Source organism: Huintestinicola sp. (assembly GCF_050874005.1).
Classification (GTDB): domain Bacteria; phylum Bacillota; class Clostridia; order Oscillospirales; family Ruminococcaceae; genus Huintestinicola.
Map to the genome: position 1 here is coordinate 1 of NZ_JBNMJV010000007.1, position 57,671 is coordinate 57,671.

General features: G+C 45.3%; 48 protein-coding genes, 1 tRNA gene and 1 other RNA gene. 21 read left to right on the forward strand and 29 right to left on the reverse strand.

All coding sequences use genetic code 11. From position 1 onward, the window contains the following. Positions 1–72 precede the first annotated feature (72 nt). The gene (locus tag ACR0QN_RS03805) at positions 73–612 is read left to right on the forward strand and encodes a 5-methylcytosine restriction system specificity protein McrC (protein WP_432649865.1); all 540 of its coding nucleotides are present in this window, start codon (positions 73–75) and stop codon (positions 610–612) included. Positions 613–1,144: 532 nt separating this feature from the next. Here ACR0QN_RS03805 and ssrA read toward each other — a convergent pair. After that, positions 1,145–1,496, reverse strand: a transfer-messenger RNA (tmRNA) gene (gene ssrA / locus ACR0QN_RS03810). Between the two features lie 15 nt (positions 1,497–1,511). After that, a complete protein-coding gene (smpB, locus tag ACR0QN_RS03815) occupies positions 1,512–1,982 on the reverse strand; it encodes an SsrA-binding protein SmpB (protein ID WP_432649866.1) in 471 nt (156 codons plus the stop codon). A gap of 148 nt (positions 1,983–2,130) precedes the next feature. Between smpB and clpB the strand changes: the two genes are divergently transcribed. From clpB to ACR0QN_RS03830, 3 genes are all read left to right on the forward strand, one after another. After that, entirely contained in the window at positions 2,131–4,746 is a 2,616-nt protein-coding gene (gene clpB / locus ACR0QN_RS03820; protein ID WP_432649867.1) for an ATP-dependent chaperone ClpB, read from the forward strand. Positions 4,747–4,890: 144 nt separating this feature from the next. Beyond that, entirely contained in the window at positions 4,891–5,706 is an 816-nt protein-coding gene (locus ACR0QN_RS03825; RefSeq protein ID WP_432649868.1) for a helix-turn-helix domain-containing protein, read from the forward strand. A 251-nt stretch (positions 5,707–5,957) separates the two neighbouring features. After that, on the forward strand, positions 5,958–7,859 hold the full coding sequence (locus ACR0QN_RS03830; RefSeq protein ID WP_432649869.1) for a hypothetical protein: 1,902 nt from the start codon (positions 5,958–5,960) through the stop codon (positions 7,857–7,859). A 53-nt stretch (positions 7,860–7,912) separates the two neighbouring features. On the opposite strand, the gene ACR0QN_RS03835 is transcribed toward ACR0QN_RS03830, so the two are convergent. The 11 genes from ACR0QN_RS03835 to ACR0QN_RS03885 all read right to left on the reverse strand — a co-directional run bounded on the left by ACR0QN_RS03835 (position 7,913) and on the right by ACR0QN_RS03885 (position 20,878). Further along, positions 7,913–8,272 carry a type II toxin-antitoxin system PemK/MazF family toxin gene (locus ACR0QN_RS03835; protein WP_432649870.1) on the reverse strand — a complete coding sequence of 120 codons (360 nt, stop codon included), beginning with the start codon at positions 8,270–8,272 and terminating at the stop codon, positions 7,913–7,915. Between the two features lie 164 nt (positions 8,273–8,436). Further along, positions 8,437–9,513: a CPBP family intramembrane glutamic endopeptidase gene (locus ACR0QN_RS03840; RefSeq protein WP_432649871.1), complete on the reverse strand. Its 1,077-nt coding sequence runs from the start codon at positions 9,511–9,513 to the stop codon at positions 8,437–8,439. A 52-nt stretch (positions 9,514–9,565) separates the two neighbouring features. Further along, a complete protein-coding gene (locus ACR0QN_RS03845) occupies positions 9,566–10,873 on the reverse strand; it encodes a thymidine phosphorylase (RefSeq protein WP_432649872.1) in 1,308 nt (435 codons plus the stop codon). 21 nt (positions 10,874–10,894) lie between these two features. Further along, positions 10,895–12,493, reverse strand: coding sequence for a SpoIID/LytB domain-containing protein (locus tag ACR0QN_RS03850; RefSeq protein ID WP_432649873.1), 1,599 nt, complete (start codon positions 12,491–12,493; stop codon positions 10,895–10,897). A 66-nt stretch (positions 12,494–12,559) separates the two neighbouring features. Further along, entirely contained in the window at positions 12,560–13,603 is a 1,044-nt protein-coding gene (locus tag ACR0QN_RS03855; protein WP_432649874.1) for a class B sortase, read from the reverse strand. Positions 13,604–13,646: 43 nt separating this feature from the next. Beyond that, positions 13,647–15,545: a class B sortase gene (locus ACR0QN_RS03860; protein WP_432649875.1), complete on the reverse strand. Its 1,899-nt coding sequence runs from the start codon at positions 15,543–15,545 to the stop codon at positions 13,647–13,649. Between the two features lie 30 nt (positions 15,546–15,575). After that, positions 15,576–16,529, reverse strand: a complete 954-nt coding sequence (locus ACR0QN_RS03865) for a class B sortase (protein WP_432649876.1) — start codon at positions 16,527–16,529, stop codon at positions 15,576–15,578. 33 nt (positions 16,530–16,562) lie between these two features. Next, on the reverse strand, positions 16,563–17,510 hold the full coding sequence (gene srtB / locus ACR0QN_RS03870; protein ID WP_432649877.1) for a class B sortase: 948 nt from the start codon (positions 17,508–17,510) through the stop codon (positions 16,563–16,565). A 208-nt stretch (positions 17,511–17,718) separates the two neighbouring features. Next, entirely contained in the window at positions 17,719–18,894 is a 1,176-nt protein-coding gene (gene thiI, locus ACR0QN_RS03875) for a tRNA uracil 4-sulfurtransferase ThiI (protein ID WP_432649878.1), read from the reverse strand. 22 nt (positions 18,895–18,916) lie between these two features. Further along, on the reverse strand, positions 18,917–19,726 hold the full coding sequence (locus ACR0QN_RS03880) for a PIN domain-containing protein (protein WP_432649879.1): 810 nt from the start codon (positions 19,724–19,726) through the stop codon (positions 18,917–18,919). 15 nt (positions 19,727–19,741) lie between these two features. Further along, a complete protein-coding gene (locus ACR0QN_RS03885; RefSeq protein ID WP_432649880.1) occupies positions 19,742–20,878 on the reverse strand; it encodes a cysteine desulfurase family protein in 1,137 nt (378 codons plus the stop codon). Positions 20,879–21,272: 394 nt separating this feature from the next. Between ACR0QN_RS03885 and ACR0QN_RS03890 the strand changes: the two genes are divergently transcribed. Further along, positions 21,273–22,979 (forward strand): methyl-accepting chemotaxis protein, encoded by a 1,707-nt coding sequence (locus tag ACR0QN_RS03890; protein ID WP_432649881.1) that lies wholly within the window; start codon positions 21,273–21,275, stop codon positions 22,977–22,979. Positions 22,980–23,009: 30 nt separating this feature from the next. Beyond that, positions 23,010–23,453, forward strand: coding sequence for a GatB/YqeY domain-containing protein (locus tag ACR0QN_RS03895; protein ID WP_432649882.1), 444 nt, complete (start codon positions 23,010–23,012; stop codon positions 23,451–23,453). Between the two features lie 62 nt (positions 23,454–23,515). On the opposite strand, the gene ACR0QN_RS03900 is transcribed toward ACR0QN_RS03895, so the two are convergent. The 4 genes from ACR0QN_RS03900 to ACR0QN_RS03915 are packed head-to-tail and all read right to left on the reverse strand — an operon-like array spanning position 23,516 to position 26,483. Continuing rightward, a complete protein-coding gene (locus ACR0QN_RS03900; protein WP_432649883.1) occupies positions 23,516–24,670 on the reverse strand; it encodes a CPBP family intramembrane glutamic endopeptidase in 1,155 nt (384 codons plus the stop codon). Positions 24,671–24,715: 45 nt separating this feature from the next. Beyond that, entirely contained in the window at positions 24,716–24,955 is a 240-nt protein-coding gene (locus ACR0QN_RS03905) for a hypothetical protein (protein WP_432649884.1), read from the reverse strand. Positions 24,956–24,990: 35 nt separating this feature from the next. Then, on the reverse strand, positions 24,991–26,142 hold the full coding sequence (locus ACR0QN_RS03910) for a DUF2812 domain-containing protein (RefSeq protein WP_432649885.1): 1,152 nt from the start codon (positions 26,140–26,142) through the stop codon (positions 24,991–24,993). Next, the gene (locus ACR0QN_RS03915) at positions 26,139–26,483 is read right to left on the reverse strand and encodes a PadR family transcriptional regulator (RefSeq protein ID WP_432649886.1); all 345 of its coding nucleotides are present in this window, start codon (positions 26,481–26,483) and stop codon (positions 26,139–26,141) included. The genes ACR0QN_RS03910 and ACR0QN_RS03915 overlap by 4 nt, the downstream gene beginning before the upstream one ends. Positions 26,484–26,791: 308 nt before the next feature. Between ACR0QN_RS03915 and ACR0QN_RS03920 the strand changes: the two genes are divergently transcribed. Then, complete coding sequence (locus ACR0QN_RS03920; RefSeq protein ID WP_432649887.1) at positions 26,792–27,688, forward strand: N-acetylmuramoyl-L-alanine amidase family protein; 897 nt, start codon at positions 26,792–26,794, stop codon at positions 27,686–27,688. A gap of 53 nt (positions 27,689–27,741) precedes the next feature. Here the strand turns inward: ACR0QN_RS03920 and ACR0QN_RS03925 are convergent, their stop codons facing one another. The 8 genes from ACR0QN_RS03925 to lepA all read right to left on the reverse strand — a co-directional run bounded on the left by ACR0QN_RS03925 (position 27,742) and on the right by lepA (position 33,989). Next, positions 27,742–28,422: a sigma-70 family RNA polymerase sigma factor gene (locus ACR0QN_RS03925; RefSeq protein ID WP_432649888.1), complete on the reverse strand. Its 681-nt coding sequence runs from the start codon at positions 28,420–28,422 to the stop codon at positions 27,742–27,744. After that, positions 28,409–28,879: an anti-sigma F factor gene (spoIIAB, locus tag ACR0QN_RS03930; RefSeq protein WP_432649950.1), complete on the reverse strand. Its 471-nt coding sequence runs from the start codon at positions 28,877–28,879 to the stop codon at positions 28,409–28,411. The genes ACR0QN_RS03925 and spoIIAB overlap by 14 nt, the downstream gene beginning before the upstream one ends. 21 nt (positions 28,880–28,900) lie before the next feature. After that, on the reverse strand, positions 28,901–29,206 hold the full coding sequence (locus tag ACR0QN_RS03935) for an STAS domain-containing protein (RefSeq protein ID WP_432649889.1): 306 nt from the start codon (positions 29,204–29,206) through the stop codon (positions 28,901–28,903). A 261-nt stretch (positions 29,207–29,467) separates the two neighbouring features. Beyond that, positions 29,468–29,554: transfer RNA gene (locus ACR0QN_RS03940), tRNA-Leu, on the reverse strand. Between the two features lie 97 nt (positions 29,555–29,651). Then, complete coding sequence (locus ACR0QN_RS03945) at positions 29,652–30,902, reverse strand: GDSL-type esterase/lipase family protein (protein ID WP_432649890.1); 1,251 nt, start codon at positions 30,900–30,902, stop codon at positions 29,652–29,654. A 9-nt stretch (positions 30,903–30,911) separates the two neighbouring features. Next, complete coding sequence (locus ACR0QN_RS03950) at positions 30,912–31,088, reverse strand: hypothetical protein (protein WP_432649891.1); 177 nt, start codon at positions 31,086–31,088, stop codon at positions 30,912–30,914. Between the two features lie 5 nt (positions 31,089–31,093). After that, complete coding sequence (gene hemW, locus ACR0QN_RS03955; RefSeq protein ID WP_432649892.1) at positions 31,094–32,188, reverse strand: radical SAM family heme chaperone HemW; 1,095 nt, start codon at positions 32,186–32,188, stop codon at positions 31,094–31,096. Beyond that, positions 32,181–33,989, reverse strand: a complete 1,809-nt coding sequence (gene lepA / locus ACR0QN_RS03960; RefSeq protein ID WP_432649893.1) for a translation elongation factor 4 — start codon at positions 33,987–33,989, stop codon at positions 32,181–32,183. Before lepA ends, hemW begins: the two co-directional genes overlap by 8 nt. 212 nt (positions 33,990–34,201) lie before the next feature. Here lepA and ACR0QN_RS03965 point away from each other — a divergent pair, with 212 nt between their 5' ends. From ACR0QN_RS03965 to ACR0QN_RS04030, 14 genes are all read left to right on the forward strand, one after another. Then, on the forward strand, positions 34,202–35,029 hold the full coding sequence (locus ACR0QN_RS03965; RefSeq protein ID WP_432649894.1) for a hypothetical protein: 828 nt from the start codon (positions 34,202–34,204) through the stop codon (positions 35,027–35,029). Positions 35,030–35,108: 79 nt separating this feature from the next. Continuing rightward, entirely contained in the window at positions 35,109–36,248 is a 1,140-nt protein-coding gene (locus tag ACR0QN_RS03970; RefSeq protein WP_432649895.1) for a leucine-rich repeat domain-containing protein, read from the forward strand. 80 nt (positions 36,249–36,328) lie between these two features. Next, on the forward strand, positions 36,329–37,279 hold the full coding sequence (locus ACR0QN_RS03975) for an AAA family ATPase (protein WP_432649896.1): 951 nt from the start codon (positions 36,329–36,331) through the stop codon (positions 37,277–37,279). Between the two features lie 10 nt (positions 37,280–37,289). Next, complete coding sequence (locus tag ACR0QN_RS03980; RefSeq protein ID WP_432649897.1) at positions 37,290–38,522, forward strand: DUF58 domain-containing protein; 1,233 nt, start codon at positions 37,290–37,292, stop codon at positions 38,520–38,522. After that, the gene (locus ACR0QN_RS03985; RefSeq protein ID WP_432649898.1) at positions 38,519–40,813 is read left to right on the forward strand and encodes a transglutaminase domain-containing protein; all 2,295 of its coding nucleotides are present in this window, start codon (positions 38,519–38,521) and stop codon (positions 40,811–40,813) included. Before ACR0QN_RS03980 ends, ACR0QN_RS03985 begins: the two co-directional genes overlap by 4 nt. After that, entirely contained in the window at positions 40,803–41,597 is a 795-nt protein-coding gene (locus tag ACR0QN_RS03990; protein ID WP_432649899.1) for an SDR family NAD(P)-dependent oxidoreductase, read from the forward strand. The genes ACR0QN_RS03985 and ACR0QN_RS03990 overlap by 11 nt, the downstream gene beginning before the upstream one ends. Before the next feature lie 196 nt (positions 41,598–41,793). Then, a complete protein-coding gene (locus tag ACR0QN_RS03995; protein WP_432649900.1) occupies positions 41,794–42,297 on the forward strand; it encodes an RNA polymerase sigma factor in 504 nt (167 codons plus the stop codon). After that, complete coding sequence (locus tag ACR0QN_RS04000) at positions 42,297–43,220, forward strand: hypothetical protein (RefSeq protein WP_432649901.1); 924 nt, start codon at positions 42,297–42,299, stop codon at positions 43,218–43,220. The genes ACR0QN_RS03995 and ACR0QN_RS04000 overlap by 1 nt, the downstream gene beginning before the upstream one ends. A gap of 21 nt (positions 43,221–43,241) precedes the next feature. Continuing rightward, entirely contained in the window at positions 43,242–44,957 is a 1,716-nt protein-coding gene (locus ACR0QN_RS04005; protein ID WP_432649902.1) for a vWA domain-containing protein, read from the forward strand. Positions 44,958–45,198: 241 nt separating this feature from the next. Continuing rightward, entirely contained in the window at positions 45,199–45,432 is a 234-nt protein-coding gene (locus tag ACR0QN_RS04010) for a hypothetical protein (protein ID WP_432649903.1), read from the forward strand. A gap of 20 nt (positions 45,433–45,452) precedes the next feature. After that, a complete protein-coding gene (gene ychF / locus ACR0QN_RS04015; RefSeq protein ID WP_432649904.1) occupies positions 45,453–46,547 on the forward strand; it encodes a redox-regulated ATPase YchF in 1,095 nt (364 codons plus the stop codon). Positions 46,548–46,707: 160 nt separating this feature from the next. After that, positions 46,708–47,409: an ABC transporter ATP-binding protein gene (locus tag ACR0QN_RS04020; RefSeq protein ID WP_432649905.1), complete on the forward strand. Its 702-nt coding sequence runs from the start codon at positions 46,708–46,710 to the stop codon at positions 47,407–47,409. A gap of 11 nt (positions 47,410–47,420) precedes the next feature. Continuing rightward, positions 47,421–50,558 carry an FtsX-like permease family protein gene (locus tag ACR0QN_RS04025; protein ID WP_432649906.1) on the forward strand — a complete coding sequence of 1,046 codons (3,138 nt, stop codon included), beginning with the start codon at positions 47,421–47,423 and terminating at the stop codon, positions 50,556–50,558. 161 nt (positions 50,559–50,719) lie between these two features. Continuing rightward, positions 50,720–52,354 carry a SulP family inorganic anion transporter gene (locus ACR0QN_RS04030; protein WP_432649907.1) on the forward strand — a complete coding sequence of 545 codons (1,635 nt, stop codon included), beginning with the start codon at positions 50,720–50,722 and terminating at the stop codon, positions 52,352–52,354. Positions 52,355–52,404: 50 nt separating this feature from the next. Here ACR0QN_RS04030 and ACR0QN_RS04035 read toward each other — a convergent pair whose 3' ends face one another. The 4 genes from ACR0QN_RS04035 to ACR0QN_RS04050 form a co-directional block, all read right to left on the reverse strand. Next, the gene (locus tag ACR0QN_RS04035) at positions 52,405–54,480 is read right to left on the reverse strand and encodes a glycoside hydrolase family 44 protein (RefSeq protein ID WP_432649908.1); all 2,076 of its coding nucleotides are present in this window, start codon (positions 54,478–54,480) and stop codon (positions 52,405–52,407) included. Positions 54,481–54,563: 83 nt separating this feature from the next. Beyond that, positions 54,564–55,667 carry an SLC13 family permease gene (locus ACR0QN_RS04040; protein ID WP_432649909.1) on the reverse strand — a complete coding sequence of 368 codons (1,104 nt, stop codon included), beginning with the start codon at positions 55,665–55,667 and terminating at the stop codon, positions 54,564–54,566. Positions 55,668–55,680: 13 nt separating this feature from the next. Then, positions 55,681–56,538, reverse strand: a complete 858-nt coding sequence (locus ACR0QN_RS04045) for a putative manganese transporter (RefSeq protein WP_432649910.1) — start codon at positions 56,536–56,538, stop codon at positions 55,681–55,683. A 91-nt stretch (positions 56,539–56,629) separates the two neighbouring features. Further along, positions 56,630–57,511, reverse strand: coding sequence for a fumarylacetoacetate hydrolase family protein (locus ACR0QN_RS04050; RefSeq protein ID WP_432649911.1), 882 nt, complete (start codon positions 57,509–57,511; stop codon positions 56,630–56,632). Positions 57,512–57,671 lie beyond the last annotated feature (160 nt).

A 57,671-nucleotide genomic window follows, 5' to 3' on the forward strand; every position in this document is an offset into this window, starting at 1 on the left:
CATTACTTGTTATGATCTCTATTTTCCGCATTTTCCTCTTCACCTTTCGGGTGCTGTTTTTCAGCTTTCTTTATGCTTCTATTATACCATATTTTCAGGTTTTTGGGAAGAGGTTGCGGGTTCAGTTTTGCGGAATCAGGCGAAATTCTTGCAGATTATGGTGGAACTGTTAAATTGCAGGAAAGAAAAATGCACCTTGTCGATAAGATAGTATTTGGTAAAGAGAAAACCAATCCGTCCTTTACAATGATACATGATATTTTAGTAGAGTACGGTGGCAAATTATTAATTCTTGATACAAAGTACAAAGAGATTTCTCGATTTGAAGGAAATGCGAAGTATGCAGTGAGTATAAATGATGAAGTGAAACAAGCAGATTTGTATCAGATGGTTTCTTATGCATGGAAGAGAGGAGCAAAGGATGTTTATCTATTATATCCTATGTTTAGATATGAAGAGGCAGAGCCAAATTTCCCTTATGCAGTATGTGAGAGTCCAAATGGAAACATCAATATTCACTTTATTAGAATGCCGTTTGTCTTTGAAGAAGATGGAGAAAAAACAAAACAACAATTAATTTGTGTTATCAAATCGATTTTTGGAATAGAATAGAATCTACTTTTAATCTATTTCTAACGTAAATTTTGTTTACATCCTGACTTTTTTGTGGTATACTATTAGAGTGATGCAGTGAAGTGTACTCAAGCCTTTGGTAAGGAATATTGATTTAGCACTCTTATGTATAGAGTGCTAAATTTCTCTCAACGCTCACTGTTCTATCATCATTCTATCACATTACAAGGATATTATAGTTGTTGTAAAGGGAATCCTAGATGAAACACGTACAGCTAAAAGTACGTGTATTATATAGGAGTCCAATTGTCAACCACGTGTCTAAGCCATTTTCTCAGAATATGACACGTATTTACATTTTGGACATATTTGGCTTTGAACGATTCCTCGATGTGACACGTAAGAATTTTCATTACGTGTCATAGCAAGGAAGTGTGGAGGATGATGACCCTGAAATGGGGGAGTGCTGCTCGTAAAAATACACGTAACAGGAAAAAAGGAAAAAGCCTCAGACAAGAGAAATCCCTTATCTAAGGCCTTTACGCAAACTTTACGTTTACGTGTTACCGATTGGTGGAGATGACGGGAATCGAACCCGTGTCCGAAAACCGATCCACAAGACTTTCTACGAGCGTAGTCTGTTATTCACATTCCCTCGCATAAGCGCAAACAGACACGCACTTATGCTCGGTAGCCTGCAATACATCATACAGACGCAGGCACTTCTGTATGACGTTCACCGTTAATCGGCGCCTGTTCCGAGACCACGGTACTTCTCAGACAGACGAGCAGCAATTAAGCAGCTGCTAATTCAAAATTATCGTTGTCGTCTAATTTTAAAACGTGTGCGGGTTAAAGAGATCAGCACAATCCTCTGCTCGCTTATCCTGCTTCAAAGTCCCCGTCGAAACCTTTACATCCCCGTGAATTGAAGCTGATTATCTGTTCTTTTCCTTGATGGCTCTGTCGATATCACGCTTTGCGGCTTCGGCAGCCATTGCGTCACGCTTGTCGTGAAGCTTCTTGCCCTTGCAGAGACCCACCTGCACCTTGACCCTTGAGCCTTTGAAATAAAGGGAAATGGGTATCAAAGTCAGACCTTCCTGCTTGACCTGCCCGAAAAGCTTGTTTATCTCCTTCTTGTGAAGCAGGAGACGCCTTACACGCATTGGGTCACGGTTGAAGATATTGCCGTGGTCATAAGGAGAAATGTGCATTCCTTTTACCCATAGCTCTCCGTCCTCAACGGTGCACCAGGAATCCTTGAGATTAACGCCTCCCTGACGGATAGCCTTGACCTCGGTTCCCACAAGCTCGATACCGGCTTCGTAGCTTTCAAGTATGAAATAATCGTGCCTTGCCTTTCGGTTTTCGGCGATAGTTTTGAAACTGCTCTTATCCGCAGGCATTTAAACACGTCCTTTCCATACGAATGCTGCAAAAAATAATATACCACATCCGAGCCTGAATGTCAAGGCTTTTCACCTTAATTTTTTTAGCAAATTCCGACATTTCCGTTATATATAATAAAATTACATCTGAAAGGAAGATGATATTATGAATATGCAGAAGCTTACCAAAAAAACTATTGAAGCAATTCAGGCGGCTCAGGACACCGCTTTGAATTACGGCAACACCAATGTTGACCAGCCTCATCTGCTCTATGCCCTGCTTGTGCAGGAAAACGGTCTTATCCCTCAGCTCGTTAAAAAGCTTGGCAAAGACCCTAATGTTGTTGCAGGCAGCGTTGAGCGCATTATCGGCAAGATACCCAAGGTATCGGGCAGCGGCAGGGATATGAACACCGTTTATATCTCCCAGTCCCTTGACAGGCTCCTTAATGCTTCGGAGGCAATTGCCAAGAATATGGGCGACGAGTATGTTTCTGTTGAACATATTATGCTGTCCTATTTTGACAATGCGGACAAGGATATCAAGCAGCTTTTCACCGATTTTGCTCTTGACAAGGACGGTTTCCTGAAAGCGCTGCAGGAGGTAAGAGGCAATCAGCGTGTTACAAACGATACTCCCGAGGACACATATGATGTACTGAAAAAGTACGGTCAGGACCTTGTGGAGCTCGCTAAACAGAACAAGCTTGACCCTGTTATCGGCAGAGACAGCGAGATACGTAACACTATTCGTATACTTTCACGAAAGAGCAAGAACAATCCTGTTCTCATAGGTGAGCCGGGTGTTGGTAAAACTGCTATTGCCGAAGGTCTTGCTCAGCGTATCGTAAGGGGAGATGTTCCCGATAATCTGAAGGACAGAAAGATATTCTCCCTTGATATGGGCTCCCTTATTTCGGGTGCAAAGTTCAGAGGTGAGTTTGAGGAGCGTTTAAAGGCTGTTCTTAACGAGGTGAAAAAATCAGACGGAAAGATCATTCTGTTCATTGATGAGCTTCACACCATTGTGGGCGCAGGCAAGACTGACGGTGCAATGGACGCAGGCAACCTTTTAAAGCCTATGCTGGCAAGAGGTGAGCTCCATTGTATCGGTGCCACCACTCTCAACGAGTACAGGCAGTATATTGAAAAGGATCCTGCTCTTGCAAGACGTTTCCAGCCCGTTCAGGTGGACGAGCCTACTGTTGAGGACACTATCTCCATTCTGAGAGGTCTGAAAGACAGATATGAGGTATTCCACGGAGTTAAAATTCAGGACAGCGCACTTATTACTGCGGCTGTACTTTCAAACAGATACATTTCCGACAGATTCCTTCCCGATAAGGCAATCGACCTTGTGGACGAGGCCTGCGCTCTTATAAGGACGGAAATGAATTCAATGCCCACAGAGCTTGATGATATTGCCAGAAAGATAATGCAGAAGGAGATTGCTGAGACTGCTCTTAAAAAAGAGGAGGACAAGCTTTCCAAAGAACAGCTTGTTGAAGTCCAGAAGGAGCTTTCCGAGCTGCGTGACGAGTTCAACTCTATGAAAACAAGATGGGAAAACGAGAAAAACTCCATTTCCCGACTGCAGAAACTTCGTGAGGACATTGACAAGACAAATGCCGACATTGCCGAGGCTGAACGCAGCTATGACCTTAATAAGGCCGCAGAGCTGAAATACGGCAAGCTGCCTGCGCTGAAAAAAGAGTTGGAAGAAGCGGAAGATGCAGCTGACGATTACGAGAAAAACACTCTGCTCCGTGACAAGGTAACGGACGAGGAGATCGCCAAGATCGTGGGCAGATGGACGGGTATTCCCGTTTCAAAGCTTATGGAGGGCGAGAGAGAAAAGCTTCTTCGTCTTGAAGATATTCTCCACAAGAGAGTTATCGGTCAGGACGAGGCTGTGGAAAAGGTCAGCGAGGCTATTCTTCGTTCAAGAGCAGGTATTCAGGATCCCAATCGTCCTTTAGGCTCCTTTATGTTTATGGGTCCTACGGGTGTTGGTAAGACTGAGCTTGCAAAGGCACTTGCTCAGGCGCTTTTCGATGATGAGAAGAATATTGTCCGTATTGATATGACTGAGTATATGGAGAAGCACTCTGTGAGCCGTCTTATCGGAGCGCCTCCGGGTTATGTGGGCTACGAGGAGGGCGGTCAGCTTACCGAAGCTGTGCGCCGCAAGCCTTATGCTGTTGTGCTTTTCGATGAGGTGGAAAAGGCTCACCCCGATGTGTTTAACATTCTGCTGCAGGTGCTTGATGATGGTCGTATAACCGACTCTCAGGGCAGGACGGTGGATTTCAAGAACACTATTATTATCCTGACATCTAACCTTGGTTCGGATTATATCCTTGACGGAATTGACGAAAACAACGAGATAACTCCCGAGGCAAGGGCGCAGGTCGACAAGCTGCTGAAGACTCATTTCCGTCCCGAGTTCCTCAATCGTCTGGACGAGATCGTGTTCTACAAGCCTCTTTCCAAGAAGGAGATATATCCTATCATCGACCTTATGCTGGAAAAGCTCAGACAGCGTCTTGCAGACAAGCAGCTTGAGCTTGAGGTCACCGACAGCGCAAAGGAGCTTATTGTCAAGGAGGGCTATGATCCGGTTTACGGTGCAAGACCTCTCAAGAGATATATCCAAAGCAAGCTTGAGACACTTATTGCCCGCACTATGATCGCTGAGGACCTGGAGCCCGATACGGTCATCAGAGTGGACAGCGATGGTGAAAAGATGCTTGTGACGGCACTTCCTCCTAAGGCTGAATAATTTTTCGGGCTGTATCATTTACACGGCAGAAATGATACAGCCCTTTTTTACTCAAAACATCAAGAAATCATTTTCCCTTTATGTTATTATATTATCAGAGGGGCAGACGTGCTTCTTTCATTAAATTTATTACCGGTGATAAATATGGAAAAATTTGAAATTCTGTCCGAAGCACTTGATTATATCGAAGAAAATCTTGGCAGGGGAGTTACCCCCGAGGAGTGTGCGGCAAAATGCTGCTACAGCCTTTCAAATATGCAGAAAATGTTCCGCTGTGTGTTTCACATCGGCATAAGCGATTATATTTCACGCAGGCGCATTACTATGGCGGCGAGAGAGCTTATCGAGACTGACAGCACGGTGCTTGATATTGCGGTGAAATACGGCTACAACTCCCACGAGGTATTTACACGTGCATTCACAAGGCTCTGGGGCGTAACTCCCGCAAGCTTTCGCAAAACCAGCGGATTTTCCGAGATATATCCAAAGCTGGGCAGGAACGATCGTCTGTTTGACGGGAAGGGGAATGAAATTATGAGCAGTAAGATCAGATTTGATGTTTCACACCTTTATGATTTTATTAAAGAGCGAAGAGGAAAATATGCGGTTTGCTTTGATATGTGCCACCTGATGTACATAAATGACACATTCGGCAGTACTGCGGGTGACGCTGCCATAGCCGAATGTCTGCGGCGTATTGACAAGGCGGCAGGCGAGGATATGCTGCTTGTCAGGGTAGGCGGCGACGAGTTCGTTCTTATTACCGATTTTGCGGATAGGTCAGATGCGGAGAAAACTGCACAACGGGTGCTTGATCTTAACGGCGGAACCATTAAATGCGGTGACAAGGAATTTGAGGTTTCCATGAGAGCGGGATTTGTTGTTATTCCCGAAAGTGGGAATATTCGCTATAACGAGCTTTTTGACAGTTTTATCATTGCAGGACGTCCGATGGAGTAATAATTAAGATATAGTTTATTCAGGTCTGTATCGTTGATTTATTTGATGATACAGACCGTTTTTTTTATGTAAAAGCCTTTATAATTTACCGTATCTGCGTTTTTTGTTCACATTATGTATTATATAACAAAAAATACTGCACAAATTCTACAAAGAATAATTTGACAAGTTTATTTTTTTGTGTTATAATATCTATAAAGAAATTTGTGTAATCGAACACAGAAAATATATTTAGAAACGGTGGTTGTGTATTGATGGATGTTGTTGAGTTTCGCAGTCTGCTGATTGAAAGTCTCAAGGATAATGAAATCAAATCAGAGCTATTGAAGCTCCTGAGTGATGATAACGTTTCCGAACAGCTTAAAGCTTATGAGGAAAAAATCAAAGAGCTTGAAGCCAAGCTTGAGGAGTCTGCTAAATCGGCAGAGGAAAAATACAAAGATCTTCTTTCGGATTATAACGATTTGTCGGGCACATCTGCCGCTGTCAAGCTTGAGTCGGAAGGCAAGGACAAGAAGATAGCTGAACTTAATGAGACTATCGAAAAGCTTAAAACGGGCGAGAGCGACGCTGAGAAAATTTCTGCAGACCGTATCGCACGCCTTACTTCCGAGATTGACGAGCTTAAATCTGCCGTTTCGGCAAAGGACGCAAAGGTTTCCGAGCTTACTGCTTCCGAGTCTGCGCTCAAGGCTCAGGTACAGTCCCTGACAGATGCAGGAGACGATATGAAGAAGCAGCTTGAGTCCACAGGCTCTGAAAAGAATTCCGAGATCGCACGTCTTACCGAGAAGGTTACTGCACTCACCGCAGAACTTGAGACAGAGAAGGCTAAGAACGCTCAGTCTGTAAGTGCTGCTGCAGATACATCTGCACAGATAGAAATGCTCAAAAAGGAAAAATCCGAGTTGGAGGCAAAGCTTTCTGAGGCTTCCTCTCAGGCTGATTCTATGGCTGCCGCTTCTGCCTCAAAGGTTGCAGAGCTGCAGAAAACTATTGCGGATATGGACGTTAAGATCGTTGGATATGTTTCCGAGATAGACAAGCTCAAGGCTGACGCTGAACAGAAAGATAAGCTTATTGCAGATCTGAAAGACAGCGCTGAGTCCCGTTCCGCAGGCATTGCTTCCGAAAAGGCTGCTCTTGAGACAGAGCTTACAGAGATCAAGGGAAGATACGAAAAGCTTTCCGCAGAAGTTGATACATATAAGGCTGCTGCTGATTCTGCTGCTTCAAAGACTGCAGAGACCGAGAAAAAACTTGCTGAAGCTCAGGAAGATATCGAGCGCAAGGACAGCACCATTTCTCAGATAAATACTCAGCTCCAGGGTATGCTTGTTCTCAGGCAGAAGATCAACGAATATGCCGAGACTGCCAACGCATATGCCGAGGAAGTCGAGAACGCAAGAAGTATTCTTGCAGAGAGAGACAGCACTATCAATGCTCTTAATGCACGCATTGAGGAAATTTCAGGTAAGGAAGGCGAGCTTAACGCCAAGATCGAGCAGTATGCAGACGCCATCAATACTAAGAATTCCCAGATCGAGGAGATCGGAAAATATGCCGAATCCCTCAAGTCTCACGCTGAGGATCTTACTGCTCAGGTGAGTGAGAGAAATGCTGAAATATCCGCAAAGGCTAATGAAATTGCACAGCTTCAGAAGGATATCCAAGCTTATAATCTTACATTCGGTGACCTTACAAAGGTATTTGAGAAGTATCAAAATCTTACTCCCTCTACCAAGAAGGGACTTGCAGATGTATTTAACGAGGATCTTACTGTAAGAAGCTTCCTTTCTAGCGGCGCTCAGTGGGGTCATATCCAGGCTCTTTGGGAATTTGTACAGCAGAAGATCAACAACGAGGATTTTACCGATGTGGATACGCTCAATCAGATCTTCGTTTACTTCCTGGATTTCCACAACAGCAGCTATCCCACTCCTCTTTACGAGCTTCTTGATACCAAGCCCGGCGATGCCTTTGACGAGGAGCAGCACACTAAGATAATGACAAGAGAGGAAAGAAAGGCAGCGTTCTTCGACAACAAGAAGAAGGGCAATGCTACTGAGGGACCCATCAAGGAAGTCGTACTTCACGGATATAAAAATCTAAGAAACGACCGTATCTTAAAGCCTTCTATTGTCAGAGTATAAAAGTTTTCAGCCGCATTTTTCTTTGAAAAATGCGGCTGATTTTATGCGGAACCTTATGTAGCTCCGCCTGTGCCAAGACCGAAACTGATGGATAGAGCGTTGTTGACCTGATTCATTGAAGGAGGGTCAAGCTCTCCCATTCGTTCCTTGAGCCTTTTTTTGTCTATTGTACGGATCTGCTCCAGAAGAACAACGCTGTCCTTTGAAAGTCCGCATTTGTCTGCGTTCAGCTCAATATGTGTCGGGAGCTTTGCCTTTTCACGCTGGCTTGTAATTGCGGCGGCTATTACTGTGGGGCTGTGACGGTTTCCCACGTCGTTCTGTACTATCAGAACGGGTCTTATTCCTCCCTGCTCCGAGCCGACTACGGGGCTGAGATCCGCATAATATATTTCTCCTCTTTTTACAGACATTTTAGTATCATCCTTTCCTTATTTTGTAGGAGATTTTTTCTGTCTGATTATATTTTTACCGCCTGAAAGAAAAATAATCATAGAGCGAGAAATTTTCGCAAAAAAATCAGGACATATCTCCGCCGGTACCTTGGGGGTAAGACGGAAATATGCCCCTTATTATTTTATGCAAGCTGTGATATTGATGTTACGGTGGTTACCAGCAGATAACCGATGACTGCAATCCAGGGAAGCGACGTGAAAAGATATTTCCAAGTGCGTGCGTTTGTATATCCGTTTGTCTCAACGAGTTTTCCGTGGGCGGAGGAAGCGTATCTGACAATTATGACTATTGAACCGATAACGCAGACAAGGCGGAAAAGAGAAATAATTCCGGAGATTATTATAAGAGAAAGTGATGCGTTCAGCAGAGCAGATATATTGCTCAGATTGCTTAAATTTACAGACTGCATTACTACGAGCAGCACTGCTGACATAGTATTGTTGAGAATGTGAAGGAAAATGGAGGGGATAAGTGAGCCGCTTTTAACGGCAATATATCCCCAGACAAGACCGATCGCCATTGCAGGAAGGCACTGGGCAATGTTCTGATGCATAAGCCCGAACAGAACAGCGGACATTATTATGCCGAAAAGATTTCCGTACTTTCGCAGACCCTCAAGAAGCACTCCTCGGAATATAAGCTCCTCAAGAATTGGTCCCAAAAGGCAAATGTAGATATAGATAAGAACGTCGAGCCAAAGTGGATTTCCTTTCGGTGCAATGCTTGCCGATGATGTCTTTTCAATGCTGAAATCGGACAGCTTTCCCATTGCAGCCATTATGGCAAAAATTAGAAAAACATTAACAAATGAGGCAATAGTTGCCACGCTGAATGTCATTGATGTGGCGTTTAAAAAGCCCTTTCCGTTTAGTCCCGGGGTTTTCAGCTTACTTTTCAGATCTGCTTTGGTTATGAGCAGACCTATTCCCAGAGCTGCTATATCTGCGGCAATGGGAAAGCCATAGGAATAAATGGCGGACATTACAGGGGTGGAGCGAAGTATCTGTTTGCCTGCTTTAATACATTCTTCGGTGAATCCGCCGCCCATTATCCCTGAGGATATGGTCATTATCAGGGTGTTAAGTCCGCTGAATATAAGCACAAGAACTATCATTATCCACGCAAGGCGGAAATAATGCTTCCGCAGTAACTTGTTTTCTTCTGCGTCGGGTGGTGCAAAGGTGTTCTGATATGTCATAATATGCCTTTCTTTTGATATGCTAAAAACGCTCCGAATTCGGAGCGCATTTTTAGCTTCTGATTATTTTTATTACAGATTGAGCTTTTTCGCGGGCTGTATCGCTGAAATGGAATAAGTCCTTGAAATCTTTTTCGGCAGCGTCGATATCGCAGTTTGACGAGGTGACAAGCTTTCCAAGGAGCTCTCCCTTTTTAACAAAGTCACCGACAGTCTTGTTAAATATAATTCCTGCTGTGGGGTCTATATTTCCGCCTTTGACCTTTCGTCCTGCTCCGAGACCCAAGGAAACAAGTCCTGTTTTTTCACAGGATATGCCGGAAATATATCCGTCTCTCTCAGATACGACTTCTCTTGTATGGGTTGGAACGCCAAGGAGAGAGTAGTCGTAAAATGCTTTTGCATCTCCGCCCTGAAGCTTTACCATCTTTTCAAGAGCCTTCAGCGCTTTGCCCGAAGAAAGGGTATCAATTGCAAGCGCTCTGCATTTTTCGGGGGAGCCAAGTCCTGCAATGGCAAGCATTTCCGAGGCAAGGGTCAAGGATATTTCATAAAGATCCTCGGGGCAGCTGCCCTTGAGTGCTTCTATCGCTTCAACGACCTCAACTGCATTGCCTACTGCCATTCCAAGCGGCTTTTCCATATTGGTCAGAACTGCTGTGCATTTTTTGCCTGCAAGCTTGCCGACTCTTATCATAGCTTCCGCAAGCTTTTCTGCGTCATCATAATTTTTCATAAACGCTCCGTCACCGACTTTAACGTCGAGAACTATTCCGTCAGCGCCTGTTGCCAGCTTTTTGCTCATAATGCTTGAACAGATAAGGGGAATACTGTCAACTGTTGCGGTAGCGTTTCTGAGGGCGTATATTTTTTTATCGGCAGGAACAAGTGAACCTGTCTGTCCGGAGATTGCAAATCCAGCTTCACGGGTCACGGAAATAAATTCGCTGTGGGTGAGAGATGTTCTCAGCCCCGGTATAGCTTCCAGCTTGTCTATTGTTCCGCCTGTATGACCCAAGCCTCTTCCCGACATTTTAGGAACATAAACTCCGCAGGCTGCACAGATCGGGGCGACAATTAGTGTCGTTTTATCTCCTATGCCGCCTGTGCTGTGCTTGTCTATGCATATTTTCCCCAGTTCTTTGGAGGGCGAATAGGTATCGCCTGAGTTTATCATTGCTGTTGTAAGCGCAGAGGTCTCCTCAGGAGTCATTCCGTTGAAGCATATTGCCATAAGCAGCGCCGACATCTGATAATCGGGGATATCTCCGCTGACAAAGCCGGTTGTTATCCATTCTATCTCCTCTTGAGATAACTCGCTGCCTCGGCGTTTTTTCATTATAATGTCATAAGCGGTCATAGTTTATTCCTTCTATCTCACTCAGCTTATCGTAATTCCGGGGAAATAATACTGAAGTATCTGATCATAGGTGTATCCCTGTTTTGCAAGGATATTTGCGCCGTTCTGGCTCATTCCTACGCCGTGGCCGTAACCGTATGTAACAAAGGTAAATTCTCCGTCTGCGTAGCTTACATCGAAGCACCAGCTTTTTATGCCGAATTTAAGGATATTTTCACGAATCTTTCTGCCAGAAACGGTGACTTGTCCGTCAACGTTTACGCTGCTTACATAGTTTCCGTCAATTCTTCCCGTAACTGTGAGCCAGTTTGCAGGATCGTCGGAAAGGGTAATGCCAAGGTAGCTTTCAAAAGCGCTCTTTATATAGCTTTCGGAGAATGTGGTAATTACTCCGTAGTTTGGGTCGGAAGAAGCGTCAAAAGGTGTTGCTACGCTGGTAAGATAGGGAACGTGATCGCCGCCCCATACATTTTCCGCAGAGGCTGTGGTGCCTGCGGAGGAGGCTGTGTAAACGGTCTGAGCAACTGCTCCGTTATAATAGCAGCATTTTCCGAAAACTGCGTCAACTGCTTGTCTGACTTCATCCGGGACCTCGTGCTTTACAAGCACCGAAGGGACAAGACCGTTCACATTGTGATACTTTACATATGAATAAGCGGCAACAGCCTGTGCCTTTAGAGCTTCCTGACTGAACGAAGGAGACATTTCTGTTGATACTATCATACATACAAGGTCATATGCGTTGATTTCCTGAACGCTGCCGTCAAATCTGGCTGTAACGATCTCAGTGCCTTCGGGAGTTGTTGTAGTAAGTTCCATTTCCGAAGAAACAGGCTCTGAAAAAGAGGGAACTGTTTCAAAAAATGTGCCGCTTGATGTTATGGTGGTTGTCTCGGCAGGGTAGTAGCTGCTCCAGAATGCGGTTGTTGCTTCGGGAACAGGAGTTGTCTGAGTATTATACGCAGACTGCATTTCGTTTAGCTTCTGCATTATTTCAGCTTCGGACTGCTCTTTGTCCAGCTCTGAAAGCAGGTCGGGTGAGGGAAGATCCTCATCTGCAAATGCGCTGTTATCTTTAACAACAGCCTCACTAAGATTATTTTCCGAAATAACTATGTCAAGATCGGTATCTTCGGGAACTGCGTCATAGTTCATATCATCGGCAGGTTCAGATGGCTCGGGCTGAGAAGTTTCCGTATCGGCTCCTGCACTTTCGGTCGAAGTGATCTCCTCTGCAGAAACGGGAACTGCGGTGGTTACTTCGGGGGCTGTATATAAAGGTGTTGCTGCAGGTGCAGTATTTTCGGAAGTGATTTCGGGAGCAGCCTGATAGCTGGGTGTATTTCTGATATGGCTGCTGACTCTTTCATTATCCGAACTGTCAGGAAGATATGCTCCGTTTCTATCATTCCCCGAAACGCCGGAGATATTCAGGGACATTTCGGCTTTCAAAACGGAAGCCTCAGTCTCCTGTTCTGTAGGTTCGGTAGCGGTGTTATAGTAATATTCCTTGGATATCTCAGCGTCGCTGGCGTCGTCAACCATACAGAATGCAAATGTATAAAATGCTCCTATGACGCACAATGCCGCAATGCCGTTGAGAACAGCTCTCAGTTTCATAGTATTATCCTTTCTCGTATGTGTTTCTCTCTTTTTTCAGGAACAAGTGCAGATATCCTGTGACGATCACTCGTCTATATATGTACCACCGTTATATTTATAGTAGATGGCGGGCCATTTCGGATTTGGATTTTTGCTGAATTTTGTGGTATCAAAGTTTTCGGCAGTCTCACCGTCTCTCAGCTTTCTTGCAACGAGAACGTGACGGGAGTCGTCCCATTCGGTGGAGCAGGTGGAAAGTGTGAGATAAGCGTCGTTTTCATTGCAGTCAACGCCTGTAATAATGGTGCTTCGCTTGGTGATCTCATCCATAAAATTATCATAAGTATATTCATCGTTGAAATCAATATAATTCTGATAATCGAAAAGAGGTCTGTTATCGTCGTGCTCCGGCTTTGTATTGATAACAAAGGAGGAGATGATAACATAGGTATCTTCGGAATAATTTGTGTTGAAGTAGATGAACGGATTTTTGAGCCAATACGCAGGATCCCAGCGGTAGTAGTCCAGATTGCCGAACATTGTGCCGTCCTTCTGATTGTGGGCGTAAAGGATAATGTTATCCGAACGTTCATAACCGTCTGCAACGTTTCTGTAATCGGCAAAGCAGGTGCCGCATTGTCTCTGGTTATCGTAGAAATTGTGGTTGAGGTAGTATTCGTTGTCCTTTCCTTTTACCACAGGTTCGTCAACACAGTTCGGGATACGGACATATCCGATCGTGTCCGCATTGATATCAAGAAGCTCCTGTGCGGCAGGAAGGACTGTGAGTGGAGGCCTTTCTTCGGGGATAAGTTCTCCCGCATTTTCCGGTGATTGTTCGATTTCTGCAGAAGCAGTCTGAGTTATCACCGACTGTTGGGCTTTCTGATATATTACCTTTAAGGTATTGTGATTTTGTTTTGCCTCGTACATTTCATAAAAATAATTTCCGAGAATTACAGCACAGACAATAAGCACAACTATTGACAAAAGCACTATAAGCTTGCTTATCACCTCGGAGGAACTGTCGCCCTTCTGAGGGAAAAAAGATTCCTTAAAGCTTTTTTTAACCTTGGGTTTGGAGGACCTTCTTGGAGAAGAACCTCTTGCTTCATCGCTCATTGACATATGATATAACCTCTTAATTTAATTTTATGTGCCGTGTGACGGCTCAGTTGCCGTCGGAGTTTGCAGATGCGGTGGTTTGCTCTGTTACCGGGGCTGTAGTGCCGTTCTGAATGACCGGGGCAAGAGACAGTTTGGTGGAAGCTGTTTCGGAGCTTTCGGGAACTGCAGTATCCTCTGTTGTAGTTTCCGATGTGGGATCGGTATAGCAGGGAGCCTTGGTGCCATTTTCGTAAATTGGAGCAAGACCAAGCCTTGACCTCTCCTCGTGGTCGATCTTCAGAGTACTGGGAACTGTTGTAGTCTCTGTTGTTGTTTCCGCCAAAGACTCAGTAGTGGATTCAGTAGTGGATTCGGTGGTCGTTTCAATAGTCGTTTCGGAAATGGTAGTTTCAGATGTTGTTTCTGATTCGGTGCGGCTCAGGATAGCGTCCCAGTCTATCTGCTTTGCGTTTGGATTAAGTCTTGCTGATGAGAAGTTTATCGCCGAAATATCCTCGCCCTCACGAACCTTTCTTGCCATTACAACAAATCGTGAATCCGAATACTCGTTGCTGCAGGTGGAAAGCACAAGAAGCTTGTCCCCGTAAACAACGTCAATAGGCGGAATTATCTGGTTTCTCTCATTGACCTGAGACATATACCAGTTAAATGTACTCTCATTATTCAGAGTTTCGATATAGTCGTGATAATGGAAAACCTCACCTGCGGAATCCTGTTTTTCATAAACATTTGTAACGAAATATCCGAAAATGATATAGTCGCCGATTCCGTATTCGGTATTGAAAACCACAATAGGATTATTTTTATAAAAGTCAACGTTATTTTTATATAATTTGAGGTTTCCGAACATTGTGCCGTCCTCCTGGTTGTGACCGTAGAGAACGATGTTGGGAGATGTGTAATCCTCACTTACGGTGCAGCGGTAGTCCATAAAAATGGAACCTGCCTTATTTTTCCTGTCGTTGTAGGTGTGGGTCAGATAATATGTATTATCCGTTCCCTGAACAACAGGAAGTCTTATACCGCAGCCGTCGATCTCAATAAATCCCTTAACATTGTCGGAAAGTTCGATAAAGCTGTCCATAACGCTTTCGTTATGCTCGATACGCTCCTCGGTGGTTGGAGGGATAGTCTCAACCTCACCGTTTTCATTTATCGTAGTGGCGACAGTTGTGGTGACCATTTCGGCAATGCTTTCAGCTTCTTCCTGTGCTTCTTCAGACTGAACCAGAGTGCTTATAAGCATAATTCCCGCTGCGATAAACACGCCTGTTGAAGCGATAAATACAAGCTTTCGGATAATTTCGGCTGCGCTGTCTCCCTTCCAGGGGATCAAACCTTGTATAAATGGACGTTTTTCGGGTTTATTATTATCGGTGCCCGTATTGTTATCTGATTCGGCGATGTTATTATCAGGCTCAGAAGCTTCTTTGACACTATTTTCTTCGACAGCTTCTTTTTCATCGGAAATATTGCTGTCAGGTTCAAAATTATCCTCGGAAGCTTTGGCAGGGGAGTCATCTGTCTCAGCAGGTCCCTCTTCGGGAATTTTTGCAGATACAGCGTCAATGCCTGCCTCCTCGTCGAAAATAACTATCATTCCATCCTCGTCGGTAACGGGTTCGGTGATTATTTCCTTTTGTTCTGTATGCTCGGAAGCTTTTGCTGTGCTGTGTTCGGAGAAGCTTACGTTCTCTTCGGAGCCGTCAGATATCTCCACGGGGGGCTTGTCGATAGTGCTCTGAAAACCGCTGCCAAATGCGGCTGCGTCCTCAAAAAATTTGGAAAAATCCCTGATATCTTTTGGGGGATTTTCGGTATCTATATTTATATCGGGCTTTGGATCGCTTTTGATGTCATCGGGGATAAAATCCTCGATAAGGCTGTCGAAAAAAACCGATACGGCAGCTTCGTTTTCAGAAGCCTTTTTTTCTTCTGACATATATCATTACCTCAATAAAATTATAAGGATTCAGTTTCCGTATATGAAATTCCAATCCGGCTCCTTGGCGTCCGGATTGAGCTTTGCAAGCGATGTGTCCACCTCGGGGCTTTCACCGTCACGGACCTTTCTGCCGATAACGATGAACCTTGAAGGTTCAAACTCGTTGCTGCAGGTGGAGAGTGTCATAAACTGATCTCCCTCTTCCACGTCAACTCCTGTGATTATTTCGGAACGCTCTGTCACATTCTTCATAAACTGCTCATAGGTATATTCCTTTGAGCCGAAGCGGATATAATTCTGGTAATCAAAAACCACTCCGTCTCTTGTCTGATCGGGGTTGACCTCGCACACGAAAAGAGCAATGATTTTATATGTATACTCTTCATAAAGATTGGAGAATGTGAATGTGGGGTGCTGGAGATAGAAATCAAACTTGCTTGTATTCTGCTTTGTGATCTTGTACTTCTGGAGAGTGCCGAACATTGAGCCATTAGCCTGATTGTGACCGTAAAGGATAATGTTGTCGCTTTGTCTGAAGCCATAGTCGTTTACCACACAGCGGAAATCGGCAAATACGGTCCCCGGCTGAGAACTTTTGCCGTAGAAATCGTGGTTGAGATAAAAATCATTATCGCCGCACTGGACCACAACATTATTTATGGAGGTTCCGCCTACTGTTATCCAGCCTGCGGTGTCGGGATTGTCGGCAATGAAGCTTTTCATAGAGTCCAGTTCTACAAGAGGCTCAAGGACTGTAGTAGCTTCAGTCGTGGTCGTTTCGGAAACTGTTGTTGTCTCGGGAACGGTAGTCTCCTGGGTTATCATTACCGTGTCGGTGTGACGATTGATAAGATCCTTGTTAAGATCTTCCGCACGCTTCTCCTGAATAAGATAATATGCAAGATAACCGAGAGAAATAACCAGTATAATAGAAGCAGCGATTATTATGACTGTTCTTGATTTTTGCTCTTTGTTGTTCATTTGTTCTACCTCAAAATTTATATTTTTATAATGTTATTTAAATATTACTGTCCAGTCCGGTTCCTTTGCGTTGGGGTTAAGGTACGCTGTTGATGTGTCAACCGAAGGATCCTCGCCCTTTCGTGTCTTTCTTGCAAATATCACAAATCTCGAAGGTTCAAACTCGTTGCTGCAGGTGGAGAGGGTAAGGAACTCGTCTCCGTACTTTACATCAACAGAAGTAACTATCTGAGAACGTTCGGTGATATTTTCAATAAACTCGTTATATACAGCCTTGTCGGAAAGGTCAAGGTAATTGTGATAATCAAAGACCACCCCATCCGAAGTCTGCTCGGGCTTGACCTCAGTTACAAAATATGCGAATATTTTGTAAACATCGGAACGGTAATTTGAGTTAAATGTAATAGTCGGGTGTTGAATGTAGTGATTGAGATTTTTCTTGTAATCCTTGAGACTGCCGAACATTGTTCTGTCCTTCTGGTTGTGACCGTAAAGAACAAGATTGTCCGACCGCTTTGAAGCTGTGAGAACATTTCGGTAATCAAGAAAAACCGTTCCTGCCTTGTTGCTGCTGCCGTTAAATGAAGTTTTAAGGTAATCCTCGTTGTTGTCTGTCTGTACAACGGGAAAATCCACCTCGGTGCCTTCAATGCAGATATATCCCACCGTATCGGGATTTATTTTCAGCATTTCCTGCGCTCCCGCAAGTATCTGACCGTCGGAGGTGTGGGATATTACCGACTGGTAGAGACTTTTAAGGGAATCGTTTAACTGCTTTGCTGAAAAAGACAGCCTGAACTCGTTTGCCAGTATCAGACCGCAGGCGATGAGAACCAGCACCGCAAACTGCGTAAACAGCTTTGACAGCACTTCCTTTATGCTGTCGCCTTTTTGTATAAGAAGCCAATGGCCTCGTTTAGCTTTTTTCTTTGCTTTAAGGGCTTTTTTGTACGCCTTTTTAGCACTTTTTGACATTGCCATTTTAAAGTATCTCCCTGCCTGCTTTATGGCGGGCGCAGACGTCTGTGAAGATTTACCCCGAATATAGACGTCTATATAATTCTATAATACACTTTTTCGGACTCAATGTCAAGGAAACCGCATAAAGTTTGTGACATATATCAAATACTGTACGTACTTTTTTACGATTAGGGGTGATATTTCACTTTATTTACACAGGTCTGTCAAATTAACCGATCTTAAAATGCTTTACTTCGGTCTCATCCACCGCTTTTTGGATAAGCGGCTCGAAATCAAAGGAGTTCTGCGCTGCAATAACTTCATCAAGTGTGGGACGAGTCTTTGGGTGTTTGGGAGTGAAAACTGTGCAGCAGTCCTCATATGGCTCAATGGAGATGTCAAAGGTGTCTATCTTTCTTGCAATGGCGATTATCTCAGTCTTATCCATACCGATAACGGGGCGGAAAACAGGCATACGGCAGGCGTTGTCGGTGCACACGATAGCGCCCATTGTCTGGCTTGCCACCTGTCCTACGCTTTCGCCTGTGATGAGGGCGGTGATGTCGTTTTTCTCGCATATGCGCTGGGCTATCTCCATCATAAGGCGTCGCATAATTATGGTAAACAGCTCCTCGGGGCAGTTATCCCTGAGAGCCTCCTGGATTTCTGTAAAAGGAACGCAGTAAAATGTGGTATCTCCGCACCAGGGGGCAATTTTTTCACAAAGCCTTTCCACCTTGAGACGTGCTCTGTCGGAGGTGTAGGGGGGAGAAACATAGTGGATAGCCGAGATGTCAATGCCTCGTTTTGCCATCATATATCCTGCAACAGGGCTGTCAATGCCGCCCGAAAGCAGGAGCATTGCCTTGCCCGATGTGCCTACGGGTATGCCGCCTGCCGCTTCTCTGTTGCCTGTGTGGATATAAGCGTTTGTGTCCCTTATCTCCACATTAACGGTGACGTCCGGATTTTTTACGTCAACCTCGAGACGTGGAAAATTATCGAGTATTCGTCCGCCAAGCTCGGCGCATATCTCGGGAGATCTCATCGGGAAACGCTTGTCTGAGCGCTTTGCCTGTACCTTGAAGGTACGTGCACAGGAAAGCTCCTCGCCGCAGTATGTGAGCACATCACGGCAGATGACCTCAAAATCCTTTTCGGTTATCATTGCACGGCAGATGGCAGCTGCTCCGAATACCTTTGACGCTCTTGAAACAGCCTCGTCCATATCTATGCTGTCGTCCGCAGGTTCGCAGTATATCATTGACTGTGAGCGGGTGTAGATGAATTTTCCGAGAGGCTTGAGACGGTGGCGGAGATTTTTTATAAACGCTTCCTCAAAATTTCTTTTGTTTAAGCCCTTGAGAGCAATTTCGCCCTCTTTGAGCAGAATTATTTCTTTCATATGAGATATTTATCCTTTCAAATCAGTTATGTATGCTGCTGACGGCTTTCTTTGAAAGCTTTCTTATATTTAAATATTCGGGGCGCAATGCCTTGTAGAAGCGAAGTCCCTCTTCCATACCGAATTTCTTTGTCATACCCGTGTAGAAATGCTGCTTGTCCGAAGATGACTTTGCAAGGTCGATAATTGCTTTGCCTGCATCATTCCCAATACCCTCGGCGGTGAATATCCCCATAATTCTGATAACTTCCGGGGGCAAAGTGCCGTTATTTTCAGACGCATTATCGGAGCTGCTGACAGATGTGCTTTGAGAAGCTGCTCTTTCCTCCTTTTTTATTTCCGAAAGGGGAGTGGACATATCCTCGGAGGGTGTCGGGTTTCCGGTTACAGATTTATCATCACATTTCGGCATTACATTTTCTTTTCCGGGCAGCATAGCCGGGTCAATAACGGTCTGGCGGAAAACATAGCGGATATTCGGAATAAGTTTGATTTCCAGGTCGCCTATGCCCATAGTCTTTTCCCAGAATGACTTGACCGCAAGGAAGCCATTGTCAGCGCTTACAATGTAGAATTTTCTATCCTCACTGACTGCCGCAAGATAGCCGAGAAATGAATCAAGCTGAAAATCAAGAGCATTTTTCGCTCCTGCCGTTACGCAGATGTAGTTTACCTTTGCACTTGATGTCATTATGTTTCTGTGAGCGTCAAAGCTGAGACTTGCGGCGCTTTGGGTGTAGAAGATATAAACGGTATCGCTTTCGCTTAGTTTGTCGATACCTGCAAGTCCTGCAGATGTCACGTTTTCAAAATCCACGAGAAAAACAGACATATTATCATTCCTTTATCATCTTTTTGCGAGGCTTAGATATCCCTCCTGAATTGCGGTTACGAGAGCCTCAATTTCTCCGCAGGAGGACATTCTGCTGAGTGATACTCTTATTGCAGAATCGGCGGTTTTGTCGGGAATACCCATAGCGGTGAGAACGCTGCTGTGACCGCCCTTTGAGCAGGCAGAGCCGCTGGAGACATATATATTCTTGCTTTCAAGAAAATGCAGCATAATTTCCGAGCGTATACCGTTTACGGAGAAATTCAGAATGTAGGGGCACTGCTCCTCAGCGTTGGAATTGATCGTGATGTAATTAAGAGTGGAAAGCTTTTTCCTGAGCCTGCCGCTGAGCTCTTCCGCATTGGAATATGCCGTGGCTATGGTCGGAAGCTGAGAGCGGACAGCCGCACCGAATGCGCTGATAAGTGGAACGGATTCCGTGCCCGAGCGCAGACCTTTTTCCTGTCCGCCGCCAACCATTCTCGGAGCAATTCTTATACCCTTGCGGATATACATTGCACCAACACCCTTTGGTGCGTGGACTTTGTGGCCGCTTACCGTTATAAGGTCGGCATTAAGGTCGGCAGTTTTGATTGGCAGCTTCATAAACGCCTGAACAGCGTCGCAATGGGTGATACATTCGGGATAAAGACGCTTTATCTGGGTGAATATCCGCTTAACGGGCATTATAGCACCCGTTTCGTTATTGACATACATACAGGAAGCAAGACAGGTATTGTTATCCACAGCGGCAATAAATTCATCTGCGTCCACAGAGCCGTCACGCTGGGGCTTTATTCGGACTGCCTCAAAGCCGTTTCTTTCAAGAAGTTTTATCGCTTCCTCCACCGAGGGGTGCTCCACCGCAGAGACAACGATTTTCTTCTTCCTTCTGCCGTAATTTTCCGCAGCACCCAGAATAAGTGTATTGTTTGCCTCGGTAGCCCCGGAGGTAAAGGTGATACATTCGGGCTGGCAGACAAGGGCGGCGGCAATGGATTTCCTTGCGTCGGTAACGGCAAGCTCGGCGCTCAGACCTACTTTATGTAAAGACGATGGGTTTCCGTAATTCTCGGTCATAGCCGCAATGCAGGCGCTAACTGCTTCATCGCAGGGCTTTGTGGTAGCGGCGTTGTCAAGATATGCAGGCATAATATCATCCTTTCAGCATTGAATGGTGCATAATTACTTTTATTATACTACATTTTTCGCCGGATTTCTATAGTTTAAGCAAAATTTATTCTAATCGTCGTTCAACTTAGTTGTTTTTAACATAATCAAAGTTGGATTTCTTAAATATAATGTTCATACTACAGAAAAATAATATTGCAGAAATAAAATGTTGCGTAAAAATTAACAAATTTAATTAACAAATATGGTATAATATAGTTAATTTAGTGTCGCATTATGGCGATTATTTACCGTAAATACAGTTTATTGGGAAAGATGGGTTTTCATATGGCTGCATCAGCTTTGGAAAAAAAAGTCAAAAACGAAAAAGACTAAAGAGAAGAAGATCAAGGAAAAGAAGCATAAGAACGTAAAAATGCTTTCTGACGGCAAAACGCTTGTCCTTGGCAAAAAAACAACCATCCGGGGCCGTATCGTAAGACTTTCGGTCATCGGAGTTTTTGCGGCTATTGTTACGCTTACTGCTTTTAATCTTATAATGATGTACAGCAGCGTTTCAGCTTCGTCCAAAAGCGAGATAGAGCTGCTTACAATATCCTATTCATCTGCCATTTCCAATGCGGATATTTCCAAAAACAAAAATTATCTGAACGATATTTTTAATAGCTTTGACGAGGTGAATACATACGGAGGCTTCGGATTTGTTGTTACCGAAACGGGAAATGTTATTTCCGAGACCTCAAGCGAGCTGATAAATAAAGGTGACAGTTTGCCCGACAAGGCTGCCGAAGATACGGGCTACAGCGAACTTGCCGCTCTGGTCGATACTCTTAATCACAATAACTACGACTTTGAAAGCATTGTTAAGCAGGGGCAGAAGATCATTTCTCTCTGCGGAAAAAAATATCTGGCAGGCTGGGCAAATATTGAGAATTTTGATTCCTGCTATACATTTATACTGCTTCCCTACAACAGCATAATGAAGCCATTTACCGTTTCTGCAGTAATTGCTCTTTCCATTGCTGTTATCTTCATCGCAGCGTCTGTGGCAGTTTCACTTAATGCAGCACAGAAGATAACAAAGCCTATTACCGACGCTATCGACCGCCTTACAGCACTTTCTAAAGGTGATCTGGAGTCGCCGTCTCCCGTTACGGACAGAAATGACGAGACCCTTGTTCTTCTCAGCTCTCTCAATGATACCATTACTTCGCTGAACGCATATATAACCGATATCAGGAATGTCCTTTCCGCAGTTGCTGACGGTGATCTTCTTGTATGCTCCGATACGGTATACACAGGTGATTTTGAGACTATCAGAGACGCTCTTGATAAGATAAGGACATCTTTAAACGGCACATTCAGCGAGGTCCACAAGGCTGCTCTTTCTGTAAAGGAATGTTCCGTACACGTTTCAGACGGAACGGCTGTACTTTCAAAGAACACTTCCGATGAGGCAGGCACTATGCAGCAGCTGACAGCATCTATTTCTCAGATAAACGAGAAGATAAACGAAAACGCTCACGAGGCTGAAAATGCCAGAAGGCTCACAGCTTCCGCAGATGAGGCTGCAGAGCAGGGAAGCGGAAATATGCGCCGTATGATAGAAGCTATAAAGGAGATTGAGACCTCTGCTTCTGAGATCGAAAAGATAATCAACGTTATTGACGATATTGCCTTTCAGACAAATATCCTGGCTCTTAACGCTGCTGTTGAGGCTGCCCGTGCCGGAGACGCAGGCAAGGGCTTTGCGGTAGTTGCGGACGAGGTAAGAAACCTTGCTAACAAATCTGCCGAGGCTGCCGCTCAGACAGGTATTCTCATTCAAAATTCCATCAATTCCGTCAGAAACGGCACAGAACTCGCCGATGCTACTGCCAAGTCTCTTGACAAGGTCGTTGAAATGGTTTCCTCCGTTTCAGATATTATGGACAGGATCGCCGTTTCAGCTGCAGATCAGGCTGAGTCTGTTGCTCAGATAAACCACGGAATGGAAGCCATCAACGGAAGTATTAAGGATAATTCCGTGACCGCAGAAAAGAATGCGGAAGTCTCCCAGGAGCTTTCTGACCAGTTTGAGGTGCTAAACAGGCATATCAACAGATTTAAATTCAAGGCTTAACTGCCTTCAAAATACAAAGAGGTGTTTTTTATGGAATTTACCGAGCTTCAGAGTGCTCTCAAGGACGCAATGAAAGCAAAGGATACTATGAAAAAGGAGGCTGTTCAGACGCTTATTGCAGCTGTGAAAAAAGCTGCTATCGACAGCGGAACAAGGGATAACATTTCTTCCGAACTGGTCGACAGCGTTGTTCTCAAGGAGCTGAAAGTTGCAAAGGAGCAGGTTGATACCTGTCCTCCCGAGTGCGAAAGCCAGCTTGAAGAATACAAACTCAAGTATGAAATCATCAAGAGCTTTGCCCCTGCCCAGATGTCCGAAGAGGAGCTTTATCCATTTATCAAGGAAAAATTCGGTGAGCTTATTGCTTCCGGCAACAAGGGCGCATATATGAAGGCTATAATGGCTGAACTTAAAGGCAAGGCTGACGGCAAGCTTATCAACAAGGTAATATCCGATATCGCATCGGGAAAATAATGTTATAAAAAAGCCTCGGAAAATGCAGGACAAAAGCATTTTCCGAGGCTTGATTTATTAAATTACAGTGCCGTTACAAGAGTGCAGGCTGTCCAGATGCAGAAAACTGCCGATATCCAGAATGTGGGGCATTTTAAGAGTGCCTGCCAGGTAAGCTTCTTTTCTTCCCCGTCTTCCATTGCATATGAATAGTCGGCAACAATGATGTCGCTGCTTGTGATCTTTCCCTGTTTCTTCAAAAGGATCACCAGGGCAATGATACCGATGACCATTTCAACTGCAAACACAGTAATTTCACCTTGTGCTGCAGCTTCTGCGCCGATAGAGGAAGCCAGCTTGTATTCAAAGACATAGCCTAAGATATACGCATTAAGGTTTGCGGTCATATGACATATTACAGCAGAAATAACAGAACCGCTCTTGAGTGCGATATATCCGAATACAAGTCCCAGGAGGAAGCCGTTGAACATCTGATTGAAGTTGCAGTGCATAAGACCGAAGAATATTGCAGAAGCGATCAAAGCAAAGGTGCGGTTCACAGGTGCAAGAAGGTTCATTACTGCTCCTCTGAACATAAGCTCCTCAAGCACAGGTGCGGCAATGACCATATAAATAAAGAGTATGATATTCATTGCCATATCGTCAGAAAAGCTCATTGCTGAGGTTACTGATTCGTTAATTCCCGAATATCCGGTAATGCTCATTACTAAATTCTGAATAAGTATCGACGCTCCCTGAACGCCAAGTATTCCCACCGCTGCAAGAGCCACCGATAATGCCGGAGCTTCGATTTTTCCAAGTGTGTTTTTAAGCTTGAACTGCTTTTTGCCCGCACATATGATGATAAGGGATATGATATTGGCTGCAATGGTAGTTACTGCGTTTATGTAGACCATATCGCTGCCCGACATAAGCTGCTGTGTAAGGGCTTCGGTGAGCTGCATAGTATCATAATCGGGATGTTCTGCCATTAAAGGCACCATCAGCTTTGCTGATACAACAGAGATAATGATCATCATTATCACAAGTGCAAGACCCTGCTGCCAAAGAATAAGCGAGCCTGCCCAGTTGTAGCCTTTTTTGATCTTTCGGCGGAGCATTACTGTGCTTTCGCCTTCATCGGGTCTGATCTCCTGTCCCCAAGAATACTGTGGAGCTGAAGTTTCGCTTTCCGTTTTGTTGAGTTCAATGTTAGTGTTTTCGTTGATCTCACTCATAAGTTATTCTCCTTTTGTGAAATAAATTGTTTATAAAGCTTCTGTTCAGCCTAAAACTATCGCTCCCGTCTGGACCATAACACCTAAAACGGAATTGGCAAGAGCAAGTATCAGGGCAATTATATCTATCACGATAATAAAGCCTGTTTTGTGGGTCTCACGGTTTTTGATGCCGAATACAAGGCTTATTATACTGCACGGGTATGTTATGATGGGGAGCAGAAGCGAAAAGATCGCACCGATGATCATTAAAATAAGGCTGGGGATATGAATTTTCTTTTCCATAAAAAAGTACCTCTTTCTATAAAGATTATAAAATTTTATTTGTTTTGATTATGCTTTTTTCTCATTCGTAAATAGAAGCCAATGGTTTTGCTGCTGAAAAATACAAATTCAATAATGACCAGCAGATATATGGGCACAATCCACACCATCTCCGGGTCTTTTATGCCCAGGATAACGATAAATACTGCTGCGATCACCGCAAAAAACAGCATAGGAATTCCCAGAGTAAACGCCATTCTCTGCGCTCTTTTGAGCATTGTGGCTCCGTCGGTGTAAAATTCGGGACATTCCTCCTCTTCGGAATATTCCTTTGACCACACCACAAAGCACATTGTCCTCATCATAGAAGTAAATTCCAGTTTCCAGCCGTCGTCCTTGCCCTGAAGATAGTAGTCGTCAGAGGCTTCACCCTGATAGTCCACCACAAATTTTATATTGCAGGGCTCAGACTTGATAAAGTAAAAGGTCACGCCCATTTCGTCAAAGCGGTAAAATTTCCAACCCTTACGAGCCATTTCCTCCACCATTTTTTCCGCCTTGTCGGGGGCGTAGAACCATCCGAGAGGATTTCGCTTTATCATCTGACCGCTTTTGAGCATCTGCTTTTCTTCCTCTTTGGAGTAGATGAAATTCTCCTGCGGTATGGTTTTTACAAACCCTTTAAGACCAAGGTCGGCGCTTTTCTTTGACAGATTTTTATTTGCTTTCCAACTGCAGATAATAAGTATCAGCAGAATGATCTCTGCTGCTGCGGCAGAAACAAATCCTGGGTTTTCAAGGACGAACCGTCCGCCCTCGACCGCCGAGCCTCCGAAGCCGGACAGATATCCAAGAAAATAGCAGAATATAAACATAATGACAAGAATTGAAACTCTGTTCACTGTCTGCCAGAATTTGTATGACGGGACGTTCTTAGTTTCGGTATCGGGATTATATGCTATGTAGAAGTTTCGGCTGCCGCATACAGATATCCATCCGTTTGCCGAAACGCCTTTCGGAGCTTCGCCGCCGCAGTTTTTCAGCCTGCATATGCGGTATATAACATCGTTCTTTTCTCCCTCTTCAAAGGTGAACATTCCCGAAAGTGGAGAAAAGGCAGAAAGATGATATCCCGAGCTGTGAAGTGCCGCCAGTTTCTTTTCCGTAACAGTAACGTCCCAGAACCAGAACGGTATGAATTTTTTCATTCGCTCTTATCCTCCTTAAAATAGTCCTCCATAGTTTTCATATCCTCGCAAACCTGTTTGATACGTTTCATTTCTGCTCTCAGAAGCTCTTTGCCAAGATCCGTTATCTCGTAAATTATCCGCTTGTCGCTGTCGTCGTAAACCGAAATTATACCGTCACGCTGCATTTTGGTCAGCGTTCCGTATATTGTTCCCGACCCAAGCTTTATGCGGTCACGGGTAAGCTCAGAAACGAATTTGGCAATGCCGTAGCCGTGGCGGGGCTCGCTCATTGAAAGAAGAATGTAAAACGCAGTCTCGGTCATAGGGAGATATGATCTGAACAGCTTTTCTTTATCCATTCTTCATATTCTCCTTTCCATTGCCTCGGTTTATTTAATGTATTTCACCGTGACATATCAAGCCTTGATATGTCACGGCGTGATATATATCATAGCTTGAGTATATCACGGTGCGACATATCTGTCAATAGAGTTATATGCTTTTTGTAGAATATAACAATCTTCCCCTTTGATATATATACAAAGTTGTAGCAATTGCACATCAGATTAAGCTTTGATTAAAAAAATATAAATGCTATTGACATATTTGACCCTTTGTGCTATAATAAAAATGCAATCAATTTTGGAAAATAAAAGGAGAATGTTTTATGATAAAGCGCAAAATAGTGTCGATCGCAATGGCGGCAGTTCTTGCTGCATCCGCACTTCCCGCAATGTCTGCAACAGCTTCTGCTGCCTGGGTAAAATCCGACAGCGGCTACAGTTATAAGGACGATACAACAGGAAAAAAGCTTACAGGCTGGCAGACAATTGACGGAAGCAAGTATTATTTTGACAAAAAGGGATATGCTGTTACAGGCTGGAAAAAAATAGGTGATGATAAGTATTATTTCAGCGCCTCGAAAAAGGGCAAAATGCTCACAGGCTGGAGTAAGATAGGCGACAGCAGGTATTATTTCGGCAAGGACGGCAAAATGAGAACAGGTTTCGTCAAGCTCAGCGGCAAGACCTATTATTTTGGTACTGACGGCAAGATGAGAACCGGTAAGCTGAAAATAAACGGCAAGGTTTACGATTTCGGTAAGGATGGCGTACTAAAGACAGGCTCTTCTTCTTCGGGCAGTTCTTCAAAGCTTATGGCTCCTCTTGACGGTCTTAAATGGGGAATGAGTCAGGAATCTGTCATCAAAGCCGGAAATTTTGATAAGTATGTTAACGTTGGCTCGATGCTTATGGTTATGGATTCCGCACCTTATAAGTATTATATTTTTGATAAGAATGATAAACTCGTTTGCGTCGGCTATGCTTCCGATGAAGGCACTAAATATCTTGAAACATTCAAAGGCTATTTCAAAGACGCAGGATGGAAGTTTGAAGTATCCAGCAAAGACGGCAGTGAATATACATATGTTTACTCCAAGGGAGATCAGTACGGAGGACTTTTCTATACTGACGAAATGGTAATGACAATGATATTCTCCGACGATCTTTCAGATCAGGTCGCAGACGGAGCGGATTTTTCCGATGTTGTTGATCTGGGCTGACCTATAAAATAATAACGGCTTCGGTACATTTATGCACCGAAGCCGTTTTATGACTAAAGCAGATCCTTTCTCAGTTCAGAAAGGATCTTTTTTTCCCGACGTGAGACCTGCACTTGGGTCATTCCCAGAACTGCGGCTGCACGGCTCTGAGTAAATGAACGGAAATACCGCAGGAAGATAAGCTTCCTGTCATCTGCTTCAAGCCTGTCCATTGCCTGTTTCAGAGCAATGCCCTCGTAAATATCCGCTTCCCTGAAAGGAGAGGGGATATCCTGCTCTTCACTTTCATCACTTTCTACGTATCTTGTAAGAGACAGGCAGGGCTGTGCCGCCGACAGAGCCTCAGCTATTTCATCGGGCTCGCAGCCCATTTCCTGTGCAAGCTCCGCTATAGAAGGTTCTCTGCCATTTCGGGAAATAAAGCTGTTTTTTTCACGTACAGCCTTTAGCGAAAGCTCTTTGAGACTTCGGCTCACCTTTACCGTTCCGCCGTCACGGAAGATACGCTTTATTTCGCCAAGTATCACAGGAACGGCATAGGTGGAAAATTTAACGCCCCGATCTTCATCAAAGGAGTTCGCAGCTTTTACAAGCCCTACGCACCCTGAACTGTAAAGCTCCTCGTACTCAATTCCACGGTTTCTGAAACGGTTGGCGCACAGGTGCACAAGTCCGAGATTTTCCGTAACAAGCCTGTCTCTGCTTTCCTTTACGGATATCTCAGCTGCATTCATTTTCAGAAGCCCCCGTCCTTACAAGACTTGTTGAAAAAATACGTTTTTTCATAACCACCGAGGTGCCTTTACCTACCGAACTTTTAACGCTTACGCTGTCCATAAAGCTCTCCATTACAGCAAAGCCCAGACCTGCCCGTTCCTCCTCGGGAGCAGTTGTGAACAGCGGCTCCATAGCACGCTTTACGTCTGCAATTCCGCACCCCCTGTCCCTTATTTTTATGTACAGGATATCTCCCTCGAGGATCCTGCATACAAGTTCGATATTTCCCGTACAGTTCCTATAACCGTGAACGATGGAGTTTGTAACTGCCTCCGAGACAGCAGTCTTGATATCCGCAAGTTCACTTACAGAGGGATCCATCTGCATAACAAAAGCAGTCACAACGCTTCTTGCCACCGCTTCATTGCAGCTTTTCGGGGAAAGAATGACCCTCATTTCATTTTTTACCTGAATCATATCATCTATCCTTTCACATCACATAATATTTGCAAATCTGTCAAGCCCCGCCAGCCTCATTACTTTTTTTATGTGGGCAGGGGTATTCTCAAGGGTGACCCTTCCGCCGATACTTTTCATAGTCTGATATCGTCCCATTACAAGTCCGATACCCGAGCTGTCCATAAAAGTCACCTCGCCGAAATCTATGATAAGGTTTTCGGGATGGCTTTCGTCAACGGCAAGGTCAATTTCATTACGTATTGCAGGGGCACAGTGGTGATCTATCTCGCCGTTTAAAAATGCTTTGACCGTGCTTTCGGCTTTTTCTATTCTTACTCCCATTTTGCAGCAGTCCTTTCTTTTGTTCGTTACGTTTCATATTTTACCGCCCCTATCAAGCGAATTTTGCCGAAACGGCAGAAGAAAAGCGCACAATGCGGTTAATTTTTCCGCATTGTGCGCTGTTTTAAGATATATTTCTAAGTTTTATGTTTTTTTTAGCATCAATAACTCACATATTATAATACTGCCTGGGAAGTAGTTCTTCCCCGGCAGTATTTTATACAAAAAAATTCCCACAGCAAAAAACTTCTGCTGCGGGAATGGTGCCGGTAGTCGGGGTCGAACCGACACGGTATCGCTACCAACGGATTTTGAGTCCGTCACGTCTGCCAATTCCATCATACCGGCATAAGATTATTCTACCATATTCAGATTTGCTTGTCAAGTATTTTTTTCAGCATATTTTTGATGTGCAATTAACCTTAAAGCGGCAAACGAATTATAACTATTCGTTTGCCGCACTTGCAAATCCAAGTATCTCGATAGTCTTGTCTCCGTTGTTCTTCGAGGGAACTATCTCAATATCCATATCCTTAACAGTCTGAAATTTTATGACCTGCTGGGAAAAAGCCTCCCCCCAGCCGTCCGACTGATTTGTATCAATAGTTTTCAGCTTTGCGCCGTTTACATAAACATCAAAGCTGCCCATCGTGTCGGAATTGTTCCGCTTGTAAACAACAAAGAAAGAGTTTGCCGTAGTTTTAAGCTTCAAAGGCTTGCTGCCGCCCTTATATTTCCAGGAGCAGGGGAAACCCGATGTTCCCGACTGCACCGCTTCAAATGAACCTGTTTCGGAAACGGTAATGCGTTCATTTTCCATTTCGGGAGTGGTAAGAGCCGCATTTTTGTAAGCAGTTCCGAATTTAGACATATTTGGAAGTGTGTACTCTCCGCTGTCCGGAGCATTTTCGGCAGATGTGAGAAGATTTGCTATAAATTCGCATAAAAACTTGTGACCCTCGGTGTTGGGGTGAGACTGGTCATTAGAATATTCTTTCCAGGTCATTCGCCCCTCCTCAAATTCCGGAGTAAGAGCGTCCGCCGCCGATACCATAGGCAGATCGTAATGCTCGCCGATCTCCTTCATATGCGCCTGAGCTGTGTAGCCTGACTCTATCACATTGAAAATAAGCACCACAGCAGGAGTGTTGTCCTGTTCAAGAACAGTCCTCATCAACGACTCATATGACTCCTTTGCAATATCGTCCTGACTGTCGTTAACTGCAAATTCCACAAAAACGATATCGGGATCAAAACTTAACACATCTCTTTCCAGACGAAGAACTCCGAGATTTGAAGGCGTTCCGCTAAGTCCCGCATTAACGTATTCCACATTGTCACCCGTACCGTAAGTATCACGGAAAAATTCATAGGAAAGCCTTGCATAGCAGCTGTCTGCCGATGCTCCCACGCCTTCGGTGATAGAGCCGCCTATGTATGCGATCGTGGTTTTTTCGCCCGTTCGTGCCTGCTCCATTTTAGCCTTCAAGCGTGATGTGTTGCCCAGACTGTATAAAGAACGGTCAACCATTGCCTTGTGAAATTCCTCAGGTGTTTCGGGAACTTTTGTTGTTTCCGAAACCGACTGAACCTCTTCTGTCTGTAAATTTTCAGCAGCGCCGTTATCAGCTTTGCCGCAGGAAGAAAGCAGCAATGCCGATATCAAAACCGCAGTTATTCCAATTCTCCTTTTCATAAAAACTCCTTAATCTCTGAATGAATTATCCACATATTTTTTCGAGCCGATGTAAAGCTGCATAAATTCCATATCGTCAAGAGGGGGATATTTTTCCTGAAACTCCTCAAAGCTCATACCATATTTTTCACGGTAAAACTTGTCCCGTTTTTCAGCATCTTCGGGAGAAATACCATTTTTATCCAAACCTCTCACCCTTCTTCCAAAACCTCTGAAAGCCTGCATATTATTTCGTTAGACACCAAAAATCCCATTGGCGTAAGCATTATCCTGCCGTCCGATATTTTAAGAAGACCGTGCTTTTCCATAGGAACAGCCGCAGCTCTGAGCCTGTTCTCATAATCTCCTGCCTGAGACATCAAAAAGCCTTCCGAAAGCCGCAGAGCAAGCATAAGCCGTTCGGATGATCCGCAGGGGGCATCATCTGTAATGACTTCTTCCTGCTTTTCACAGTTGATAAACCCGTAAATATCTTTAGGAACGGCAAAACGCTTGCCGCCTGTGCAGGAATGAGCCGACGGACCTATCCCAAGATAGTCCTCGCACCGCCAGTATTTGAGATTATGGCGGCACACATATCCCTCTTTGGCAAAATTTGATATCTCATACTGTTTAAAACCGTTCTTTTCAAGACAGGATACTGCTTCCAGATACATATCCGCCGAAAGCTCCTCGTCAGCAATATTCGATATAAGTTCATCGTTTTCCGAAAGGGGAGTGCCGCTTTCAATTTTCAGCATATATGCGGAAATGTGCCGGGCGCCAAGCTCCGAAAGCCTTTCGATATTGTTCAGAACTGTTTCTGTATGCTGATAAGGCAGCCCCAGCATAAGGTCGGCTGAGATATTCTCAAAGCCGGCTTTCTGAGCCGAGAGAATGGCGTTTTCCGCCTGCTCCGAATTGTGAAGTCTGCCGAGAACCGAAAGCTCTTTGTCATCAAGGCTTTGTATTCCTATTGAAATTCGGTTTATCCCTGCCGCCCTGAAATCTCGGAGCTTCTGAGTATCTGCCGAGTCCGGATTTATTTCGGCGGATATCTCTGCCCCCTCTGCAATGTCAGCCGCTGAAAGGATATCACTTATCTGACTGCTGCTAAGCAGAGATGGCGTTCCGCCGCCAAAATAAACGGTGTCGAAAGTCATTCCTGAAATGCGGATATTTCTGACAACAGCCTGTACGTATTTCTGAGTTAAATCCTCTTTACCTGCAAGAGAATAGAAATCGCAGTAAACGCATTTTCTGCGGCAGAACGGAACGTGTATATAAAGTCCTATTGGATCATTCATCAAGCTTCAGCACAGCCATAAACGCCTCCTGGGGTACTTCAACGGTACCCAGCTGGCGCATACGCTTCTTGCCCTCCTTCTGCTTTTCAAGCAGCTTCTTCTTTCGTGTGATATCGCCGCCGTAGCACTTCGCAAGCACGTCCTTGCGCATAGCCTTGACCGTCTCACGGGCAATGACCTTTCCGCCGATAGCCGCCTGGATAGGTACCTCAAACAGCTGACGAGGGATATTGTCCTTGAGCTTTTCGGCTATCTTTCTTGCTCTTGCATACGCCTTGTCAGCGTGGATTATAAAGCTGAGAGCGTCCACCACATCGCCGTTTAACAGCACATCGAGCTTAACAAGCTTAGATGGAGCATAGCCCATAAATTCGTAGTCAAATGAAGCGTAGCCCCTTGTGCGTGATTTGAGAGCGTCAAAGAAATCGTAGACTATTTCATTGAGGGGGAGTTCATAATGAAGCTCCACTCTCGTCTCGTCAAGATACTTCATATCCTTGAAAATGCCACGTCTTTCCTGACAAAGGTCCATAATGCTGCCCACATATTCCGAGGGAGAGAGAATAGATGCCTTGACCATAGGCTCTTCAGCCGAAGAAATGGAAGCAGGGTCAGGATAATTTGAGGGATTGTCGATAAATACAGTCTCTCCGCTTGTGAGGGTCACCTTATAAATAACAGAAGGAGCGGTGGTCACAAGGTCAAGGTTATATTCTCTTTCAAGTCTTTCCTGGATTATTTCCATATGGAGGAGTCCTAAAAATCCGCAGCGGAAGCCAAATCCCAAAGCAGCAGATGTCTCAGGTTCAAAGGAGAGTGAAGCGTCATTCAGCTGCAGCTTTTCAAGAGCGTCTCTCAGGTCACCGTATTTGGCGCCGTCCGCAGGATAAATTCCCGAAAATACCATAGGATTGACCTCTCTGTATCCGGGAAGCGGCTCAGCGCAGGGATCATCGGCGTCTGTAACGGTGTCTCCCACCTTTGTGTCGCCGATACTTTTTATTGAAGCGGCAATGTAGCCAACCTCGCCTGCAAAAAGACCGCCTGCGTTAACAAGGTCAACAGCACCCATATAACCTGCTTCAACAACGGTAAATTCGGCTCCCGTTGCCATAAGACGGATAGTCTGACCCGTTTTTACCGTTCCGTCAACAACTCTCACGTAAATGATAACGCCCTTGTAAGAATCGTAGTAGCTGTCGAAAATAAGAGCCTTGAGAGGAGCATCAGGGTCTCCCTTTGGCGCAGGAACGTCGGTAACAACTCTCTCAAGAACTTCTTTAACATTTGTACCGAGCTTTGCGGATATTCTCGGAGCGTCCATTGCAGGGATACCGATAACGCTCTCCACCTCAGCACAAACTCTGTCGGGGTCGGCAGAGGGCAGGTCTATCTTGTTTACAACGGGAACAACTTCAAGGTCGTGTTCAATAGCAAGATAAGTGTTAGCCAGGGTCTGAGCCTCAATTCCCTGAGAAGCGTCTACCACCAGCACAGCACCCTCGCAGGCGGCAAGAGAGCGTGATACCTCATAGTTGAAGTCTACGTGACCCGGTGTGTCGATAAGGTTAAAAACATATTCTTTGCCGTTGTCAGCGTTGTAAAGGAGCCTTACCGCACGTGCCTTGATGGTAATGCCCCTCTCCCTTTCAATATCCATATTGTCAAGGAGCTGGTCTTCCATATCTCTGAGAGCCACCGTTGATGTAAGCTCGAGAATTCTGTCGGCAAGTGTAGATTTACCGTGGTCTATATGGGCAATTATGCAAAAATTTCTGATATTATCCTGATTATGATCCAAAAATAACACATCCTCTGAATGAAGTTTACTCTTTATTATAACATAGTTTATGTGATTTGTAAAGCGTTGTATCGGTATTTTTCACATTTATGCCTGAAGCCTCTGCAAATTTTTTTCACCAAATTCGTAAAAAACTATGTACAAATGCAAAAATATATGTTATAATAATCTATAACTATTTGAATATTACGAAGGGAGCAGCGCAGCTACATATGGACGAACTGAGCGAACTGCTTATAGATAACAAGACCGATGAAAAATTCAACCGTCTTTTCAGAGCAGCTCTGAAAAAGAATAGGTTTTCAGTAGAAAAAAGGGGCTCGAGAGACTATTACACCGTCACCGACGGCTCCTCATCTCTTGGATTTGACGTATCGGCAGAGAAATATGAATATGCCAAGAGCAGATCACCCGAGGCGGTAAACAAGCTCATTGAGCGTGTGAGGCACGATTTTGATATTCTTGAACGAATGGTATCATTTACCAACGGTCAGGAATTTATCCGTTTCACCGTAATGCGTGAAGAGGAAATAGGAAGAGATATGATCTCGGACGATTTTATGGGCGGTCTAAAGCGTGTGATATGTTATACGGGAGATAATATCCGTTCCAGACTTCTCCCCGAGGAATATATGAAAAAATGGGACGTTCCCCGGGAGGTGCTTTTTTCCGTAGCGGACAGGAATATGTGCAGGCTCCTGAAAAAAGCCGAGTATACAGAAAGCTCCGTGGACGGCTCGGGAACGATAAGATGTCTTGATTTCAAGGCAGAGGGCAGCGATTTCACCGTAGCGCTGATGATGTGTTCGGAGTTTCGCAGCTTTATTTCCGAGCGCCTGGGACACCGTTTCCTTGTGGCGGCTCCCTCAAAGGATACGCTTATCGCCCTTTCGGACGTGACAAACAACGTGCTTGAGCGCCTCGGAACTGCAATAGTAGGTGAGTACCGCTGGGCGCCCCGTCCGCTTACAACGGATATTTTCCATTACAGCTCTGCAGGAATAACCATAGCAGGGCATTTTTCCGAGGTCGACGGATAATTTTGCTAAAGGCAGTCAATAATATGAAAGGAAATGATTGGCAATGAGAAAAATGAGCGAACGGAAAAAAAAGAATATAATGCGTGTTTTAATGCTGATAATGGCGGTGATAATGCTTTTTGGGTTTGTAATACTTCCTCTTACCGTCGATGTTGCCGCCGAAGAAACAGGCGTATCCGTAACGGTCACAGAATTTGAAACGGGCAAGCTTTCCGAAGCTATTGAAAAGGCAAAGGACGGAGCAGATCTCAACACCATCACAAAGCTTGCTGTAAGCGGAGGAGTGATGAATGCCTCAGACTATTCGGCAGTATGCGGATACCCGAATGTTGAATATCTTGAGCTTGCAGGCTGCGAGACCGAAAATGGAGTTATTCCCGAAAACGCTGTTCAGTCCAGAAATCAGCTTACCTATATCAGTCTCCCCTCAAATACCGAGACCATAGGCGCAAGAGCCTTTTCCGGAAACCGTAAGCTCCTGAAAATTTCTATTCCCGCTACCCTCCGTGTCATCGGAGATTACGCCTTTGAAGGCTGCGAGAATGTAGAAGAATTTGCCATACCTGCGGAAGTGAGTTCAATCGGTACAGGAGCCTTTTCCGACTGTAAGGCATTAAAGGCATTTTCTCTTCCCGAAGCGATTACAGTAATTCCCGATTACTGCTTTAATAAGTGCAGCTTCACCGAAATGCATTTCGGACCCCAGGTCGAAAAGATAGGCGAGGGAGCATTTTCTGACTGCTACAGCCTTTCAGATGTATATTATTACGGAGATAAAGCCCCTGAAGTAAGCGACAATTCCTTTCAGAACGTTAAGGTAACTATCCACACCTATGAGGACGGAGAAGGCTTTGACGGACTTACAAACAATTTCGTTTCCATAGGCTACGATCTCAGCGAGGACAGCGAGTATATTCCTCCCAAATCAGCCGAAACACAGCCTGCACAGACATCTTCCGAGACAGAGTCAGAAACAGCCGAAGCCGAAGATGTTTCAGAGACCGAAGACGCTGCCGAAACAGAAGCTTCATCAGAAGAGACTGTACTTTCCGAAGACGCTGCCGAGACAGAAGCAGCAGCGACAGAGTCTGTAACCGAAGCTGTTCCCGCAGCAGCCCCTGCAAACTCCTTCAGCGGAATTTCCGTTCTGATAATTGCAGTACTCTGCGCCGCTCTTGCAGTTACTGTCACACTTCTTGTGGTAAATAAAAAGAAATAATGGCTTTCAGCAGTCGGATAATCAGATTCTTCCGCTGCTGATTTGTTATATGCAAAAACCTTGCTGGGAGGACAAATAAAATGACAGAAAGACCCGCCGATAAAAATGCAGTAATATCTGCACTCATCGAAAACGTTGAAAAGATAATAGTCGGAAAAAGGCAGTCCATAGAGCTTGTCATAGCCGCTATGCTCACAGGAGGACACGTGCTTATCGAGGACGTTCCGGGAGTGGGAAAGACCCGTCTTGTCTCTTCGGTAGCCCGTTCCTGCGGAGGGACTTTCGGAAGGATACAGATGACCCCCGATGTAATGCCCTCGGATATCACAGGCTTTACAATGATAAATACCTCAACAGGCGCAAATGAGTTCAGAAAGGGAGCCGCATTCTGCAATTTTCTCCTTGCCGACGAGATAAACCGTGCCTCGCCTAAATCCCAGTCTGCCCTTCTTGAAATAATGGAGGAGGGGCAGGTAAGCCTTGACGGCGAGATATATCCATTACCTAAACCCTTTATGGTACTTGCCACACAAAATCCTGTTGAGACCTACGGTACCTATCATCTTCCCGAAGCCCAGATGGACAGATTTGTAATGAAAATAAGTATGGGCTATCCCGACAGATCGGACGAGCTTTCTATTCTCGAAAGAAATGAAAGCAGCCTGACCCCGAAAACTCTGGATCCGGTCGTAACCTGCGAGGATATCCTTTCGCTTATGGATAAGGTGAAGCTTGTCCGCTGCAGCGAGAATATCAAAAAATATATCATAGAACTTGTAAACGCAACAAGATCTGCCGAATATATAAAGCTTGGCGTCAGCCCCCGAGGCAGCATAGCACTCTATAACACCGCCAAAGCTGCTGCAATGATCTCAGGCAGGGGATATGTTATCCCCGATGATGTAAAGCTTCTCGCTCCATATGTCCTTGCCCACAGGATCATTCTTACACCCAAGGGCAGGTCGGTCTGCTCTACTCCCGAAGGAGCGGTGGCAAAGCTTCTGTCCGAGGTGCCCGTACCCGTTGAATAAGCATATGAAGATGAAAATAAATAAACTAAGCCCCATTATAGGCGGACTTGTAAATTATGCCGCAGCAGTAGCGCTTGCTGTCATATTCGCCCTTTATCTCAGCGGAAGAGTGGGCTGGTTTCTGGTGACAGCCTTTGTCGCCGCCCCCTTTATCTCCGCTCTTATGACATTGATATTCGTTCGCAGGATATATGTTTCCTGCGATGCGGATTCGGTGATAATGTGCAAGGGAGATGTCTGCGAGCTGACGGTAAACGTGACAAACGGGGTATTTCTTCCCACTCCTCCCGTGCTTGCGGATATGGCTGATTTCCCATCAGTAACAGCTTCGGACAAGCAGTACAGCATATCCGTTCTGCCCTTTGATACCGAAAGCTTCACCGTAAAATACACAGCCTCCATATGCGGTCCTGCTGTTATAGGCGTAAAAAGTCTCAGAGTTTCCGATTATTTCGGGATATTCTCTTTCGAGATAAAAAGTGCGGATATCAGCGAACTGACCTATACCGTATCCGTTATCCCGGATATTGCCGAGGTGAATTTCTCCGACCCTGTAGTCTCACGTGCAGCAGAGCTGTCAGCATTTTCTGATGACAGCGAGGATACCACAGATGCTCCTGCAGGAAAATTCGGCGGATTTCCCGGCTATGACAGCCGTGAATATGTACCCGGAGACCCTCTCAAGCGTATAAACTGGAAGCAGTCCGCCAAGCGTGGAAAGCTTCTCGTAAGACTTGATGATGAAACGGTTTCTTCCGCAGTATCAATAGTTCTCGACAGCGTATTTGACAAGGAGAGCGTGTTTCTTCCTGCAGTAGCAGCCCTGGGCAGGTTTCCCGGTGCGGATAACGAGCAGCTGATTGCACTTATGGCACAGGACGCCATTGAGCAGTCTCTGGGAATTACCCGTGCATTTATATTGCAGAACTATTCTGTAAGCTATTTCCTTATGGGAAAAAACGGATGGGAATGTTTTCCCGCTGCCGATGAAAACGACCTTGCCGTCCTGAGAACAGAGCTTGCCTCCTACAGCTTTTTAAGAGCGGGGTCACGTTTCCCCGAAGAGGAGCTTAAAAATCAGAAAGGAAGCGTTTCCGTGCTGTGTACGCCCTACCTTGACGAAGCTCTGAACGAACAGCTTTCATCAGAAAACTCAGACAGCAGGGGAGCGCTTCAAACAGTAATATATCCCTCTGCCGTTTCACCCCGTGTCAATGCGCCGAAAGGGGGAGAAGCCGAGTGAACAGTAATCTTGCCGAGTTTTTCAAAAGCCGTATGCGTGAGGTAATACCCTTTGTTCTGTCAGCTGTCCTGAGCCTTGCAGTATTCTCGGTGTATTCCGTACCTCTTTTTTCTCTCTGGTCAGCAGGGATACTCCTTGTGACCGCAGTAATGTTTCTCATCTGCCGCTTTACCGACAAAAATCATTTTGCAGGCGGTGCAGTTATTGTTGTAATGGCATTATTCCTGCTCAGGACATTTATCGTACTCGTTCTCGGAAACGATTTTGGTCTGGGCTTTCAGCAATGGTTTCTGACAGGAGCAGAAAATGCGGAAACTCAGTTTGATTATCTTCTTGCCCTGCTCATAAGTTTTGTTCCGTTTTTTTCGTTAACGGTATATTATTTTTCCTGCGTCCTTTACCGAATGTCTTTTCTGACCCTTGTGAGTCTAATTCCCTGTGCCCTTTCGGTAAAGGTTCTGACGGAGATAAACAACGTTTATGTGGCTCTTATCGCAATGCTGAACATTGCCGTTCTGATGACAGCTCTGCGTACAGACAACAACAAGGGACGTGTAACTGCAGGACGAACAGCCTCGGTATTTTCAGCCTGCGTGTTCGGATTTGTGCTGCTTGTATTTTCCGCACTTTTCCCAAAAGAGTCCGAAGCCCGTTATTATGACGAGTTTGAAAGACTGTTTATGAACAGCGGTAATAATTCTCCTCTGAGCGATTATTCGATGTTCAGTGATTTTTCGGGAGGCCCCGACCGCTTCAGAAATTTTTCCAATAAATACCTGTATATGCTCTATGGTGAGAATCTGCCGTATTTCAAGCGTCAGACCTTCGATTATTATGATTTTGAAAATTTGTACTGGTATGGCGATGAACACTATTCCGAACCCTATTATCTCAACGATGAGTGGGCGGAGAAAAGTATGAAGCTGAGTCTTGAGAAGCTGAAGGAAGGCATATCAGCCGCCGAAGAATACTCTCCCGGATTTACGGCAAAGTACGGACTTTCTGCTCTGTCGGAGTATGATGGCTTTGCTGAGGAACTGAAGGTTGTTAACGTCATTCCCGAGAATTTCGGAGCAGTTTACTATATCGCCCCTGCCAGAGCTGTAAAGGTCGTTCCTTCGTCAGACAGCAGCGTGATATACGTCACACGAGGCGGTGTTTTCAGAAATAAACTGCTGCCCCACGACCCACAGCTTTCTTATCAGGTAGTTTACTACGACGAATTTTATCCGAGATACTTCTGGCTTGAGCTTGGAGGAGCAGATTTTTCCAATGAAAAATGTGTTGAAATGCTTACCGAGCTTTGCGGGATACTCAGCGAAAATAATGACACTCTTTATCAAAATGCCGCCGCATTTCTTGATGTCCACAGCGAAGCAATGGATTACCGCACTCCCGAATACGAAGAAAACTGCGGACAGATATCCCCTGAAATAAAAGCCCTTGCCGAGCAGATAACCGCAGGACTGACCTATGACTGGCAGAAAGCTGAAGCACTTCAAAGCTATTTCACCAATAGCGGATTTGTCTACGACTTAAACTATATCCCACCTGACCCGACCGTAGAATACTTTCTCTTTAACAGCAAGCGTGGAAGCTGTACCCATTTTGCCACAGCCTATGTGCTTATGGCACGTTCCATAGGGCTTACCACCCGTTATACCGAGGGCTACTCTCCCGATATAACAGGCAGAGAGAATGTTTTTGCTGTTAAGGACAGCTGTTCTCACGCATATCCCGAGGTGTATATACAGAATATGGGCTGGATAGTTTTTGAGCCTACCGTGCCCTCCGATTACAATCAGCTTGCCGCCGACGATAATTCCAATACAGGCTTTGTTTTAAAGATAGATTACAGCCTTGTTTTCGTTATCTGCGTCATATCCGGTGCAGCTCTGGTCATTGCTCTTGTTGTGATATTTACAATACCTGCTGTTTCCGAAAAGCGTTTTGTCCGCAAAATAAACGATATGGCACCGGGGGAATGTATAAAACAGATCTATCTCAGAATATCCCGAAAGACCGTCTCGGGTATTGTAAAACGAGCCGATGCTCTCACTCCATATGAGCTTTCGGAAAGGGTAGAGAAGCTGACAGGCTGCGAAACGGGAGACTTTGCCTATATCGCCGAAAAAGCTCTCTTTGACGGAAAAGCCGACGAGACGGGCAAGCAAAAAGCCTGCAAAGCATATATCGATATCCGTGAAGCAGTAAAAGTCTACGTAAAGGAGCAGAAAAAGCTCAGACGAAAAAAGTATAAAATGAAAGGAAGATCTCCAAATGAAAAATGATTTCTGGGATCCCTCAAAGGAGCATTGCGCCGTAATAACAGGCGCAAGCTCGGGGATAGGAGCGGAATTTGCAAGACTTCTCGGAGCGAAGGGATGTTTCCTCATTCTCTCGGGCAGAAACGAGGAGGCTTTGGAAAAGCTCCGAAAGGAAATAGGCAAGGATAACTGCGTAATTATTCCCGCAGACCTTTCCAACCCCAAAAGCTGTATCGACCTTTACGCAAGATCAAGAAAATACAGTCCCGATATCCTTATAAACAACGCAGGCTTCGGGCTTTACGGTGAATTTACCGAGACATCTCTTTCAAAGGAGCTTGAAATGATCGACGTGAACGTAAAGGCAGTTCATATCCTTTTCAAGCTGTTCTTAAAGGACTTTACAAAAAATAACAGGGGATATATCTTAAACGTAGCCTCTACCGCAGGACTTCTCCCCGGACCTCTTATGAGCACCTACTACTCAACCAAAAGCTACGTGATAAGGCAGACACAGGCAGTCTTCGAGGAGCTTAGAAGAAGAAAAAGCCCGGTTCACGTGTCCGTCCTCTGCCCGGGACCCGTAAGCACCGAATTTAATACTCGTGCAGGCATAGAAGGCTTTATGAAGGGGATAACTCCAAAATACTGCGCCGCCTATACCCTTAGCAAAATGAAGCAGAACAAGCTGATGATAATCCCCACCGCAAAAATGCAGCTTGCAATGGCAGCAGTAAAAATAGCTCCCGTGTGCCTTGCCTGCGCCGTTTCCTACACTCTTCAGAGCGGCAAGAAGCGGATAGATTAAGATTTTATATACCGCAAAGAGCAGATCCTTTGCGGTATATTTTTGAGGCAACGTTTTATTCATAAAATGTTTACATAAGAATGCCATAAAATCAGCCTTTCCAAAACGTATAAAAATATGAACACGGTCAGACGGGGTGAAGTAAATGACTGAAAGCAGTTTTGCGGAAAATGCCGTACGAATAGCAAATGGCGATATGCAGGGTTTACGAGCGATATACGAGGAATACGGAAAAATGATCTATTCCTCGGTGCTGAGGATATGCCACGACCCTCATACAGCAGAAGATGTTACCTCCGAGTTCTTTCTGAAACTGAAAACAGCAGCATCTGTCTACAAAGAGGGACTTGGACACAAAAAATGGCTTCTCATATCTGCGAGAAATCTTACTTTTGATTTTTTGCGGAAACAGAGAAGGGAAATACCCTCCAGCGTCACAGGCGGGGACGAAGAAAGTCACCCCCTTTCGGAAATACCCGACAGTACAGACGCCGAGGAAACGGTAACGTCTGATGTGACCGCAGAGCAGCTGCTCCGAAATCTCAGCGAGGAACAGCGAAGTGTGGTACACCTGAAAGTATACTGCGGACTGACGTTTGCGGAAATGGCAGACGTGCTGCACATACCCGCAGGAACGGCAGCGTGGCGCTACAGTCAGGGGATAAAGAAACTCAGAAAGCTTTACGAGGAGGTGCGGTGATGAAAAAAGATCTTGAAAAGGACTACATAAATTCGGTTGATTCATCAGCCCCCGATATGGAAAAGCTCTGGGAAAAAATATCTGCCTCCGAGCCGCAGGATACGGACATCACCCCCTTCGTGTCCGCAGCAAATGAGTGCAGGAAAATATCTCCTGTACGCAATAACACTTTCAGAGCCTTTGCCGCCGCCGCAGCCGTTTTCATTGCAGTGATATGCGCCGTTTCGCTTATATCCGACAACGGGCTTGCCGTAACAAAGAGTGAAAGTGCCGCTCCTTCCGATAACGGTGACAGCTTCGACTTTGCTGCCGAAGAAGCGGAAGAATATGAAGCCGTTCCTTCCGTAATCGCATCAAAAGGCTGGGAATACAGCGACCGTCTCGATGAAACGGAGAATTTAAGCTACCTTTCCCTGAATCTTGCCGACACCGAAAGCGGAATTTATACAGCCCTTTCACGAAATACCGACAATGAGGAATATTTCGTAGAGGACAAAGTTCTTTCCGAGACCGATTTTTTCCTTGACGGCGAGGTGGTTTCCGAGGAGCCGGTTAGTGACGGCAGCATAAAATACACCGTTCGGGTGATACACGCCGTTTCCGAGGACAGCAGGGAATTTTCCGAGATGGAGGAGGTATACTCATATTCTCCATATGCTCTCAGAACAGGCAGAGAATATCTCCTGCCCATAAGCGAGGAAAACGGACGGTACACCGTTATATTCGACAATGCACCTCAGATCGAATTCACTCTTGACAGACAGCTTGTCTGCCATAACGGCTGGAAGACCCTTACCGAAAACGGCGTATATCTTGAATATCCGCAAACCTATCCCGATGATTTCTTTTATGACCGAATGAATCTTGCCGCCGAAAGCTCCCTTGAAGATCTGTTTGATAAATGGGAGCGTCTCAGGGCATAATTTCCGAAAGGATCTGATCTTATGACAACAAAAAGAACAAAGCTTATCCGAATGATATCCGCACTTACCGCCCTCTCTCTCCTTACTGCCTGCGGAGGGGCTGACCATATGGAAACCGCTTCCGGCAATTCGGGAATGACAAAGCTTTATCCCGAGACCACCGCCGCAAATAATGCAGTTTATGAAACTCGTCCATCACCCATTCAAGCGGCGGACGACGAAGCTCCTGCCGCAGAAGGAGCTTATGATTATGAAAAATGTCTTGATGAAGCAGCCCCTGCAGAAGATGACAGCTTTTACATCCCCGCCGAAGAGTACAACACCGAGGAGTATAACTACATAGAGGAAAACGGCTACACAGCAGTATCCTCCGCACCTCTTTCCACCTTTTCCGCCGATGTTGACACCGCCTCCTACACAAATATCCGCCGTATGATATATGACGGCTATGACGTTCCTCCCGAGGCTGTGCGAATTGAAGAGATGATAAACTACTTTGACTATCATTACTCCGACCCCGACGAAAATGAGCCTTTTGCCGTTCACGCCGAGCTTTCCGACTGTCCCTGGAATAAGGACACAGAGCTTCTTATGATAGGCATAAATACAAAAAGCACCGACAGCATCCTTGATGACAGAGAGCCTATGAATTTAGTATTCCTAATTGATGTAAGCGGTTCGATGTACAGCGAGGATAAGCTGCCCCTTGTCCAGAGATCCTTCTCAATGCTCACCGATAATCTAAGCTCACGTGACAGGATATCCATAGTCACCTATGCAGGCTCGGACGAGGTGGTCCTCGAAGGCGCTGACGGAAATGACAGACAGCGTGTGCTTGATGCCATAAACAGCCTTGAAGCAGGAGGCTCTACCGCAGGAGCAGCGGGCATAAACACCGCCTACGAGATAGCCGAGAAATATTTTATTGAAGGCGGCAACAACAGAGTGATACTCGCCACCGACGGCGACCTTAACGTGGGACTTTCCTCCGAATCCGAGCTTACCGGGCTTATCGAGGAGAAGCGTGAAAGCGGCGTGTTCCTCTCTGTTTTAGGCTTCGGCTCAGGAAATCTCAAGGACAACAAGCTTGAAGCCCTCGCCGATCACGGCAACGGAAATTACTCCTATATCGACAGCGAAAGAGAAGCCCGGAAGGTGCTTGTTGACGAAATGAGCGGCACTTTCTACACCGCCGCCAAGGACGTAAAATTCCAGCTTGAGTTCAATCCCGCAAACATCAAGGGCTACCGTCTCATAGGCTATGAGAACCGCACAATGGCAGCCGAAGATTTTAACGACGACACCAAGGACGCAGGTGAAATAGGCGCAGGACACAGCGTGACCGTTCTTTACGAGCTTGTCCCCGTGGACAGCCCGATGGAAATAGGCTCCGACCTGAAATATTCCGCAAATTCGGAAAGCAAAAAAATGGGCAATGAGCTTCTCACCGTAAATATCCGCTACAAAGACCCCGATGGCAGCGAAAGCAAGCTTCTTTCCTATCCCGTTGAGCAGTCTCTTTACAGCAAAACGAGATCGGAGAATATGACCTTTGCCGCAGCTGTTGCAGAGTTCGGAATGCTGCTCAGAAACAGCCGCTATATCGGCGATATCACCTATTCAAACATCGCCACCCAGCTTTCCGAATACGACTACCACTCAGATGAGTTCAAGGACGAGTTTGTCTACCTTGTAAACACAATGAAGCGCAGAGCTGTAAATTCTTACGATGATTAAATTATAGCACAAATGTACTTAAATGTCAATATACAATTAGAACAAATTTTCTGATAACGTTTTGGCTAAAAACAACGGGCTGCTCAAAAACAGCCCGTTGTTTCCTTAGATCTTCAAAATTACGCTCGTAAAAAAATCCTCAATTTAAAATTGTAAAAAATCTATTGCAATTTCCGCAGAAATGGTATATAATAATATAAAACGCTGATTTTGCACACAGATGAAAGGTGGCTGTAAAAAAATGATAGATGAGATCATTGAAACTGTGGGAAAATATGCCGATGAAAAGGTCAAGATATCAAAGGGACTGCTTATTCTTCTGACAGTAGGAGCTTTTGTTGTGGGAATACTCACAGGCACCGCCGTTACAAAGCTTGTTTCGCATAAAAAAGCTGTCTGCAGATGTTCCTCCGACGAGGACTTTGACGCAGATGAGTATGTACGCAATCTCAGCTTTGATGATGACGAAGAATAAATGCAAAGGAAATCGGTAATATGAAATTAGGTATGGTTGGTCTTCCGAATGTCGGAAAAAGTACGCTTTTTAACGCTCTTACAAACGCAGGCGCAGAGTCGGCAAATTACCCGTTCTGCACAATCGAGCCTAACGTGGGAATAGTTTCTGTTCCCGACAGCAGGCTGGACAAGCTCAGAGAAATGTATGAGCCGGATAAATTCACTCCTGCGACCCTTGAATTTGTGGATATAGCAGGTCTTGTAAAGGGCGCTTCAAAGGGTGAGGGACTGGGAAACAAGTTCCTTGCAAATATCCGTGAGGTGGACGCTATCGTTCACGTTGTACGCTGCTTCGAGGATCAGAATATTATCCACGTTGACGGCAGTATCGACCCTCAGAGAGATATCGAGACCATTGATCTCGAGCTTATCTTCTCGGATATTGAGCTTCTTGAAAGGCGTATCGACCGCACAAAGAAGCTTATCAAGGGCGACAAGAAATATCAGATCGAGCTTGAATTCCTTGAGGCTCTGAAGAGCCACCTTGAGGAAGGTCATTCTGCACGCTCCTTTGACTTCACCGAGGAGCAGGCTGAGATAATAAAGACAACCCCGCTGCTGTCCGCAAAACCCGTAATCTATGCGGCAAATCTCAGCGAGGAGGATTTCAAGAACAATATTGAGACCTCCGAGCATTATAAAACAGTATGCGATATCGCAAAGCGTGAAAATGCGGCAGTTCTGCCTATCTGCGCCCAGCTTGAGGCGGAGATATCCGATATGAGCGCTGAAGACAAGGAAATGTTCCTTTCCGAGCTTGGTCTTGAGGTATCGGGACTTGACCGGATCATCAAGGAGGGCTATTCTCTGCTTGGTCTTATTTCCTATCTCACAGCAGGAAAGCCCGAGGTAAGAGCCTGGACTATCACTAAGGGCACAAAGGCTCCTCAGGCTGCGGGAAAGATACATACAGACTTTGAGAAAGGCTTTATCAGAGCCGAGGTCGTTTCCTTTGATGACCTTATGTCCTGCGGCTCAATGGCTGCAGCAAAGGAAAAGGGACTTGTCCGTTCCGAGGGCAAGGAATACGTTATGCAGGACGGGGATATAGTCCTGTTCAGATTTAATGTTTAATGGCTTATTTACACAGAATTAACGGGGTATATTTCCTAAGAAATATGCTCCGTTTTTTTATTATTTGTTAGATTTGTCAATTTAAAAAAATATACAAGTGTGATATAATTATTTTGGTAAACTATACAAAATTTACGTCGGGTTAGGATGGTAAAACACAATGAGTTTTGTTTCACTGAAAAATGTTTACAAGCGATATAAAATGGGTGAGGTGACCATAACTGCCTCGGACGGAGTTTCCTTTGATATCGAAAAAGGGGAGTTCGTTGTTATCACAGGTGCCAGCGGCGCAGGAAAGACCACCGTTCTGAACCTTTTAGGCGGTATGGACGTATGCGACGAGGGCGAGATAATCGTGGACGGAAACGATATTGCAAAATATAACTCCAAGCAGCTTACAGCCTACAGAAGATATGATATCGGCTTTGTGTTCCAGTTTTATAATCTGGTGCAGAATTTAACAGCTCTTGAAAATGTTGAGCTTGCCGCTCAGATATGCAGCGAGAGCAGAGATGCCGCCGAGGTGCTTGACCAGGTGGGTCTGTCGGAGAGAATGAACAATTTCCCCGCACAGCTTTCGGGCGGAGAGCAGCAGCGAGTTTCTATTGCACGTGCGCTTGCAAAATCCCCCAAGCTTCTGCTCTGTGACGAGCCTACAGGCGCTCTTGACTACAATACGGGCAAGACCATTCTGAAGCTTTTGCAGGATACCTGCCGTGAAAAGGGAATGACAGTAGTTGTTATTACTCATAATCAGGCGATAACTCCTATGGCAGACCGTGTTATCAAGATAAAGAACAGCAAGGTCGCAAAGATCTCTCTTAATCCTAATCCCACACCCGTTGAAAATATAGAATGGTAGGTCGGCGGCTTATGAAGAATATGTTATTGCAGAATACGCTCAGAAGCGTAAAAAAAGCACCGGGACGTTTTGCCGCCATTGCAGCAATTATAGCTCTCAGCTGTGCTTTTTACTCGGGAGTAAAGGCTGCCTGTCCCGATATGAAAAATTCCGCCTGGAAATATTATGATGAGCAGGCTCTTGCTGATATCCAGCTCAAATCCACTCTCGGATTTAACGAGGGAGACTGCGAAAAGCTTCTTGAGAACGAGGAATTTACCTCAGGCTATGCAGGATATTCCGCAGACCTGTTTACCGAAGGCGGGCAGGGAAATGCGGTAGTAAAGGTTATGTCTTATTCCGCCGACTATCCTCTGAACAAGCTATATCTTACAGAGGGCAGACTTCCCGAAAAGCCCGGTGAATGTGTTGCCGACTCTGCTCCCAGAGACAAGCTTTCTTTTAAGGTGGGGGATAAAATAACTCTCAGCGCCGAAGACGGTGAGGAGACCTCCGATTATCTTTCTCAGACCGAGTTTACAATTGTCGGACTTGTTCAGTCGCCTCTTTACGTAAATTTCGAGCGAGGCAGCACAACCGTAGGAACAGGAAATATAAGCGCATTCGTTTACATTCCCGAGGAGGACTTTGCGCTTGATGCCTATACTGATATCTATCTTTCTGTGGGCATGGCTCACGAAAAGGGAGTTGCTCCTTTTTCTGATGAATACGATGATATAGTCGCAGAGGGAGAATATCTTGCCGAGACTCTTTCAAATTCATTTTTATCCGAACGTGAGCAGGATATCCGCTCCGAAGCAGACGAGTCTCTTGCCGAAGCGAGGGAAAAGCTTGCTGACGGAGAGAAAAAGCTTGCTGACGGCAACGCAGAATATAGAGATGGTCTGAGGGACTACAACAGCGCCTACGACGAGCTGAAAGCCCAGCGTGAAGACCTTGACTCTGCAATGGAAGAGTATAACGACGGTTTAAAGCAGCTTGATGAAAATCAGGCAAAGATACAGGAGCTTTATGATACCTGCCCGAGAGTTGACAATATTCTGAAAAGCCACAAGGACGTTTATATGAAGGTGCTTCCCGAGGAACTTCTTAACGTCCTCAAGGACATTCAGCGCATATACGACGACAACGATGTTGAAGCGTCCATTTCCGACCTTCTTGCCGTGTACATAATCACCGACCCCGAGCGTGACCCAAATTCAAAGGCAGCTGCCGAGGCTGCCATAACAGGCGCCAATGAGCAGGTAAAAGCCGCCGCTTCCGCCGCACTTACCGAGATCGACAATCAGAGAAAGGCTCTCGAGGAAACGGGAAAGCAGTTTGAGGAAGCCGAGGCAGCGCTTGTGGATTATGAAAAGGAGCTTGCCGACGCCAAGCACGACCTTGATGATGCTCAAAAGGAACTGAATGACGCACAGGCACAGATCGACGATGCCAACAAGGAAATATCCGATGCCGAAAACGACCTTGAAGAAATGTTAGATGACAAAAAGTGGTACGTGTGGAACAGGGGAGAGTGGAGTCCCGACTGCCTTACCTACGGTACCGACGCAGAAAGGGTGGATTCCATTGCCGCAGTTTTTCCATTGTTCTTTATTCTGATAGCGGCTCTCGTCTGCTGCACCACAATGTCCCGAATGGTCGAGGAGCAGAGAACTGAAACAGGAACTATGAAGGCTCTCGGCTTCAGTTCGGGTGCTATTATTTCCCAGTATGTGCTGTATGCCTCTTTTGCCAGCGTTATCGGAAGCGTTGTGGGAACTGTTATCGGTTTCCCGCTGCTCCCCACTATCATTTTTAAGTGCTATCGCACGATGTACAATTTCCCGATTTTTGAGGCGCCTTTTATGCCCCTGTTTGCTTTAGGCTGCTGCGGCGTATCCCTGCTCTGTACAGGACTTTCGGCGGTCTATACTTCTTATGTGGAGCTGACCTCCGTTCCCGCCGCACTTATCCGTCCCAAGCCTCCGAAGGGCGGCAAAAGGATATTCCTTGAAAAGATAGGCTTTATCTGGAAGAGACTGAAATTCACCTCCAAGGTCACATTCAGAAATCTTTTCCGCTACAAGAGCAGATTTTTTATGACCATAATCGGCATAAGCGGCAGCACAGCTCTCCTGCTTACGGGATTTGCCCTCAAGCAGTCTATCTCCTGCATTGCCGACAGGCAGTATGACGAGATATTCCTGTATGATGCAACTGCAATACTCAGCGATAAGGCTTCAGATGAAGAACTTGCCGAGGCAGACAGAGTGATATCCGAAAATGGAGCTATAACATCATCAATGAAAGCCATAATGTCCACAAAGGACATTTACGGAGACGAAAATAACGTGGAGGGAACTGTACTTGTTCCCGAAAATACCGAGGAGCTGAGCGAATATATCGTTCTGAGAGACCGCTCCGACAAATCTCCCCTTACCCTTGAAGACGGTTCTGTAATTCTTACCGAGAAGCTTGCAAAGCTTCTGGGCGTTAAAACGGGAGATACGGTGTTTATCGAGGGTGCAGATGAACCTGTCAGGGTTGCAGCTGTCGCTGAAAATTACACATACCATTTTGTTTATATGACCAAAAGTACCTATAATGAGCTTTTCGGTGAAACTCCGGCAAATTCCATACTTCTGAACACAGCCGATAATGCGGATTACGACAAGATATCCACCGAGCTTATTTCCTGCGATGCAGTTATCTCCGCCTCCTTTACCGTAAACGGAACGGACAAGTTCAGAAAGCTTATTTCGAGCCTTGACCTTATTGTTGCAGTCATTGTAATATTTGCAGGCGCACTTGCGGTGGTAATTCTCTACAATCTTGCAAATATCAACATCAATGAGCGTGTCAGGGAGCTTGCTACAATTAAAGTTCTTGGCTTCTTTGACGGGGAAGTTGGAGCATATGTTTACAGGGAAAATACCGTTTCCACCATTATCGGAATTATCATAGGTCTTGTCGTGGGCATTTTCTTTGAGCATTTTGTAATTGTCACCGCTGAGGTGGACGAGGTGATGTTCTCACGTGATATCCCTTGGTTCTGCTATGTTCTTGCGGCTGCGGCAATGGCGGTGTTCACGGTGCTTGTAAATCTCCTGCTGTATTTCAAGCTCAAGAAAATTGATATGGCTTCTTCTATGAAGGCTATTGAATAATCGGCATAATAAACATAATTTCAAGTGCTTCATTGTACAATTTAGATATATTTTACATTGACATTTTTCGGCAATTGTGATATCATAATTAACGGTTTGTTCGGCGGTGCTGAGTATCAGCTGCCGCCGAATATTTTTGTGGGATTACGGAGGATCAGAAAATGTTAATTACGGATTACGCAAAGATACTGAAAAGGGAATTTTCGGGGTATAACGGAAAAAAATTCGGTAAAGACGTTCTTGCGGGCATTACCGTTGCGGCAGTTGCGCTGCCTCTTGCTCTGGCATTCGGAGTAAGCTCGGGAGCAACGGCGGCTTCGGGACTTGTTACCGCTATTATATCGGGACTTATCATCGGCGTGCTTTCGGGCGCTTCATATCAGATAAGCGGACCTACGGGTGCAATGACGGCTATTCTTGTTTCGCTGGTGGCTCAGTACGGAATGCAGGGTGTTTTTGTGGCAAGTCTTATGGCAGGTATACTCCTGCTGCTCTGCGGCATATTCAAGCTTGGCGGACTTGTTTCTTATCTGCCCTCTCCCGTTATAACAGGCTTTACAAGCGGTATCGCCATTATCATCGCTCTGGGACAGATAGACAATCTTACGGGTATGAAGTCCTCGGGACTTACAAATCTTGCCAAGATAGCAAGCTATTTCACTACTCCCCAGACCGTAAATTACACCTCGCTTATCATCGGTCTCTGCGTTATCGTGTTTATGTTCATTTATCCCAAGAAGCTTGGTCAGTACTGCCCCGCTTCTCTTGCGGCTATCATAATCGCAACTGCGGTAAATCTTATCTGCAAGTTTGACGTTAATACAGTCGGTGCTATCCCCAAGACCATTTTCCTTGACGAACGTCTTTCTTTTGCAGAGTTTGATATGAACAATATCGGCGCTCTTATCGTTCCTGCCATTTCAATAGCCGCTCTCGGACTTATCGAATCCCTTCTCTGCGGAGCTTCTGCAGGACGTATGAAGAACGAAAAGCTGAACGCCGATGTGGAGCTTGTGGCTCAGGGCGTCGGCAATATCCTCCTGCCTTTTTTCGGCGGAGTTCCTGCCACAGCAGCTATTGCACGTACAAGCGTTGCCATTAAGAGCGGCGGAGAAACAAGGCTTACTTCCGTTGTTCACGCTGTTGTGCTGCTTCTTTCGATGTTCGTGCTGGGCGACGTAATGTCAAATATCCCTCTTTCCGCTCTTGCAGGCGTGCTTATTGTAACTGCCTGGAGAATGAACGAGTGGGCTACAATCAAGTCCATATTCGGCAAGAAGCTCAAGACCGCTATTTTCCAGTTCCTTATCACAATGGCTGCAACCGTAGTTTTCGACCTTACCAAGGCAATTCTTATCGGCGTTGCATTCTCTCTCATTATGTTCGTTGTAAAGGTCTCGGATATGCAGGTAACTGTTGCGGACGTTGACCCCGACAAGCTTGATATGGATAATGTGGATCCAGAAAAGCTGAAATACACAAGCGTTGTTTATATAACAGGTCCTCTTTACTTCGGAACCTGTGCAAAGCTTGAGGACAAGGTCTCATCTCTCGGCGACAGCTACAATATCATCTTCTCGATGCGTGGAGTTACCGTTGCGGATATTTCGGGAATTGAAGCTCTCCACGAATACTGCGAGAGACTTATTTCTCAGGGAAGAATGGTTTACTTTTCCTGTGTTCAGCCTCCTGTAATGGATCTTTTCGAGCGCACGGGACTTAAAGAAGACCGCTTCAAGCACAATATGTTCTTCTGGAGCACAGACAAGGTTTTCGAGCATATTTCAAATCTGTGATACATAATACGAACCGGCTGCCGTTCATCACAAACGGCAGCCGGTAATTTTTATTTCTTGTCGAAAAACAGTACATAGCCCATTCCGGTGATAACAGTAAGACACATCAGACTAATGATCACTTTAAGGGGCAGGGGAACCGTTGGAGAGTCTTCTTTATGATTGCTTTTGCCTGAGCTTTCGGAAGTGATCTCTTCCGAAAGGCTTTCATCGGAAGATACCATAGTTTCCGATGTTACCGGTTCATCAGATGTCTGAACGGTAACTTCAGTTTCAATAAGGTCAGGTACAGTTTCGTCGGAAGGCTCGATATAAACATACTCAGAGCTTTCGCTTACGCTGATATCGGTTTCTGAGTTTTTCGATTTCTCGGTAGGTTCTGTGTCCGATGTGATATCTGTAACATCGGATTCGGTTTCGGACAGCTCTGTGACCCATACGCTGTCAGTATCTTCCGTTTCCTCCTCGGGTACAGTACCTCTGAGGATAAGCATATATGCGCTTGTTGTATCGGCGGTAAAGGTGATCTTATTATCGTCGCACTCAAACATATCGGTATCGGGCTGATATATTTCGGCGCTTTCCTTATCAATTGCAGCTGCGCTTTCCAGTTCGTAAGTGTATTCGTCCGATCTTATCTCTATCTCAAAATCCTTGCCGTTTACCATCTGCTTGTTGGTAAGGATTATCCTGAGTATTTCCGGGTCGCTGTCGTCAAGAGCAGCATAAACGGAGCTCATATTATCGTTTCCGTTGTCGGAATATACAAGAGAGGTGCCGAAGCCGCTTCCATTGCCGTCGTAATCGGTGAAAAGATTAAGAGCTGCTTTCTGAAAAGGATAATGCTCCGTCTGGGGAGACAGGCAGGCAAGATATACCTCCTGGGAAGCAAATGTGCCAAGTGTATCTATTTCGGCAATAGCTCCGCTCATATTATCGCCGCCGCCGAAATCATACTCCGAAAAGGACAGCCTTGTTTTGGGATAATTCATACGGATAGAAGCCTGAAGCGTGGGGATAATGGGGGTAAACTGCTTGTACATCATTACTGTGGAGGAGGTTTCGGTATAGTCCGAGTCCCACAGCGTTCTCACAGACTGCATTCTGAATGCGTTGGATATGTCATCGGTCCCCGTGAGCACATTAACGCCTAAAGGCGTCTCAGCTTCGGTGTAATAGTGAACGTCAAGCACATCAAGGAGACGATAACCTTTTTCTGCACTTCTGGCACGCATTTCGCTGAGATAGTAGTCGATGAACCAGGAATACTCGTTCTGAGGGTCGGAAAACGCCCGTCCGGAACTGTTGCCCAGATCAATACAGCCTTTGAGACCGCTGACAGACGGTCCGAAAACAAAAGCGTTGCTGTCAATGGCTTTGACTGCATTAGCAAGCTCGGCGGATCTGTCTACAAGCTCGGCAAAAGTTAAAGGCGGCTCATTCAGCACGGGAAAATTCTCCGACCATTTATCAGGCTCGCTGTCTAAGAAATATCCGTTTATACCTCCCTCGGCAGAGGAGCCGAAGCGGTTTACAAGAAAACTTACATATTCGTCAACATACACCGTATCGTCGTCGGTATCGGGGTTATTGAGGTATGTATCGTTTTTATTGAATTTCACCTTATGCCATCTTGTGGACTTGGAAAAATCGTCGTCCGACACGATGCCCATTGAGTCTGCGGCAACATAGCCCATCATTGGCAGGGTAATGAGCTTTACCGGAATGTTGTACATTCTGCTCCTTGCCGCAAGCTTGTCCGCATAAAGACCGGGTGTAGCCCACTTGGAAGACGGATAATCGTCCACCAGAGAAATATCGTTGGTGTTCATTCCCATTACGCCCGAATTGGAATAATTTGTCTCCCAGTTATATGTGGACAGGGACACGCCTGTTTGCTTTATAACCGTAGGAGAAATATTCCGGATATCGCCATTGTCGTTGATACCGTAAATATAGGGGCTGATCTTTCTGATGTCCTTGCCCGTATCAACAGTAACGGTCACACCGCCTGTTTCGGGAATAATTTCCACGAACATCTCATTATCCGCATATGCTCCGCCTGTAATTCCACAAATAAGCGAGAGTGCGGCGGAGAATGAAATTATCTGTTTATACTTTTTCATAGGCAGACTCCTAAACTACTGATAGGATACAAGTATATTATATACCTGCGCCGAATATTTTTCAAATGTAATTTATGGTTATCCTACAGGATAAACAGCTTTGCGAAGATACCGAGTACGGCAAGGAAAATAACGTTCATCAAGGTGAATACTCCAAGAAACTTCTTTATCTGAGCGCCTTCTGAATTAACATAGCTTTTATAGGTGATAAGGCTTGCAAGAGAAGCAATGAGCGTTCCGAGACCGCCAATATCTGTTCCGAGAATAAGCGCCTTGTAGTTGTCCGTAAAGCCTGACAGCATTACAGCTGCAGGAACATTTGATATGACCTGGCTGAGAACAAGTGAACATTCATATTCGTGACCGTTCAGAATGGTAATAATGAACTTTGATACTTCGGGAATATTTTTCAGATTTCCCACAAAGATGAAAAAGCAGGCAAATGTTACAAGCAGACCGTAATCCACCTTTGAAAAAACGCTGGGCTGAAGTATTGCCACAACAACGCACACGGAAGCCAGAACATAGATAATATTTATTACCTCAAAGACTGACAGTATGCAGAGAACAAAAAGTATAGCATACAGTACGATATACCTTGGACGCTGGAGCCTGATATTCTCGTCACCGCTTGGAATGGAAATATTTTCTTTTTTAATAAACATAACCGCAATTGCAAGCATAGCGAAGCTTATCAGGGTGATGGGCAGGGTAATTGAGAAAAATTCCGCTGCCTTCATTCCCGAGACAGAGAACAGCAGCAAATTCTGCGGATTTCCGAAGGGTGTGAAAGCTCCTCCCATATTTGCGGCAATGGTCTCTAAAACAATTACATATACGGGGGAACGTCCTATTTTTTCGTACAGCATTAAGGTAAATGGAACGAACGCAATAAGCGCTACGTCATTGGTGATGAGCATTGATATGAAAAATACCGTAAATACAAGAGAAGCCGCAAGAACTCTTGTGTTCTTGGCAAGGCGTATAACATTTACGGAAAGCTTTTTGAAAACATTGTTTTCGGAAAGCCCTCCAACCACAGCCATAAGGCAGAATAAAATTCCGATAAGGTCAGTGTCGATATATTTTACATAGTCCGTTACGGGAACGAACATACAGGATATAAAAGCCGCCGCCGCCGAGATTATGGCGACTGTCTCTTTTTTCAAAAGCTCCTTGAAGCTCAAAGTAAAGTCACTCCTAAAAAGCAGCGTTTATCAGAATGCCGCTGAGAACGCCTATGATATAAAGGAAAAGGACAAAAATAAGGTTGTCCTTCAGTTTTTTATTCGCTCTGAATAAAACGGCGAGCCCCATTCCTGCGCCTGTGCAGAGACCGCCTACAGCGGTTCCGAAGGGAATGCTGCCGTTTGCGTAAAGCTCTGTGATAATGACGGATGCGGCGCAGTTTGGTATCATTCCCACAAGAGCGGCGGCAAAAGGCTGCCATACGCCCATATTGTTAAGAAAGTTTGATACGTTTTCCTCTCCTGCAAAGCCGATCACAAGCCCCAAAACCAGATTTATTATAAGGATAAAAAGGAAAATGGAAAGAGTATGCTTCAATGCGGAAAACCATATGCTGTGGTTTTCACAGCCGCAGCCGCTGCACATTTCTTCAAAGTCCGCCTCATCGTCCTTAGAAAGCATAAATTTTGCCACAAAGGAGAACAGCACACCGCCAATTATGGCTATGATAAGCTTTGCAGCGATAAGCTTCCAGAGAGAACCTATCTGATCGGGGTGGGCAAGCAGAACGGGAATTGCCTCGTCAGAGGTGGAGATATACACCGCCATAAGAGTGCCTGCACCGATTATGCGGCTTGCGTAAAGGTTTGAAGCGGCGGCTGAAAATCCGCATTGTGGAACACAGCCCAGCACCGCTCCCACCGCTGCTCCGCCAAGCCTTGAATGTCCGGCTTTTTCAAGAGCGAGGGAAAGCTTGCCTGCTGCGTGATGTTCAATAAACTCCATCAGAAGAAATGCCGCATAAAGAAAGGGAAGGGTTTTTACCGAGTCGATAAGTGCGTCAAGAACCACGTCTATAATAAGCTCCATAAATTTTCTCCGAACTACAAATATAATTTTACATTATAATTGAAACATATTCTGACCGATTTGTCAAGATATATTTATATCAATTTTACGGTTACTTTACCTCGTTAACAAGCTTTCCGATACCCTGTACCTCGCACTCGATAACATCGCCGCTCTTCAGGTATTTCGGCGGCTTGAAACCCATTCCCACACCGCCGGGTGTACCCATTGAAATAATAGTGCCTGCCTTTATGACCATTCCGCTCGAAAGCTCCTCGATGGCATAGGGGATATTGTGGATATAAAGAGCGGTATTGCTCTTCTGCCTCAGCTCTCCGTTGACCTTGCAGGAAATGTCAAGCTTGGGCGGGAACTCAAACTCGTCTGCCGTAACAAGGCAGGGACCCATAGGTGCGAAGCCGTCAAAGCTTTTTCCTCTGAACCACTGCTTGTGTCTCATCTGGATACATCTTGCGCTGACATCGTTCATTATAGTGTAGCCGAACACGTATTCTCCTGCATTTTCCGCCTTGACGTTCACAGCGTCTTTTCTGACGATAAATGCCATTTCAGCCTCATAGTCAAGCTCGGTGACAATGTCGAAATGACCGTTGATATAGTCGCCGCAGGGAACGGCTTCGTTGACGTGCTTTGCAAAGTAAATGGGGTATTTCCGTTCACCGCCGTATTCAGCGCCCATAACCCCAACGCTTTCCTCTGCGTGATCCTTGAAATTCACTCCGAGACAGATTATATCCCGTGAGGGACGGGGAACGGGGGCAAGGATCTTCACTTCTGTCAGAGATATACCGCCGGTAAACTCTGAAAGTCTTTCTTTCATAACGCAAAGCTCCTCATCGCTGATATGAGCAGCAAGGGTCTCCATATCGGGATAATTAACGCCAAGCTCGGAGCAGGGAACTGCTTTCTGTCCGTCGGGTGTAATGACTCCGACTATTTCTTCCGAATTGTATAAAAAAGTAATAAGCTTCAAAATAACTGCCGCCTTTCATAGTAAAAGTATACCATACTATTTTAGCATATTTCTACAAAAAAGTCAATCAGAATTTGTTGCCAATAAAAATTTTCCTTCGCAAAATGGTTGCATTATGTGGAAAAATCTGATATAATAAAATAAATATTGCTTTTATCCC

What these genes read in the sequence shown, in the direction of transcription:
- ACR0QN_RS03805 (WP_432649865.1), top strand. Translation starts at nt 73, where the DNA reads ATGCTTCTATTATACCATATTTTCAGGTTTTTGGGAAGAGGTTGCGGG.
- smpB (WP_432649866.1), bottom strand. Translation starts at nt 1,982, where the DNA reads ATGCCTGCGGATAAGAGCAGTTTCAAAACTATCGCCGAAAACCGAAAG.
- clpB (WP_432649867.1), top strand. Translation starts at nt 2,131, where the DNA reads ATGAATATGCAGAAGCTTACCAAAAAAACTATTGAAGCAATTCAGGCG.
- ACR0QN_RS03825 (WP_432649868.1), top strand. Translation starts at nt 4,891, where the DNA reads ATGGAAAAATTTGAAATTCTGTCCGAAGCACTTGATTATATCGAAGAA.
- ACR0QN_RS03835 (WP_432649870.1), bottom strand. Translation starts at nt 8,272, where the DNA reads ATGTCTGTAAAAAGAGGAGAAATATATTATGCGGATCTCAGCCCCGTA.
- ACR0QN_RS03840 (WP_432649871.1), bottom strand. Translation starts at nt 9,513, where the DNA reads ATGACATATCAGAACACCTTTGCACCACCCGACGCAGAAGAAAACAAG.
- ACR0QN_RS03845 (WP_432649872.1), bottom strand. Translation starts at nt 10,873, where the DNA reads ATGACCGCTTATGACATTATAATGAAAAAACGCCGAGGCAGCGAGTTA.
- ACR0QN_RS03850 (WP_432649873.1), bottom strand. Translation starts at nt 12,493, where the DNA reads ATGAAACTGAGAGCTGTTCTCAACGGCATTGCGGCATTGTGCGTCATA.
- ACR0QN_RS03855 (WP_432649874.1), bottom strand. Translation starts at nt 13,603, where the DNA reads ATGTCAATGAGCGATGAAGCAAGAGGTTCTTCTCCAAGAAGGTCCTCC.
- ACR0QN_RS03860 (WP_432649875.1), bottom strand. Translation starts at nt 15,545, where the DNA reads ATGTCAGAAGAAAAAAAGGCTTCTGAAAACGAAGCTGCCGTATCGGTT.
- ACR0QN_RS03865 (WP_432649876.1), bottom strand. Translation starts at nt 16,529, where the DNA reads ATGAACAACAAAGAGCAAAAATCAAGAACAGTCATAATAATCGCTGCT.
- srtB (WP_432649877.1), bottom strand. Translation starts at nt 17,510, where the DNA reads ATGGCAATGTCAAAAAGTGCTAAAAAGGCGTACAAAAAAGCCCTTAAA.
- thiI (WP_432649878.1), bottom strand. Translation starts at nt 18,894, where the DNA reads ATGAAAGAAATAATTCTGCTCAAAGAGGGCGAAATTGCTCTCAAGGGC.
- ACR0QN_RS03880 (WP_432649879.1), bottom strand. Translation starts at nt 19,726, where the DNA reads ATGTCTGTTTTTCTCGTGGATTTTGAAAACGTGACATCTGCAGGACTT.
- ACR0QN_RS03885 (WP_432649880.1), bottom strand. Translation starts at nt 20,878, where the DNA reads ATGCCTGCATATCTTGACAACGCCGCTACCACAAAGCCCTGCGATGAA.
- ACR0QN_RS03890 (WP_432649881.1), top strand. Translation starts at nt 21,273, where the DNA reads ATGCTTTCTGACGGCAAAACGCTTGTCCTTGGCAAAAAAACAACCATC.
- ACR0QN_RS03895 (WP_432649882.1), top strand. Translation starts at nt 23,010, where the DNA reads ATGGAATTTACCGAGCTTCAGAGTGCTCTCAAGGACGCAATGAAAGCA.
- ACR0QN_RS03900 (WP_432649883.1), bottom strand. Translation starts at nt 24,670, where the DNA reads ATGAGTGAGATCAACGAAAACACTAACATTGAACTCAACAAAACGGAA.
- ACR0QN_RS03905 (WP_432649884.1), bottom strand. Translation starts at nt 24,955, where the DNA reads ATGGAAAAGAAAATTCATATCCCCAGCCTTATTTTAATGATCATCGGT.
- ACR0QN_RS03910 (WP_432649885.1), bottom strand. Translation starts at nt 26,142, where the DNA reads ATGAAAAAATTCATACCGTTCTGGTTCTGGGACGTTACTGTTACGGAA.
- ACR0QN_RS03915 (WP_432649886.1), bottom strand. Translation starts at nt 26,483, where the DNA reads ATGGATAAAGAAAAGCTGTTCAGATCATATCTCCCTATGACCGAGACT.
- ACR0QN_RS03920 (WP_432649887.1), top strand. Translation starts at nt 26,792, where the DNA reads ATGATAAAGCGCAAAATAGTGTCGATCGCAATGGCGGCAGTTCTTGCT.
- ACR0QN_RS03925 (WP_432649888.1), bottom strand. Translation starts at nt 28,422, where the DNA reads ATGAATGCAGCTGAGATATCCGTAAAGGAAAGCAGAGACAGGCTTGTT.
- ACR0QN_RS03935 (WP_432649889.1), bottom strand. Translation starts at nt 29,206, where the DNA reads ATGGGAGTAAGAATAGAAAAAGCCGAAAGCACGGTCAAAGCATTTTTA.
- ACR0QN_RS03945 (WP_432649890.1), bottom strand. Translation starts at nt 30,902, where the DNA reads ATGAAAAGGAGAATTGGAATAACTGCGGTTTTGATATCGGCATTGCTG.
- hemW (WP_432649892.1), bottom strand. Translation starts at nt 32,188, where the DNA reads ATGAATGATCCAATAGGACTTTATATACACGTTCCGTTCTGCCGCAGA.
- ACR0QN_RS03965 (WP_432649894.1), top strand. Translation starts at nt 34,202, where the DNA reads ATGGACGAACTGAGCGAACTGCTTATAGATAACAAGACCGATGAAAAA.
- ACR0QN_RS03970 (WP_432649895.1), top strand. Translation starts at nt 35,109, where the DNA reads ATGCGTGTTTTAATGCTGATAATGGCGGTGATAATGCTTTTTGGGTTT.
- ACR0QN_RS03975 (WP_432649896.1), top strand. Translation starts at nt 36,329, where the DNA reads ATGACAGAAAGACCCGCCGATAAAAATGCAGTAATATCTGCACTCATC.
- ACR0QN_RS03980 (WP_432649897.1), top strand. Translation starts at nt 37,290, where the DNA reads ATGAAAATAAATAAACTAAGCCCCATTATAGGCGGACTTGTAAATTAT.
- ACR0QN_RS03990 (WP_432649899.1), top strand. Translation starts at nt 40,803, where the DNA reads ATGAAAAATGATTTCTGGGATCCCTCAAAGGAGCATTGCGCCGTAATA.
- ACR0QN_RS03995 (WP_432649900.1), top strand. Translation starts at nt 41,794, where the DNA reads ATGCAGGGTTTACGAGCGATATACGAGGAATACGGAAAAATGATCTAT.
- ACR0QN_RS04000 (WP_432649901.1), top strand. Translation starts at nt 42,297, where the DNA reads ATGAAAAAAGATCTTGAAAAGGACTACATAAATTCGGTTGATTCATCA.
- ACR0QN_RS04005 (WP_432649902.1), top strand. Translation starts at nt 43,242, where the DNA reads ATGACAACAAAAAGAACAAAGCTTATCCGAATGATATCCGCACTTACC.
- ACR0QN_RS04010 (WP_432649903.1), top strand. Translation starts at nt 45,199, where the DNA reads ATGATAGATGAGATCATTGAAACTGTGGGAAAATATGCCGATGAAAAG.
- ychF (WP_432649904.1), top strand. Translation starts at nt 45,453, where the DNA reads ATGAAATTAGGTATGGTTGGTCTTCCGAATGTCGGAAAAAGTACGCTT.
- ACR0QN_RS04020 (WP_432649905.1), top strand. Translation starts at nt 46,708, where the DNA reads ATGAGTTTTGTTTCACTGAAAAATGTTTACAAGCGATATAAAATGGGT.
- ACR0QN_RS04025 (WP_432649906.1), top strand. Translation starts at nt 47,421, where the DNA reads ATGAAGAATATGTTATTGCAGAATACGCTCAGAAGCGTAAAAAAAGCA.
- ACR0QN_RS04030 (WP_432649907.1), top strand. Translation starts at nt 50,720, where the DNA reads ATGTTAATTACGGATTACGCAAAGATACTGAAAAGGGAATTTTCGGGG.
- ACR0QN_RS04035 (WP_432649908.1), bottom strand. Translation starts at nt 54,480, where the DNA reads ATGAAAAAGTATAAACAGATAATTTCATTCTCCGCCGCACTCTCGCTT.
- ACR0QN_RS04045 (WP_432649910.1), bottom strand. Translation starts at nt 56,538, where the DNA reads ATGGAGCTTATTATAGACGTGGTTCTTGACGCACTTATCGACTCGGTA.